A 56,959-nucleotide genomic window follows, 5' to 3' on the forward strand; every position below is an offset into this window, starting at 1 on the left:
TCAGCGGGCCAGCCGAAGGTCAGTTCACCGGCACGCTTGGCCAGGCGTTCGCAGAACTCGTCGTACACGGGCCGTTCGACATACAGCCGTTCCGTGCAGAGGCAGACCTGGCCGCCGTTGGTGAAGACCGAGCGGACCGAACCCTCCACAGCCGCGTCCAGGTCGGCATCGGCGAAGACGAGGCCGGCGTTCTTGCCGCCGAGCTCGAAGGAGACGGCCTTGACCCCGTCGGCCGCGGCCTTGGCGATCGCGCTGCCGGTGGAGGATTCGCCGGTGAAGGTGATCGCGTCGACGCCCGGGTGCTTGGTGAGGAACTCCCCCGCCGATGACGGGCCGAAGCCGTGCACGAGGTTGAAGACACCATCCGGTACGCCGGCCGCGGCCATCACCTCGGCGAGTACGGTCGCCGAGGCCGGGGTCTCCTCGGAGGGCTTCACCACGACAGCGTTGCCGCAGGCAAGCGCCGGGGCGACCTTCCAGGTGAGCAGCAGGAGCGGCAGGTTCCAGGGCACGATGATCGCGACTACGCCGGCCGGTTTGCGTACTGCGTAGTTGAGCGCGCGGCGTCCGTCGGGGAGGACGGTCGTGTACGACTCGGTCGGCGTGGTGGTGGCGAAGTCGGCGAACGCACGGAAGTTCGCGGCACCGCGTGGAATGTCGAGGGTTCGAGCTTGGCTGATCGACTTGCCTGTATCGCCGACCTCGGCCGCGATCAGGTCGTCGAAACGGCGCTCGAGTTCGTCGGCGACACGACGGAGTACGACGGCTCGTTCCTGCTCGCTCATCCTGCCCCACGGGCCGTTCAGAGCAGCGCGGGCGGCACTCACCGCTGCATCCACGGTCGCCTCGTCGGCCTCCGAGACGTCGAAGATCTTCTCCCCCGTCACCGGACTCAGCTTGGCGAAGGTGCTGCTGCTGGCAACAAACTCTCCACCCACAAAGTTCCGCAACAGCCCTGGCTCACCACCTTTGCCGGTGAGCAGTTCGGGCCGCCAGAGCGAAGTCATCGAGGCCTCCGAGTGCGGCGGGAGGAGCGCGCGGTCGACGAGCCGGAGGCCCGTGCGATTCGGGCGGCGATGCCGAGGACGGCGGCTCCGAGGAGTACGGTCGCGGCGAGGACCTGGTGTTGGCGGTGGACTCGGGTGCGGACCTCGGCGTACGGGGTGGTGGAGAAGGAGACCATTTCGTAGCGGGAGACGTAGTGGCCTGGGAGTGCGCGCTCCAGGGCGTGCTCGATGCGTTTGCCGAGGCGGAAGACCGGTGACGCCACCTTGTCGCGCATCTCGACGAAGTTCGCCAGCGCCATCTCCGCGATCGCTTCGGTGTTCTCCCGGCGGCGGTGCTCGAACAGCGGCAGCGCCCGCGCCCACGTCCCGGCCGTGTCGTCCAGGCAGCGATCCAGCTCGACCACGTCCTCGAACGCACAGTTCGCGCCCTGCCCGTAGAACGGCACGATCGCGTGCGCGGCGTCGCCGATCAACGCAGTACGGCCGTGTGCCTGCCACGGCGACGTGTGCACGGTGCCGAGCACGCCGACCGGATTGTACTGATAGTCGGCGACCAACGAAGGGGCCGACGGCAACAAATCCGGGTACTGCGAACGGAAGTGTGCCTCGATCGCGCCGGCGTCGGCCAGCGCGTCGAACGACCCCGTCGGCCAGAACAGCGTGCAGGTGAAGGACCGATCCGGGTTCGGCAGCGCGATCATCATCGACGTACCGCGCGGCCAGATGTGCAGCGCACCCGGGTCGAGCGCGAACTCGCCGTCCACCGCCGGGATGCTCAGCTCCTTGTACCCGTAGTCCAGGAAGTCGACGTCCTCGGTCACCGCGCCCTCGGCGAGCAACTGCCCGCGCACCGCCGACCCGGCCCCATCAGCACCCAGTACTACGTCCGCCTGCGCCTCCACCTTGCCCTCGGGCGTCGCGAAGATCATCGACCCGGCCTGGGAGTCGAGCTCCACCAGCCGATGCTCGAACCGGATCTCCACCCCGGGCGCGGCGGCGGCCGCATCCAGCAAGGCGTTGTTGAGCGCACCGCGACTGATCGAGTTGATCGCCCGGTCCTGCGTCGCGCTGTACTTCTGGAAGTCGAGCGGACCCTCCACCGGGTGGATCATCCGGCCCTTCATCGGCAGCGCGTCGCGCATCACCTCGTCGACCAGCCCGATCCGGCGCAGCGCGTCGAGGCCCCGCTCCGAGATCGCCAGGTTGATCGACCGGCCGCGCTCCACCTGCGCCACCCGCGGATCCGGGCGCCGTTCGTACAACGTCACCGGCAAACCCCGCCGCGCCAGGAAACAGGCCAGCAAAGACCCGGTCAGCCCAGCTCCGACAATGGCTACACGTTCTTTCATGCACTCTCCGGAACTACCTCGGCCAGCGCTCGAGCGGCGCGCCAGCAGTCGTGGTACAGCGAATAAAGCGGGACCGGCGCAAGCCGCAGCACGTCGGGCTCGCGCGCGTCGGCAATCACACCGAACCCGAATCGGAGCGCCTTGGCGAGCTCCCCCGCCGTACGGTCGCCGCCGATCCGCAGCGAGAGCTGGGCCCCGCGCTCAGCCGGGTCGGTCGGGGTGATCACCTGGAGCGGCCGGCCGGGCGTGACGTCGGCGAGCAGCCTTTCCAGGTACGCAGTCAGCCGGAGGCTGCGCTCACGCAGTACGCCGATGCCGACCTTGTCGAACAGCTCCAGCGACGTCCGCACCGGGCTCATCGAGAAGATCGGCGGATTCGACACCTGCCAGGCATCGGCGGACGCGGGCGGCCGCGACTCGGCCGTCATCTCGAACCGGGTGGACGCTTCGGTGCTCCACCAGCCCTCGAAGCGCTGCAGCGCCGGATCGCCGAGATGCCGCTCGTGCACGAAGGCTCCGGCGAGCGCACCCGGCCCGGAGTTCAGGTACTTGTACGAACACCAGGCCGCGAAGTCCACGTCCCAGTCGTGCAGCGACAACGGCACGTTCCCGGCCGCGTGCGCGAGATCCCATCCGACGACGGCCCCGGCGGCGTGACCGGCCGTGGTGATCGTGGGGATGTCCATCAGCTGGCCGGTGAGGTAGTTGACCCCGCCGAGCAGGACCAGCGCCACATCGGGAGTCAGCTGCGCGAGGACATCCGCAGTACGGAGGCAGTCTTCGCCGTCGCGGGGTTTCAGCCGTACTACGGCATCGTCGGGATCGAAGCCGTGGAAGCGGGCCTGCGACCGGACCGCGTAGCTGTCCGACGGGAAGGCCGAGTCCTCGATGACGATCCGGAACCGGTCCGCGGCCGGGCGGTAGAACGACACCATCAGCAGGTGCAGATTGACGGTCAGGGAGTTCATCACCACGGTCTCACCGGGCAGCGCGCCGACAAGTCGCGCGGCCGAACCGGTGAGCAGTTCGTGGTACGGGAGCCACGGTCGCGTCGCCTCGACGTGTCCTTCGACGCCTAGTGCCGCCCAGGAGTCGAGGTCCTCGAGCAGCTCGGCGCGGGTCGCCTTCGGTCTGAGGCCGAGCGAGTTGCCCGCGAAGTACGCGACGTCTGGGTAGTAGCCGTCGGCGACGGGCGGGATGTCGAACAGCTCCCGGTGCCCAGGGTCGGCTTTGTCCAGCGCATACGACTCGGCTTCGGACCCGGGCTCGACGCCTGGGACAGCCTGCTCGGGCCCGATCCCCAGCGTCACGGTTTGATGACCTGGCCCTTGCCGAGCACCGTGACACCGCCCTTGGACACGGTGAAGCCGCGCTCGCGGTCCAGGTCCGGGTCGACGCCGATCTCGGTACCGTCCGGGATCTCGATGTTCTTGTCCAGGATCACGTTCTTCAGGACGACGTTCGCGCCGATCTTGCAGTTGTCCATGATCACGGCCCGGTCGATCTTGGCGCCCGCCAGCACGATCACGTTGGCGCCGATCACCGAATGGTCCACGGTCGCGCCGGAGATGATGGAGCCGGCGCAGACGATCGACTCGCCGACGGTCGCGTTGTCGGTGAACTTGGCGCCGGGCAACTGCGGGTGCGAGGTGAAGATCGGCCAGTCGGAGTTGTACAGGTTGAACACGGGCTGGATCGAGACCAGGTCCATGTGCGCCTCGTGGTACGAGTCGAGCGAACCGACGTCGCGCCAGTACGAGCGATCCCGGTCGAGGGCCCCCGGTACGTCGCTGTCCTTGAAGTCGTAGACGCCGGCCTTGCCCTCGGCAACCAGCATCGGGATGATGTCGCCGCCCATGTCGTGCCTGCTGGCCGGGTTCGCGGCGTCCTTGCGGAGCGCCTCGACCAGGACGTCGGCGCTGAACACGTAGTTGCCCATCGACGCGAACGTCTCGTCCGGCGAGTCCGGCAGTCCGGGCGGATCGGCGGGCTTCTCGAGGAAATCGGCGATCCCGTACCCGTCGTCGGCGGTCTTGATCACACCGAACTCCGACGCCTCGGCCCGCGGCACCCGGATGCCGGCCACGGTCACCCCGTTGCCGCGCTCGATGTGCGCGGCGACCATCAGGGAGGCGTCCATCCGGTACACGTGGTCCGCGCCGAACACCACGATGATGTCGGGCTTGGCGTCGTTGATCAGGTTCATCGACTGGTAGATCGCGTCCGCGCTGCCCTGGTACCACTGCGGGCCGAGCCGCTGCTGGGCCGGCACACAGGTGACGAAGTTGCCGAGCAGGGTCGACATCCGCCAGGTGACCGTGACGTGCCGGTCGAGCGAGTGCGACTTGTACTGCGTCAGTACGCACAGGTTGCGGTAGCCCGCGTTGACCAGGTTGGACAGCACGAAGTCGATCAGGCGATAACTCCCGCCGAACGGCACAGCCGGTTTGGCCCGGTCCGCCGTCAGCGGCATCAGCCGCTTCCCCTCGCCGCCGGCCAGCACGATTCCGAGAACTCTGGGTGCCTTCGCCATGTCCGCACCTTAACCGCCGATGCCCCGTCGCATAAGACGGTTGCGTGTGTCGGACACTAGGCCCATGCCCCGACTCGTCGAACCCACTGCTGCCGTGCACCGATCCTTCCTCGAAGCCTGGGACGAACTGGAGCCGGAGCAGGAGCGCTGGATGGGTGCTCGCGGGCTCTGGCAGGAGTGGACCCGGCAGGAGTTGGAGGACCCGGGCGAGTTCGCCGCGATGGTCGAGGCGATCAAGGCCGAGGCGCGGCCGGACACGGAGATCCCGCCGGATCTCGTGCATCAGACGATGCTCTGGTACGTCGAGGGCGACCAGTGGCTCGGCCGGCTCTCGATCCGGCACACCCTCACCCCGGTCCTGCACGAACTCGGCGGCCACATCGGCTACAACGTCCGCCCCTCCGCCCAGCGCAAGGGCTACGCGACCCGGATGCTGACCGAGTCCCTTACATGGGCCGCCCGCCTCGGCATCGACACCGCCCTCGTCACCTGCGACGTCGACAACCTCCCCTCCCGCCGCGTGATCGAGTCCGCCGGCGGCGAACTGGAAGACGAACGCCACGGCAAACTTCGCTTCTGGGTCCCCACCCACGTCTCCTGACCCCGCCGAGCCCCCCACCTCAGCAGGCTCGCCCAGCGCCCCCACGCACCTCGCCTTCCCTAACCTCAGCCGCCCCGCGGCGGCCGGCCCTTACACACCCCGCCTTCCCTCACCTCTACCGCCTCGCGGCGGCCAGCCCTTACACACCCCGCCTTCCCTCACCTCTACCGCCCCGCGGCGGCCAGCCCTTACACACCCCGCCTTCCCTCACCTCTACCGCCCCGCGGCGGCCAGCCCTTACACACCCCGCCTTCCCTCACCTCTACCGCCTCGCGGCGGCCAGCCCTTACACACCCCGCCTTCCCTCACCTCTACCGCCCCGCGGCGGCCAGCCACTGCTTTTGTGAATGCTTTATGGTCGGGAGCATGAAGGTCGCGATCTTGACTCGTGAGTTCCCACCGGACGTGTACGGCGGGGCGGGGGTGCATGTGGACTTTCTGGTTCGCGAGTTGCGCCGGCTGCTCGACGTAGAAGTGCACTGCATGGGCGAACCACGCCTGGGCGCGATCGCCCACTCCGAGGACGACCCGCGGATGCCGCACGCGAATGCCGCATTGCGGATCCTCTCGACCGACCTCACCATGACCGCCGGTGTCGAGTCGGCCGAGGTCGTCCACTCCCACACCTGGTACGCGAACATGGCCGGCCACTGGGCCAAGCTCCTGTACGGCATACCGCATGTGGTCACCGCGCACTCACTGGAGCCGCTGCGGCCGTGGAAGGCGGAGCAACTGGGAGGCGGCTACCGCCTGTCGAGCTGGGCCGAGCGTACGGCGTACGAGGCAGCCGATGCCGTCGTCGCGGTCAGCCACGCCACCCGCGACGACATCCTCGCCAGCTACCCGGCGATCGACCCCGCCAAGGTGCACATCATCACCAACGGCATCGACGCGGACTTCTACCACCCGGATCACGCGACGAACGTGCTCGAGCGGCTCGGCGTCGACCTGAACCGGCCGTACGTGACGTTCGTCGGCCGGATCACCCGGCAGAAGGGCGTCCCGCATCTGCTCCGCGCCGGGCTGCAACTGGACCCGTCGGTCCAGCTCGTCCTGCTCGCCGGCGCCGCCGACACGCCCGAGCTGAAAGCCGAGACGGACGCGCTGGTCGAAGAGCTACGCGCTTCGCGGGACGGCGTGTTCGTCGTGTCGGAGATGCTGCCGCGCGAAGAGGTCCGCCAGGTGCTGACCCACGCGCTCGCGTTCGTCTGCCCGTCGGTCTACGAGCCGCTCGGCATCGTCAACCTGGAGGCGATGGCGTGCGAGACCGCCGTCGTGGCCAGTGCGGTCGGCGGCATCCCCGACGTCGTCGTACCGGGTCTCACCGGCACGCTCGTCCCGTACGACGAGAACGACACCATCACCTTCGAACGCCAGCTCGCCGAGAGCATCAACGAGCTCGTCGCCGACCCCGCCAAGGCCGAGGCGATGGGCAAGGCCGGCCGCGAACGAGCCATCGCCGACTTCGGCTGGGACGCGGTAGCCGACCAGACCGTCAAGCTCTACCAGTCACTACTTAGCTAGCCCGGACTTTCCAGCACTCACCAAACCCGCACATCGGAGGTCCTCACGTCGGAGCTGAGCGTGAGAAGGCCGGGCGACCGCGGGAAGCTGAGTGTTGGCGGTACAGGTCAGCCGATGCCAGCGGTGGGGGTGTCGCTGGTGAGCCAGGTGGTGAGGAGGCGGGCGCCGGCGCCGGTCGCGCCGGTGGTGTACTCCAGGGCGTCGGCCGGGGACTCGGCGATGCTGGACAGGTCCAGGTGCGCCCACGGCACGTCGCCCGCGAAGGCCTTCAGGAACAGCGCGGCCGTGATCGAGCCCGGTCCCTTCGACGAGTTCACCGAGTCCGCGATCGGGGTCGAGATCAGGTCGGCGTACTCGGCCGGCAGCGGCATCCGCCAGAGTCGCTCGCCGGCCGCCTCGCCCGCGTCGGCCAGGTTGTCCGCGAGCGCGTCATCGGTGGCGAACAACCCGCCGTACAGCATCGAGCCGAGGGAGACCTTGATCGCGCCGGTCAGGGTGGCGATGTCGACGATGACGTCCGGCTTCAGCTCCTGTACGGCGTACGCGAGCCCGTCGGCCAGCACGAGGCGACCTTCGGCGTCGGTGTTCTTCACCTCGGTGGTGCGACCGCCGAAGTGCCGGATCACGTCGTCCGGCCGGTACGCCGTACCGGACGGCATGTTCTCGGCCGAGCAGATCAGCCCGGTGACCCGCACCTTCGCGCCGAGCTCCTTCAGCGCCGACATGGTCGCGATCACCGAACCGCCGCCGGTCATGTCGCGCTTCATCGACACCATGCCCTCGCGCGGCTTCAGCGACAGGCCGCCCGTGTCGTAGGTGATCCCCTTGCCGACGAGTACGACGTACGGCGTGTCCTTGGTCGCGCCGACCGGGGTGTAGTCGAGGCGGATGAATCGCGGCGGGCGGGTGGACCCCTTGCCGACGGCGAGGATGCCGCCGAACCCGTCAGCGGCCAGCCTCTTCTCGTCCCACACCGTCACCTCCAGCCCGGTGAGACCGGCCAGCTCGGTCGCGCGGGCGGCCATCCAGGCCGGGTCCTTCTCGTTGGAGGGGGTGGTGGCGAACTCGCGCGCCAGCCAGCCGGTCCGGCCGACCACCAGGCCGCGCTCGACGGCGATATCCCGATCCTCGTCGGAACCGTCGGTCAGCTCGATCCGGCCGACCACCGGCTTACCGAGGTCGACGGTCTTGCGGTGGAAGCTGAACGAGCCGAGCACGACACCCTCGGCGAACGCCTGCAGCCCCGCGTCCTCGATGCCTTCAGCAACAACAGTGGTGAGTTCGTCCTTGCCGCGGCCGAATCGCGCGATCGCGGCTCCGGCGTGTCGCAGCTCCCGCGGGGTGCCCGCGCCGGCGCCGACCAGCAGCACCTCGGCCACCTCACCGGTCAGCAGCGGGTACGCCGCCGTGCTGCCGGCTGCCCGGCCGAACCCGGCCTCCTCCTGGACCTCCAGCAACCGGTCCAGGTCGACGCCGAGACGTTCCCCGGCCTCCTTCGCGGCGGCGGGCAGACCCGACTCGCCGACCACGATCACCCAGCTGCGGGAACCGTGGACAGGAAGACCCGGCTGCCAGACGACGGCCGGCAGGGTCGGGAACACGGTGCGTGCACTTCGGCGAGCCACTTCGACGACCTCACTGTTTGATCAAATTTGGACTGCATCGACCTGGGCCAACCGTAACGACCCCGGCCGGTGCCCGAAAGCACCCACCGGGGTCGTGGAGTTGTCGCGGGTGCGCTCGTGCAGCTGCACCCCGGAGAGTCGGCTCAGCCGACAACGGCCTTCAGCGCGTTCCCGAGCTCGGTCGCCTCGTCGGCGTTCAGTTCGACGACCAGCCGACCGCCGCCCTCGAGCGGGACCCGCATCACGATCCCGCGGCCCTCCTTGGTGACCTCGAGCGGACCATCGCCCGTCCGCGGCTTCATCGCCGCCATGCGCGCACCCCTTCCCTCATGGATCTTGCCCTCTTCGGTCTTGAGCGACGACACCACACGGTGGACCGTTGCCGGCACCGTGCGGTGATGCGCCGTCGGCGCGTATCGCAGTGTGTATCGCGACCCATTATCCCCGATGTCAGGCCAGAGCCGTGCACCATACGGCAGACTCAGGTCTCGTGCACGCCCGTTCAGCTCTCTTCGACCTGTACGGCGACCACCTGCGCGCGCGTGGTGCGCGCGCCCCGGTGGCCGCCCTGGTCCGGCTGCTCGCGCCGCTGGGAGTCCACCCACCGGCCGTCCGGACCGCCGTTTCCCGGATGGTCCGGCAGGGCTGGCTGGAGCCGGTCCGGATCGACGGGCTGCCCGGGTACGCGTTGACCACCCGGGCGCGTCGCCGCCTCGACGACGCGGCGGCCCGGATCTACCGGACCGAGGCGGGTGGCGAGGGCGGTGGCGAGTGGGATCGCGCCTGGCACCTGAGCATCCTGCACGAGGTCCCGAACGCCCGCCGCCGCGAGCAGCTGGCGAGCCAACTCGCCTTCCTGGGTTGGGCTCCGCTGTCCGACGCGGCCTGGGTCGGACTGCGCAACGACACCGAGGTCGACCAGATTCTGGGCGTCGAAGGGATCGCCGCGGACCGGTTCACCGCACCGATCGCCGACGACGCCGTCGAGTTCGCCCGGCGGGTCTGGAAACTCGACGAACTCGGCGCTTCGTACGACAGCTGGCTGAACGAGGCGAAGGCACTGGCCGAGAGTGCCGGGCCGGAGGCGACCGACGAGCAGGCGTTCGCGATCCGGTCCAGCCTGGTGCACGAGTGGCGGAAATTCCTCTTCCTCGATCCGGGGCTGCCGGCCGAGCTGCTACCCGACGACTGGGCCGGTGCGCGGGCGGCCTCGTTCTTCGATTTCCACGCGAATCGGCTGGGCCACGCGGCCGGGCGTTTCGTGGACAACTGCCTGACCGTTCACTGAAAATCTCACCGACTGTTGGGAGCTAGGCACGATGAGTGACTCCGTCCTGTACGACGTGTCCGAGGGCATCGCCACGATCACCCTGAACCGCCCCGAGGCGATGAACTCGCTCGACATCGCCACCAAGGTGGCGCTGCGGGACACCATCCAGGCGGCCGCTGACGACCCCGCAGTACGGGTTGTGGTGCTGACCGGGACCGGACGCGCGTTCTGCGTCGGACAGGACCTCAAGGAGCACATCGGCCTGCTCGAGGCGAACGACACCGCCGCGTTGTGGAGCACGGTGCCGGACCATTACGCGCCGATCGCCCTCGCTCTCGCGGAGATGCCGAAGCCGGTCATCGCCGCGCTGAACGGTGTCGCCGCCGGCGCCGGCGCGTCGATGGCGTTCGCCTGCGACTTCCGGATCGTTGCCGACACCGCAGGGTTCAACTTCGCCTTCACCGGCATCGCGCTGTCCTGCGACACGGGCATCTCGTGGACCCTCCCCCGCCTGATCGGCCAGGCCCGCGCGACCGAACTCCTCTACTTCCCCCGCACGATCCCGGCCGAGGAGGCTCTCGGGCTGGGCCTGGCGACCACCGTCGTGGCCGCCGCGGACCTCACCGCCGCGGTGACCGACCTGGCCACCAAACTCGCCGACGGCCCCACCGTCGCGTACGCCTCGGTCCGCCAGTCGCTCGCCTACTCAGCCACCCACACCCTGGCCGAGTCCCTAGCCTTCGAGGCCGACAAGATGCGCCTCACCGGCGACACGGCCGACCACAAGAACGCGGTCGCCTCCTTCGTAGCCAAACAAAAACCAACCTTCCACGGCAGCTAGATCCCCGTACTACGCCCACCACAACTCCACCGTCGCCCGGCGTACCACGCCCCATCGCAGCTCCCAACCCACCCACCCCAGGCCGCCGCTCCTAGGTCGCGGCTCAAAGGCGAGACCCGCGCGCAGCCCGACCAGCGGGCGATCGCGGGGCCACCAGGTCGCGAGCAATCGCGGTCTGTCTGCCACCGGGCGATCGGCGGTCCGCCAGGTCGCCGAATGATCGCCGGTTCGCCCACCACCGAGCCATCGCCGGTTGGCACCACCGGGTGATCGGCGGCCTGCCCGCCCCCGGGCGATCGCGGGTCCGCCGAGTCGCCGGGCGATCGCGGGTCCGCCGAGTCGCCGGGCGATCGCGGGTCCGCCGAGTCGCCGGGCGATCGCGGGTCCGCCGAGTCGCCGGGCGATCGCGGGCGGAGCCCGGCCGTGTCTCCAGCCAGGTAGTGGGATCCAGCTCCCGGGCCACCTGCCGCCTGCTCGCGGCGTGGCCGCGCCGATCCAGCCCCGAACCGCCGGGCCACTGCCTGGGTGGAGGTCTGCCCGCCCGCAGCGCTCGCGCAATAAGGCGGGCGGCAGGAGGAGCCGCTCGCGTGACCGCGCCGCCAACGGCTGGATCTCACCGCCGACGGAGCTTGTCGGCGTACCGGCCGCCGGCTCTGATGCGGCGGCGAGTTAGCGGGCTATGCAGTCGGCGAGGTGGTCGTTGACTATGCCGGTTGCCTGCATCAGGGCGTAGGCGGTGGTGGGGCCTACGAAGACGAAGCCCTTTTTCTTCAGGGCTTTGGACATCGCGGCTGATTCTGGGGTGATCGCTGGGACGTCGCCGAGGGTTTTCGGGGCCGGGCGGGATTCGGGCTGGAAGGACCAGAGGAGGTTGGTCAGGTCGCCGTCGGCCAGCTCGAGCAGTGCTCGGGCGTTGGTGATCGTCGCGTTGATCTTCAGGCGGTTGCGGACGATGCCCGCGTCGGCCATCAGGCGGTCGAAGTCATCTGAGCCGTACGCCGCGATCAGGTGTGGGTCGAACTGGTCGAACGCCTTCCGGAAGTTCTCCCGTTTGCGCAGGATCGTGATCCAGGACAGGCCCGACTGGAACCCCTCCAGCGTCATCCGCTCGAACAACCCGTGGTCGTCACGGATCTCCCGGCCCCACTCGTTGTCGTGATATTCGACGTACTCCGGGGCCGTGGTCGCCCAGCCGCAGCGTGGTTGGCCGTCCGGGCCCGGCCACCGTCATCGCGCGAGCTCCTTCGTCAGCCGCTTGAACGAGATCCGCATCATCAGCTCGAACCCGGGCCGGACCAGCGGCCAGGCGATCCGCCCCAGCCGGCCGAACGGCGGAATCACGTCCTCCGACCAGACGAACGTGCTCCCACCCGGAGCGGGCCGGACCGCGAATGTCCCGGTCCCTCGGACGAGGGTGCCGAGGTGTTTCACCGTGCATTCGCGCGGCGGATCCCAGTGCGTGATGACCATGTCGTCAGTGAACCCCACGCCACCGACAGAAGTCCGCGCCGCGACCCCGCCGCCGACGCCCTGCCCGTCGTTCCCGGTCGCCCAGACGCGAGTGAACAGCATCCACCCCGACTGCCGCTCCCAATCCATCACCACCTCCCACGCTGCCTCCGCGCTAAAGCCAGCTCCACCGAAGCCTCCGCATGACAAGGCCCACCGTCAGCCATCAACCCACCCGACCATCAGCTTGGGATCGATCAGCGGCATCAGCTCAGCTATCGGCCTCGGCCCGATAGTCGGCTTCAGGTCATCCATCGGCCTCAGGTCGATAGTCGGCTTCAGGTCATCCATCGGCCTCAGGTCGATCGTCGGCTTCAGGTCATCCATCGGCCTCAGGTCGATCGTCGGCTTCAGGTCAGTCATCGGTTCGGTCAGGGATCAGTTCGGGCGCTGAATGGCGTTCGCATCAGGCGCGGCACTGTGCCGCCCACGAGGAGCCTGGTCTTCCGCTTGCCCGTTCTCACTGTCCTGCTGGTTCCAGGAGGGCACCTGCCCCTCCTGCTGCCCGTTAGCCGACTGCACGGCCGCCGCCCCAGGATCAGCCCACAGCTGCCCGCTCGGCTGCGGCGCCGCCGGTTGCCCGGGCACAACACCCTGCCCGGCCTGCTCCTGCACGTCGGACCGCTCGGCCTGCTCCTGCACGTCGGACCGCTCGGCCTGCTCCTGCACGTCGGACCGCTCGGCCTGCTCCTGCACGTCGGACCGCTCGGCCTGCTCCTGTACTACGGGCAACTCGGCCTGCTGCTGCGCAGCGGGTTGCGCGGGCTGCTCTTGTGCTACGGGTTGCGCCGAGTCAGGTTGCTCAACTGCAGGTTGCACGGGCTCGGTTTGCTGAGGTGCGGGCGGGTGTTGTGCGGCGTGCGGCTGGGGCGATGGCGCGGACGGCTCCTGGAACCAAGGCGCGGCGCTGTCCTGTGCCTGCAGCACAGGCTCCGGCGGGACCGGCGGAAGCGGGGCCTCCAGCGCGGAAAGCGCCTCGCTCGACGGTTCCTGCTGCACGCTGGGCTGCTGGGTGGGCTGAGCCGCCGGCGGTGAGTCCTGCTCGGCAGGCGAGAGCGCTGACACCTTGGGGTGCGGCTCGGGGTGAGCGGCTCCCGTTGGCTCCTGGTTGGCGAGCAGCGGCGCCTGCGGCGTATCGGTCTCAGCTGTCTGCAGGACCTCAGGCTCAGCTGACTGTGCCTGGGGCACCTGCGGTGACTCTGGTTCTGCTTGCCACACCTCGGCCTGGGGCGACTGCTGTTGCTCCGGTTCGGCTGCTTGCCACACCTGGGCTTGGGGCGACTGCTGTGGCTCCGGTGCGGCTGCTTGCCACACCTGGGCTTGGGGCGACTGCTGTGGCTCCGGTGCTGCTGCTTGCTGGACCGGGGCTTGGGGCGCCTGCGGGGCGTCGGCCTCGGCTGCCTGCCGCGCCGCCGGCTCAGCTGCCTGCAGCGCCGCGCCTCCAGGTACTTGCTGAGCCGCAAGCTCGGCTGACTGCTGCGCAGCGGTCTCAGGTACCTGCGGGGTGTGCGCCTCAGGTACCTGGTGAGCCCCGGGCTCGGCTGCCTCGGCTGATTGCACGGGCTCGGCTGCTCGCGGCGCGGCTGCCTCGGCTGATCGCGCGGGCTCGGTCGCCTGCGGCATCGCGGGGTCGACTGCCTGCGATGTCTCGGGCTCGGCTGCCGGCGCGGGCTCGGCTGCTGGCGTGGGCTCGGCTGCTGGCGTGGGCTCGGGTGGCTGCTGCGCCACAAGCTCGGCTGCCGGCTGGGGAGCGGGGGCAGGGCCTGGTTCGGGGAAGTTGCCGCCTACCAGGATGGGGAGTTGGTAGCCGGTGTCGTCGAAGTCTTCGGTGGCGTAGGGGTCGCGGGAGGCGAAGCCGGCGCCCTCGGGTCCGTGGAGGATCGGGGTGATGGCTCGCTCGAGGTCGGCGATCCGGCGGTCGCGTTCGGCGACCTCGCGGGCGACCCGCTCGAGGAGGGTGTCGACCTCGTCCATCCGGTAGCCGCGGAGACCGACGCCGAAGCGGGCGGTCTCGATGTCGTCCGAGGTGAGCGCTTGCCGGGCCGGCACGGACATGTCCGGCCGGTCGTCGTACGCCGTGCTCATAGCGCCCCAGCGCCCGGAAGCGACGACGGCGACGGCCCCGATCAGGACCACGACTATCAAGGCGAAGAACCACATCACGGGACCGATCGTGCCATGCCGAAGTACTTCAACGCACAACCGCTCCGGGTTTCAACCGAATCACTGGCCGTCCGAACCCAGCCGGTGCGCCTCGCGCCGCTCGCGAGCCTCCGGGCTGTCCGCCTCGGCGACGTCATTGGCCGCCGCCTCGGCCGCCGCCTGGGCAGCGGCGTCGGCCAGCTCGCCGGACTTGACGATGTAGCTGATCGCCTCGTCGACGTCGTCGGTGATCACGAACATCTCCAGGTCGGCCGCCGAGATCTTGCCGTCGGCAAGCATCGTCTCGCGCAGCCAGTCGGCCAGCCCGCTCCAGTACGACGACCCGAACAGCACCACCGGGAACGACGTCACCTTGCGCGTCTGGGCCAGCGTGAGCGCCTCGAACAGCTCGTCCAGCGTGCCGAACCCACCCGGCATCACCACGAACCCCTGCGCGTACTTCACGAACATCGTCTTGCGGGTGAAGAAATAGCGGAAGTTCATCCCGATGTCGACCCACTCGTTCAGGCCGCTCTCGAACGGGAGCTCGATGCCGAGCCCGACCGACACCCCGCCCGCCTCGGAGGCGCCCTTGTTCGCCGCCTCCATCACGCCCGGGCCGCCGCCGGTGATCACGGCGTAGCCGGCCTCGACCAGCTTGTGCCCGAACCGCTCCGCGGCGGCGTACATCGGATCGTTCGGCTTCGTCCGCGCCGAGCCGAAGACGCTGATGGCAGCACCGAGCTCGGCGAGCATGCCGAAGCCCTCGATGAACTCCGACTGGATCCGCAGCACTCGCCAGGGGTCGGTGTGCACCCAGTCCGACGGTCCACGGCTGTCGAGCAGGCGCTGCTCGGAGGTCGACTGCTGTACCTGGTTACGCCGCATCACCACGGGCCCGCGCTGCTGCGACTGCGGGCGGTCCGGGTGGATAGATGGTTCTGCCATGCCCCAAGATTAGTGCGGCGGCCCACCCGCGACCCGCAGTACGGCCGCGTCCAACCGGCTGTGCAGCCGGTTCTATTCCGCTGTCAACCAGCTCCTCAGCCGCTGTTCACACTGCTCGATCTCCGCCTCCGGCACGTATTCCTCCTGCTTGTGCGCCAGCAGCGGGTCCCCCGGCCCGTAGTTCACCGCCGGTACGCCGAGCAGCGTGAACCGCGCCACGTCGGTCCAGCCGAACTTCGGCTGCGGTTCGCCACCGACAGCCGCCAGGAACGCCGCCGCGGCCGGTCGCTCGAGCCCCGGCAGCCCACCCGGCGCCGAATCCGTGATCGCGACCTCGAACCCGTCGAACACCTCGCGGACATGCGCCTCGGCCTCCGCCTCCGACCGGCTCGGCGCGAACCGGTAGTTGACCGTCACCGTGCACAGATCCGGTACGACGTTGCCCGCGACGCCACCGCCGATCCCGACCGCGTTCAGGCCTTCGCGGTACTCCAGCCCGTCGATCGGCACCCGGCGCGGCTCGTACGCCGACAGCCGGGCCAGGATCTCCCCGGCGGCATGGATCGCGTTCTTGCCCATCCACGAGCGAGCCGAGTGGGCCCGTTCGCCACGCGTCGTCACCTCTGCCCGCATGGTGCCCTGGCAGCCGGCCTCGACCACCGCGTTCGACGGCTCCATCACGACGGCGAAGACGCCCTGCAGCAGTTCGGGGTCGGACTGGGACAGCTTGAACAGCCCGTTCCGCTCGGCCTCGATCTCCTCGCAGTCATAGAACACGTAGGTGACGTCGCGGACCGGCTCGGTCAGCGTCGCCGCGAGCCGGAGCCCGACTGCGACCCCACCCTTCATGTCGCAGGCGCCGAGACCGTGGATCAGCCCGTCCGCGCGCCGCGACGGCAGGTTGTCGTTCAGCGGCACGGTGTCGAGGTGGCCGGCGATCACGATCCGCTCGTCGCGGCCGAGCTCCGTCCGGGCGACCACCGTGTTGCCGTGCCGGCTGACGGTCAGATGCGCGTACGCCGACAGCGCCGACTCCACCGCGTCGGCCAGTTCCTCCTCGGTCCCGCTCACCGACGAGATGTCGACCAGCGACTCGGTCAGGTCCGGTCCGGACTGGGTCAGATCAAGCTTGGCCATCAGACTCCTCGGCAGGTGGCAGGAAAACACAGAACTCGTTGCCCTCGGGATCGGCGCAAACCCACCAGCCGATCTCGTCATCCTTGGGCCGCAGCAGTGTCGCACCCGCGTCGAGGACGGGCTGCAGGTCGTCCGCACTGACGTCCCAGTGGATCCGGTTCTTCACCGTCTTCGGCTCCGGCACCGGATTGAAGACCCAGTACGGGAACGGCAGCCCGGGCACGTTCTCCAGCCAGTACCACGGGTCGGCGGGATCGTGAGCGACGTCGCCGCCGACCAGCCCGCCCACCAGCGTGCCTGCGCCTCCGGATCGACCGAGTCGACCACCAGCTCCATCAACCTGTACGCCGGGACGCTGTCGCGCACGAACCCGCAGAACTCACCGCCCTCGGGATCCCCCAGCACCGCCCAGTGCTTCTCGTCGGTGATCGGGCTCTGCACCGTCGCGCCGAGCTTCTCCAGCTCGTCGATCGCCCCCGTGTGCACGTCCAGGTGCACCCGCTGCTTGGCCGTCCGCGGCTCACTGACCTGGTTGATCCAGATGGTCTTCTCCGGCCTGTCCCCCACCAGCACCGCCGGGTTGTCCGCCGGCGACGTCAACCCCAGCACCCGCCCCCAGAACGAGGTCATCACGCTGCGACAGCTGACGTCCACACAAAGATCCTTGAACCGAGCAACAGCCATCCCCGAATGCTAGTGGCCGCCCGTACGCCGTCCCCCATTCCGCTCCCACGTCGCCCGCTCACGACCGCAACCCAGCTCCAGCGACAGCAGGCCCGCTCCAGCGACAGAACTCCCCCTGGCGGACACCGGCTCCCTCGGCATCACTCTGCCCCAACCTCCGACGACCACCCGCCCGCTTCCTGGCGCGCCGGCCCTCTCGGGACAGCGCAGGGCACCCCGGCGACAACAGCAAAATCGCGACTGCGGACACCCCGATGGCCACGCCAGATCCCGCCACGTGGCGGCGGCACATGGCAGCAGGTGGTGACAGCAGGTGGTGACAGCAGGTGGTGGCAGCAGGTGGTGGCAGCAGCAGGTGGTGGCCAGCAGCAGGTGGTGGCCAGCAGCAGGTGGTGGCCAGCAGCAGGTGGTGGCCAGCAGCAGGTGGTGGCCAGCAGCAGGTGGTGGCCAGCAGCAGGTGGCAGCAGCAGGTGGCAGCAGCAGGTGGCAGCAGCAGGTGGTGGCAGCAGGTGGCAGCAGCAGGTGGTGGTGGCCAGCAGCAGGTGGTGGCCAGCAGCAGGTGGTGGCAGCAGGTGGTGGCCAGCAGCAGGTGGTGGCCAGCAGCAGGTGGTGGCAGCAGGTGGTGGCCAGCAGCAGGTGGTGGCCAGCAGCAGGTGGTGGTGGCCAGCAGCAGGTGGTGGCCAGCAGCAGGTGGTGGCAGCAGGTGGTGGCCAGCAGCAGGTGGTGGCAGCAGGTGGTGGCAGCAGGTGGTGGCCAGCAGCAGGTGGTGGCCAGCAGCAGGTGGTGGCAGCAGGTGGTGGCCAGCAGCAGGTGGTGGCCAGCAGCAGGTGGTGGCCAGCAGCAGGTGGTGGCAGCAGGTGGTGGCCAGCAGCAGGTGGTGGCCAGCAGCAGGTGGTGGCAGCAGGTGGTGGCCAGCAGCAGGTGGTGGCCAGCAGCAGGTGGTGGCCAGCAGCAGGTGGTGGCAGCAGCAGGTGGTGGCAGCAGGTGGTGGCAGCAGGTGGTGGCAGCGGTACATGCCAGCGGCACGTAGCAGGAGGCGGTGGCCGGCCTAGGCCCAGGTGGGGTGTCCGGTGTCGAGGTTGTGAGACCCGCGGGGGTTCAAGGGCGGGCGTGCGGTCGGCGGCCCAGACGGTGGTGGGTCGCCGACGAAGGGGAAGGCGCCACTGGTCGCCGAATCTCGCCACCGCACCGCCACCGCCACCGGCACCGGCACCGGCATCGGCTTGGGGTACTGGTGTCGCCCGGTCGTGGCCGCTCAGCGCGGCGTGGGACAAGGACCTGGCGGCAACACAGGACCGCGGCGCGGATGCCGATCTCGCCTGTCTGGTCCAACAACCGGTACGGCATCGCCACCCAACCCAGGCAGCACAGCACAGCACAGCACAGCACAGCACGGCGGCCGGGGAGCTCCGTATCCCTCGACCGACCCAGTCGTACAAGGTGACAGCCGACGCACTGCAATCACCACCCAGACACGGCAGCAGACGGCGCCGGCTCAGGTGGGCCGCCACGCGGGCCGCGCAGCGACTTGTGTGTGGTCGTCGTGGCTGTTGTCTGGATGAACTGGGCGGTGCCAAACAGCAGCCAGCGCGCCGGTGCGCGCGTGCGCCCGTGCGCCGCTCCGGCCAGCCCGAGAACTCGGCACCCGGGCCGGGCAGTACGAACCGGTGGGCGCGGCGGGGTGTTGCGGTGCCGGGCCCGGGGTGGCGGGGTGTTGCGGTGCCGGGCCCAGGGTGGCGGGGTGTTGCGGTGCCGGGCTGAGTATGACAACCCCATCTGGCCCCGCTGTGATGCTTTGATTTGGCCCCACCCTGCTTGTTTTGGTGGTGTTGTCTTGGGTTAGTTGGTGGCGGTTCGGCTGCGGGTTTGCCGGGTGGTGTTGAGTCTGTAGGACTTGGTGCCGGTCTGGATGATGTGTGCGTTGAAGGTGAGTCTGTCCACGACTGCGGCGGCGAGGCGGGGGTCGGTGAAGGTGGCGCCCCATTCGGAGAATGGGGCGTTGGATGCGCAGGCGATGGATGCTCGTTCTTCGCGGGCGGTGATGATCTGGAAGAGCAGTTCCGCGCCGCGTGGGTCGAGGCGGACGTAGCCGATCTCGTCGAGGCAGAGCAGGTCGAGTCGGGCGTAGCGGCCCACGACGCGGGACAGCTGTTTGTCGTCTGAGGCTTCGACGAGCTCGTTGACCAAGGCGGCGGTGGTCACGTAGCGGACCCGGCGTCCTTGCTCGGCTGCTGCGGTGCCGAGTGCGATGAGCAGGTGTGTTTTCCCGGTGCCGGAGTCGCCGAGCAGGACCAGTGGTTGTCCGGCGTCGATCCAGCCGCCGCCGGCCAGGTGTGCCAGCGTCGGTGCCGGTAGGTCGGGCAGCACGGTGTGGTCGAACTCGGTGAGGCGTTTGGTGCGGGGGAACTTGGCCTCGTTGACTCGCCGGATCCGGCGGCGGGCGTCGCGTTCGTCGCATTCCGCGGTGAGGATTTCGGCCAGGAATGCCTTGTGGGTAAGGCGTTGCTTGGCTGAGGCCTCGGCCATCGCGATGGCTTCGGCGCGGATGGTGGGCAGTGCGAGTAGTCGGCAAGCGGCGTGGATCGCGGCCTCGGCGGCGGGGTCAGACAGGGCGGTCACCGTGGTCGTCGGGGTGGCGGCTGGCGCGGTTTTCGTGGCGGGGCTCATGCGGTTTCTTTCTGGAGTAGTTGGTCGTAGTCGGCCAGTGATGGCGTCGGCCGTTGGGTCGTCGCAGCGTGGGACGCGGTGGGTGGAACCGGGACCGGCGGGGAGGTCGCGCCGGCTGAGGTCATCGCGCTGCGTGCGGTGACCGCGACCAGGTCGGGATCGAAGTTTCCGAGCACCAGCGCGCCTTCGATGCCCGCACTCACCACGGTCGCGGTCATGGTGCGGTGGAGCAACAGCACCCCGATCAGGGCGCGGGTGCCGGGCCCGTCGCCGTGTTGCTTGCGGGCGGCGTCCCAGAACCGTTGATGAACCGCCGTGAACGCCCCGGATGCTCGCGCGGTGACCAAGGCGGTGGACCCGGACATGGCGCCGGGTTTGCGGGTGAGGACTTCCAGATAGTGGTCCAGAACGAGATCCTCGCTGCCCTTGTGCAGCGACCGGGTATGTTCAGCGATCACCTTGCCTGCGTCGAGCACGATCACCGCGGTGGCGCCGAGACGAACCTCGAGCCGGCGACCAGCGAACCGGGCCGGGACCGAGTAGTACGACTGGCGGACACAGACCCGTGCTTTGGCGTCGACCCGGCATGACAGCGGGGCCGAGACATCGAAGGTTTCACTCGGCAGCGGGTTCAGCAAGACCAGTTCACGGGCCGCGGCCGCTCCCACGGTCTCGGCGCGGGCACCGATGCGGCGCGCGTCGTCGCGGGCATCGGCGGCGGCCAGGGCCTGGTTCAGCGCGGCCAACGATGCCACGTGCGGGACAGGAGTGAGGTGCCGTCGGCGGAACCGGCCGATCTCGCCCTCGACACCGCCCTTCTCATGAGCACCCTCTAAGCCTGGCGCGCAGAAGAACGAGTCATAGCCGTAGTGGGAGCGCATCGCGATGAACCGTGGATGCTCGAACCGTTCCCGGCCCAGCGCGACCCGGATCACCGCGGGCCTGAGGTTGTCGTAACGGATCATCCCGGTCGGTACCCCACCCAGCGCCTCGAACGCACGCACATGCCCATCCAGGAACGATTCCTGGGTCTGATTGGCATAGGCAACATGGACCGCTTTGCCCGAATGCGACAGCCGCAGGCAAAACATGAACACCTTCATCACCACCCCAGCGATCACCGCAGTGAACTCCCCGAAGTCGACCTCGGCCTCCTCGGCCGGTCCATGAGTCTGGGGCACCATCACCTGCGCCCGGTCCCCACCGATCTCGGTCTTCAGCTGGGCGACCAACCCCCGCACGCTGGACTCGGCCACCACGACACCCTCTTCCTCCATCAGCCGCTGCCAGACCCGGCGAGCGGTATGCCGCTGCTTCTTCGGGGCGTCCAGGTCCGCGGTCAGCCAGCCACCGATCGTGGCCAGATGCGGGCCCAGCACCGGCGCCACACGCTCTGGAGATTTCCGCGTCGGAGGCACCGCATCACCCAACGCCAGACGCACCGTGCGCCGATGGACCTGGTGGCGCTGCGCCAGTGCCCGGATCGACAAACCTTCATCTCGACGCTCGCGTCGGATACGTTCGAACTGCTCCACTCTCGATCTCTCCTTCAACCCCTCCACCTCTCGTGATCGCCTTGGCAGACGACACGAACGTAGAGGACTGGATGGTCGAGGGTGGAGCCAAATCAAGCCATCACTACCGCCCCAAGTGGGGCCAAATCAGACTGGCACACTCACCGGGCCCAGGGTGGCGGGGTGTTGCGGTGCCGGGCCCAGGGTGGCGGGGTGTTGCGGTGCCGGGCCCAGGGTGGCGGGGTGTTGCGGTGCCGGGCCCAGGGTGGCGGGGTGTTGCGGTGCCGGGCCCAGGGTGGCGGGGTGTTGCGGTGCCGGGCCCAGGGTGGCGGGGTGTTGCGGTGCCGGGCCCGGGGTGGCGGGGTGTTGCGGTGCCGGGCCCGGGGTGGCGGGGTGTTGCGGTGCCGGGCCCTGGGTGGCGGGGTGTTGCGGTGCCGGGCCCAGGGTGGCGGGGTGTTGCGGTGCCGGGCCCAGGGTGGCGGGGTGTTGCGGTGCCGGGCCCAGGGTGGCGGGGTGTTGCGGTGCCGGGCCCAGGGTGGCGGGGTGTTGCGGTGCCGGGCCCGGGGTGGCGGGGTGTTGCGGTGCCGGGCCCTGGGTGGCGGGGTGTTGCGGTGCCGGGCCCGGGGTGGCGGCCCGGGGGGCGGGGTTAGCCGGTGTCGAGGGTTTCGGGGGCCCAGGGGTCGTAGTCGGCCGGGGGTCGGGTGGCTGGTGGTGGCGGGTCGTTGGCCAGGGGAAAGGCACGGACCGGGCGTCCCGGCCGGTCAGGCCGGTCAGGCCGGTCGGGACGGTCAGGCCGGTCAGGACGGTCAGGACGGTCTTGTCGCCTGAACGGGTCGTTGGTGGTGTGCTCGGTGGGGCGTGACGCGGCGTCGCGGTGGGGTGTGTCGGCGGTGTCGGCTGGTGGTGATGGTGAGGTGCGGGGTGGTCTGGTGTGGCGGGGTGGGGTAGCCCAGGTGGGGCGGGTGATGTGGACGGTGCCGTTGGTGATGGTGACGGTGTAGTGGCCGGCGTGGACTGCTTTGTGGTCGGTGCTGCAGAACAGGGCGAGGTTTTCCAGGCAGGTGGGGCCGCCGTCGATCCAGTGGATGAGGTGGTGGGCGTGGCAGTAGCGCGGTGGCGCTCCGCAGATGACGCACCCTTTGTCGCGCTTGTTCAGGGCGCGTCGGATCGCTGTGGTGACGAAACGTTCCTCGCGGCCCACGTCGAGGGGTTCGGAGTCCGAGCCGAGCACGATCGGGATGATCGCGGCGTCGCAGGCCAGGCGGCGGACCGCTGCCGCGGACAGGCTGTCACCGAACTGGAGGTTCCCGGTCGCGTCGCGGCCTTGTTGTTTCAGGTCGGTGTAGTCGATGGTGACGGTCACATGCGGCTTCACGCCGCCGTGGCCGGGAAGGTCACCGGTACCGGCGGCGACGGTCAGCACCTGGGTGAGGGCGTCGGCCTGGCGTTTGTCGCGCGACCGCGGGTCGAGTTCACCGTCGACTTTGCGGGGTTTCGCGGCGGCTTCGATGAGAGTCTTGAACAGTTCGGCGTTGGCGTTGGCCAGGTAGCCGGAGAATTTCACGCCACGGTCGGCGTTGGTGAGGTGGAGCGCTTCGCGGCGTTCGGCGGCGTCTTCGGCCGGTTCGGGGCCGTCGGTGTCGAGGACCTCGCAGACCTGTTTGCCGAGTCGTTTCAGTTCCCATGACGTCAGGTGCCGGGCGGCTTCGACCATCTGCTGTTCGGCGACCCGTAAGGTCTCCACCGCCACCATCGCGGCCGCCGGGACTGCTTCGAGTGTGGACACGATCGCTTCGGCCTGGGCCGGATGCAGCAACACCGCCAGCAGTTCGGCGTCAGCTGGCTCATCGGCCGGGGCACCGGTCAGGCCGGGCTCGGCGTCGCCGTCGGCGTCGACGTCGGCTGAATGACCGGTCCGGGCTGGCGCGGCGCCGGCGCCGGCCGGGTCACCACCGGTCTCACCAGTCTCGCCGGTCTCACCAGTCTCGCCGGTCTCGCCGGTCTCGCCGGTCTCGCCGGTCTCGCCGGTCTCGCCGGTCTCGCCGGAAGCGTCGGCGTAGTGGATGGCCGGCTCGTCACCCGTCTCACCGGTCTCGCCGGAAGCGTCGGTCTTACCGGAAGCGTCGGTGTAGTGGATGGCCGGGTCGTCACCGGCGGGTGTGTGCGGGTCGGGCAGGGCTGCGGTGACGGCGGGGTATTTGGTGAGGGCGGTGGCTAGGGCGAGGTCGCGTTTCACCTCGGGATGGTTGAGCCGGTGGCGCGTCGCGATGAACCGGGTGGTGCCTTGGCCGCTGATCTCTTGGGTGTGGCCGGTCTCGTCGAGTCGGGCGATGACTTCGAGGCGGTAGGTCTCCCGGCGCGCGGACTCGGCATGCAGCGCGTCGAGAGCGGCGACTGCTTCCTCGCCACTCATCATGCACGCGGGCCGCGCGGACAAGAGGAGTTCCATACAGCTAACACTAGACCCGCCCACCGACAGTTTCCGAACCCGCGAATCCCTTGTGGACAAGGGATTCCACGATGTACGAGATCTGGCCAAGTTGTCCACAGCACCGATCGGGCTGTGGACAAAAGCACCGTTTGCGGGCCCGTCTCCTGATTGGTCTAGTTCGGTGTGGTGAAGCTGAGGGAGTCTGCGGTGAAGCCCTGGCCCGGGGGTGAGGTGGTCGACCAGACGGTGAGGCCGATCCGGTTGCCGGTAGCAACGGAACTGTAGATCACGGACAGCCGCTGCCAGCCGGCCGCCGCAGTGATCGTGGCCGTCTTGGAACCGACGATGGCGCCGGCGGAGTTTCGTTCGCGGACATAAAGGTTCAGCTTCTGGCCGGCAACGTCGGGTTTGACCCAGACACCGGCCGTGTAGGCCCTACCCGCAACACTCGCGTACGTCGTACCGTCCAAAGTCTCAGGCTTGCTGGTAAAGCCGTGCCGGCCGGCCGCCGTCGAGCCATTCACCGACCGGACCCCGTAACTGCCGTCATACCCACCCGACACCCGCGTGTTCACCGAACTCGCGGACCATTTTCCGGCCCAGCCGGTCAAATCAGTCTCGACACTCTTGTTGGCAACGAACTCCTGAACGCCAGGCGTCGATGTACCGGACGGGCAGGTCGCCGCTGCCCAGTGCAGGTAGTCGGCGACCTTGTTCGTGATGATCGCGTCGACGCCTAGCTGCCGCAGGTTTGCCCACGCGGAAGGACTGTTCGCGACCCAGGCCTTCACGTCGAAGCCTCGGTAGTGCAGGTCCGAGACCCGCGCCGCCGTGACGTAGGTGTACTCCAGGTTCTCGCTGACCACGCCGCCCGGCGCCGGCACGATCGGGTCGTAGCCCAGGATCTCCACCGTCAAAGCAGGATCGGCCACCTTCAGGTGCTGGACGGTCGGGAAGCGGTTGGCGAACGCCATCACATGAACGCGAGACTCCAGACCTCTCAGCTTGGTCAGCAGAATCTGCTCCTGCGCAGCGGTGATCCCCGCCGCCTTGACCTCCAGCAGGAGATTGCGCCCAGGCGCCGCGGTGACGACGGCGAGCAGCTGATCCAGCGTCGGCGGATGTTGCCCGTCCGGCATGGTCAGCCCCAGGAACTTGGCGGCAGTCATCTTGGCGATCGCCCCGGTGCCGTTCGTCATCGCGTCGACGGTCGCGTCGTGCATGATGACCGGCACCGAGTCGGAGGTGAAGTGCACGTCGGACTCGACCCACTTCGAACCCGCGGCAAAGCTTGCCTTGAAGGCGTTCAGGCTGTTCTCGGCCGGGCCGCCGTAGGTGGCGTTGCCCCGGTGCGCGATACCGGTCGGGCACGGCAGCGGGGTCGCGGCCTCGGCACTATTAATATTGCCCACGGCAACCAAAAGAGTGGCGATCAGAACCAGAGCGGAGCGACGAGGAGTCATGGCAGGTCCTACCCCTGGAAAGTCGGAAGACCAACGAGAAGGTGCTGCACCATCGACATTTCCGTGCGCTGGTAGCGCGCCGACATCCTCTGGGGGACCCGCTTGTAACGCTTGCTCTAACCCTTCGCGCTGAGCAGGTTACGTGCTGTGTTTGCGCTGGTAGTGCCGATTGACCCGTTCGCGGTTTCCGCACGACGGGGAACACCAGGTCTGGCGGGGATCGTCCTGCAGGAAGTACTTCACGCAGCGAGCCGCCGGGCAGGCGCGCAGCCGGGCTCGATCGGGACCGATCAAGAAGTCGATCCCCGAGCGTCCGACAGCACCAATCAGCAGCACGGTCGGGTCTGAAGAACGCCCCGACCAGACAGTTGCAGGCGAGCCATCCGCAGGCCACTCCAACTGTGCAGTGCCCAACTTGTCCGCAGCCTTGTTCAGCACCGCCAGCGCGACCTCAGGCTCCAGCAGCCGGTCCGCATCCGCACGGCTTGGCGGAGCCGGGCTGACGGCCCGGGCAAACAGCGAACGGACCGCACGCCGTACTCCGACCAGCGCCTGCCGAAGGTCCTCATCCACAGCCAAGGCCGAGGCATCAAAAGAACGACCCAGTACTTCGGACGCCAGCGGCCCGTTGTCGCGAAGCCAGTCGGCCACCCCGGCATCCGTCGCCAGGAGATCCGCGACGCCGCCCTGGCCGTCATGCCGGATGGTCGTGGCAAGCTCGAACGCCAGCGTGGTCATGCCGGCAAGTCTAATGGCAAACCAGCCTCATCCCGTGTGGATCAACGGCTGACAGCGGTCGCCTGCGCGATCCGGGACAGCTTCTCGGGGTTGCGTACGGCGTACAGGCCGGTGATGAGGCCGCCATCGATGCGAGCGGCCAGCACGGCGTCGACCTCGCCGTTGAGCCGGACGAACAGTGCCGGGTAGCCGTTGACCTCGACCGGCTGCAGCGAGACGCCGGCAGAGATCCGGCTCAGCACACCGGCCACCTGATCCGCGCCCACGATCGGGTCAAGCGCGGCCTGTACGACGCCGCCGCCGTCCGTCAGCAGGACGACGTCGGGTGCGAGCACGTCGAGCAGGCGTTGCAGGTCACCCGTTTCGACTGCCCGCTGGAACGCCCCGAGGACATCGCGGCTCTCGGCAGGTGAAACCACCTGGCGTGGCCGTCGGGCGGCGACGTGGGCACGCGCCCGATGCGCGATCTGGCGGACCGCGGCCTGCTTCTTGTCGACGGCCGCCGCGATCTCGTCGTACTCGAGTCCGAACACGTCCCGCAGTACGAAGACCGCCCGCTCGGTCGGCGCGAGGGTCTCCAGCACCAGCAGCATCGCCATCGAGACGCTGTCGGCCAGCTCGACGTTCTCGGCCACGTCGGGCGTTGTCAGCAGCGGCTCGGGCAGCCAGGGACCGACATAGGACTCCTTGCGGCGCCGGAGCGTGCGTAGCCTGGTCAGCGCCTGGCGGGTGGTGATCCGGACCAGGTAGGCACGCTGATCCCGCACTTCGTCGAGGTCGACACCTGACCAGCGCAGCCAGGTCTCCTGGAGAACGTCCTCGGCATCCGCGGCCGAGCCCAGCATCTCGTAGGCGACGGTGAACAGCAGGTTGCGGTGGGCAACGAACGCCTCGGTCGCGGACAACGTGAACTCCTGTCTATTCTCGGGTCGATCCACAAGACACCGGCCCGCGGCGCTTTGTGACACCGACGATCGGTGGCACGCGTCACACGGTCCACGCTGTCACACGCATCGGCTCATCGGCCTCTCATGGTCACCAAGAACCCAACGACCGAGGACGATGTGATGGAACCCCGTTTGAACCTGCAGACCAACGAGTTCGCCGCCAAGATCGGCAAGCGGTTCGCCGGCGTCGGCCTGGCGCTCCAGCAGTCGCCGCTCCCCCGAACCACCCAGGAACTGGTGATGCTGCGCGCCAGCCAGATCAACGGTTGCGGCTTCTGCGTCGACTTCCACACCAAGGAGGCCGGGGCCGCCGGGGAGACGACGCTCCGGCTCCACCTGGTCGCCGCCTGGCGCGAGACGACCGTGTTCACCGAGGCGGAGCGGGCCGCGCTTGCACTCGCCGAGGAGGGCACCCGGCTCGCCGACGCCAATCACGGCGTGTCCGACGAGACCTGGGCCGACGTACGCAAGCACTACGACGAGGACCAGACCGGCGCCCTGGTCTACCTGGTCGCCATGGTCAACGCGGCCAACCGGATCGGCGTGATCGTCCGGAACAAGGGCGGCTCCTACCAGCCCGGCATGTTCGCCGAGCTGGTCAACCAAGCCTAGGAGACGGTGAAGTCGTCGACCTGGATGAAGGTGTCGGTACCCGGAGCCGTGAACCCGGCGTACAGGGTGATCGCCTGTACGCCGGGCGGCACGGTGACCGTCACCTCGTGGTGGACGTAGCCGGTCGATGCGCCGAAGGTCTGCTCACCCAGAACCTCGCTGCCATCGGCACCAACCCGTACTCCGAAGCGACCGCCGCCTGCGGGAAGCGCCGCCGACGCGTTGATCCAGGAGCCGAACGTGTACGTCGTACCGGGTTTCACCGGGATCACCTGGGTGAGCGCGCTCCACCCGGTCCCCGACGTACGGATCCAGCCGTTGTTCGCACCCGAGTGGGCGAACCCGAGTCCACGGTCGACCCCGTTGGCAGCTGTGCCCTCGAAAAGCCAGGCCGGCTTGCCGCTACCGGTCGCCTCGAACCCACCGTCAGCCAGCTCGACGGCGTACCGGACGGCAACCTCGGAGACCGAGGTGAAGCTTCGGGTGCCACCCGGCAGCCCGATCACCCGGACGCCATCGGTCTCCACCGCGGGGAAGGTCAGTGTGTAGGTCGTGTTGGCACCTGCCGACGCATCCCCTGGATACGCGGGCGCCACCGACTGGGACCCGACCTCGACCCAGGAACCGTTCTGCTTCACCTGCACCCGCGGCCGTCCGGTGAAGTAGCCGCCCTGCGCCGAGACCGCACCGGGGGTGAAGTCGACCCGGTTCACCTTGTGCTTCGCCGGCCAGGTGTAGCCCCACCACGAGGCGCCCTTCACTTCGTCGTCGAAGTCGTTCTCGCTGCCGGTGGTCGCGCCGTCGTTCAGCAACGCCAGACTGCCGCTCTGCGAAGACTTCGAGATCGCTACCGCCCCGGTCGAGGGCGCGGCAAGATTCGCATCCCCGGGCAGATCGGTGACCGGCGCCGTCGAGGAGGGCGTGAGCACCACCTTGCGGAGGTTGAAGTTGTAGACCGAGGTCCCGATCCCCCCACCGCCGCAGGGACAGACGTTCGCCTGCAGATACATCGTTCTACCGTCCGGCTGAACGAACTTGGACGGGATGGTCACGCCGTACCCGCCGTACTTCGAGGTCGACCACGGGTATCCGCTGAAGTCCTTGCTCAGGAAGTGCTTCCACGGACCCCAGGGAGTCGGCGACTCGTAGAACTCGAAGGTGTACTCGGTCCACGAGGTGTAGACGTACCGCTTCTGCTGCGGGAGATAGGTGACTCCGCCCTGGCTGATCACACTCAGGTTGCTCCCGTTGGTCCCGTACGTCTGCGCGTAGAGCCGTCGCTGATCGGTGAGGACGGGCATGCGGTCCTTCACCTGCCGCGACCATGACGGCTTGCCGCGATCGTTGCTTCCAGCAAAGAACTCCCAGGCGCGCCGGTCCTGCACCCTGGACTTCGCGACCCGGGCCATGAACACGCTCTGCGGGTCCACGACCGTGTCGTCGAAGGAGTCGCGCCAGTTGCCGTCCAGCCCGTACGCATAGACGTAGCCGTCCGGCGCGGCAGCACCACCCTTGCCGAAGTCGGCGAACCAGATCGTGGTGAACACGTGGTCGGAGAACATCGGCTTGTGCTTGTCCCACGTCCAGGTCCGGCCGTGGTCGGTCGACTTCGCGATCGTCGCGGCCGGGACGTCGTTGAAGTCGAGCGCGAGGTCCTGCACCGCGACGTACATCGTGTCGCCGACACACACCATCCCGGTCGGCTTACGGTTGTACCCCGCACCGCTCCAGACCGAGCCGACCTCGTCGCCGCGCGCGACCGTCGTACCGGAGAGGTCGCCGACGTCGCCCTTGATCTCGCTGACGGCGACGTCCGCGAAGTCGCCGTCCAGGCTGAACCCCTTCCCGTCGCCGTTCGCGGAGTACAGGTTGCCGTTGCCGGCCCAGCAGGACGGCCAAAGATCGCCGTCGCTCCGGCTGGGCAGGGCCTTCGTCTCGACGGTCGTCGTCCCGACGAAGGTGCTCGCGCCCGACGACGAAGACGACGAGACCGGCCCCGAGGACTGGGTGAGCAGGACGGCGGAGCCGAAGATCAACGGCAGCGCTGCGACGAGAGCCCCACGCTTCATGAGGTGCCTTTCACTTCAGGCCGGTGGTCTTCATCGCGTCGACCAGGCGCTTCTGGCCGGCGACGAAGACGACGACGGTGGGGATCGCGGCGATCACCGCGGCGGCGAGGATGAGGTTCCAGGCCGAGGCGTACTGCCCCTGCATGCCGGAGATGCCGAGCTGGATCACGCGCAGATCCGGATTCCGAGTGATGGTGAGCGGCCAGAGGAACGCGTTCCAGTTCGCCAGGAAGAACAGCACCGACAGCGAGGCGAGCACCGGTCGGCTGAGCGGCAGGATGACACTCCAGTACCGGCGCCAGTAGCCGCAGCCGTCCAGGTCGGCCGCCTCCTCCAGCTCGCGCGGGATGTTCAGGTAGTACTGCCGGAGCAGGAAGATGCCGAAGGCATGGAAGATGCTCGGCACGATCAGGCCCGCATAGCTGTCAAGCAGGCCGAGCTGCTTGGCCACCAGGAACAGCGGCACCAGGATCACCGGCAGCGACACGAGCAGCGTCGACATGATGCCGGAGAAGATGATCCCGCGTCCTGGGAAGCGCAGCCGGGCGAGCGCGTAGGCCGCCATCGAGTGGAAGAACAACGCCACCACGGTGACGATCACCGACACGATCGCGCTGTTCAGCAGGAACCGCGGCAACGGGACCTTCAGCAGGACGTACTGCAGGTTGTCCAGCGTCCAACTCGACGGCCACCCGAAGGAGAACACGTCTTCGGCCGGCTTCAGCGCGCTGATCAGGATCCACAGCAGCGGCGCCACGGCAATGATCGCCAGGACGTGCGCGAGGATGGGGAAGAATTTAGTCCTCATCGAAGCGACCTCCTCGGGTGAAGGCGAACATGAGGCCGGTACAGAGCACCAGCATCGCCACCACCACCGTGGTCAGCGCGGCGGCGTACCCCATGTTGTTGAAGGTGAACGCCTGCTCGTAGATGTAGAGCACGACCGTGCTGGTCGCCCGGGCCGGACCGCCCTTGGTGAGCACGTAGACCAGGTCGAAGGCCTGCAGGCCGGTGACCGCGCCGATGGTCGAGTTCACCACCACGAAGAAGCTGGTCGGCCGGAGCAGCGGCCAGATCACGAAGCGGAACCGCTGCCACGCATTGGCGCCGTCGATCTCGGCCGCGTCCTCGAGCTCCTTCGGCACGTCCTTCAGGCCGGCCAGGAAGACCAGCATCTGGTAGCCCATCAGGAACCACACGCTGATCAAGACATAGGTGCCCAGGGCAAGGGACGGCGTACCGAGGAACGACACGTCACCCAGGCCGAGCGGTGCCAGCAGGTTCGAGATCGCGCCCCGCTTGTCGACCAGCAGGAACTGCCAGATCAGACCGACCACGACCAGGCTGACGACGTTCGGCAGGAAGAACGCCGACCGGACCCAGCCGATCCCCTTGAAGTGGTTCCGGACCAGCATGGCCAGCGCGAAGCTCACCACGAAGGCGATCGGCACGAAGGTGATCACGTAGGTCCCGGTCACCTTGAGCGCGGCCCAGAGCTGGTCGTCGGATCCCATCAGCTGGTAGTTGGCCAGCCCGACGTACTTGTAGTTGCCGAAGCCGTCGACCTTGAAGAACGCGACGCCGAAGGCGAGCACCATCGGCAACGCGACGAAGACGATCAAGCCGATCACGTCCGGCGCCAGGAACGCGTACGCCGCCAGCGCCTCGCGCCGCTTCTTCGACGCCGGGGCTTTGGCCCGCCGCGGCCTCGTGACCGCGGCGGGCTGACTCGGGGGTGCTGTCGTGGTCACCATCAGCTGATGGGCGCGCCCTGGTAGGTCTTCAGGAAGGTGTCGATCCGGGCCGCGGCATCAGCGGCCGCCTTGCCGGGATCGGTGCCGTTCAGCTGGCAGGCCTGGATCGCGTCGGCGATCGGCTGGTACACCTCCGGTGGGAACCGCGGCTCCGGCTGACCGCTCGGCGCGATCTCGCTGACGAACTTCTTCAGCACGCCCTCGCCGAAAGCCCCCTTCGCGTCCGCGGCGGTCTGGACCGACTTGCGCGGCGGCACGTTGGTCTTCACCACGGTGTTCCACTGCCGCTGCCGCTCCACACCTTCGGCGTCGGTCGAGCCGAGCGCCCAGGTGATGAACTTCGCGGCCGCCTCGGGGTTGGCTCCCTTCGCGTTCGCCACGAACGCCCAGCCGCCCAGGTCGGTGGCCGCCTTGCCGCCGTCGGGAGTCGGCAGCGGGATGATTCCGTACTTGAAGTTCTTGGCCTTCGTGCGCATGTCCGAGACGGCCCAGATGCCGCTCTGCTGCATCGCGACGGCGCCCGAGCCGAGGTTGGACAAGACGTCACCGCCGCCATCGCCGAGCGCCTTGCGCGGGGCGACCTTGTTCTTGATCGTGTCCTGCCAGAACTTCAGCGCCTGGACCGCGGCCGGCGAGTCGAAGGCGACCTTGCCGTCCTTGATCGGAGTGCCGCCGCCCTGCCAGAGGAACGGGTACCAGGTGAAGTTCTGGTAGTAGCCGGGCAGCGTCTCGAACATCACGCCGTTGCGCTTGTCGCCGGTCAGCTTCTGCGCGACGGCGAGCGTCTGGTCCCAGGTCTTCGGCAGATCCGCCTCGGACAGGCCGGCCTTCTCGAAGGCGCTCTCGCTGTAGTACATCGCCAGCGGCTCGATCTCCATCGGCAGGCCGTAGACCTTGCCCTCGACCGACCTGGCTTCCAGCAGACCGGGCAGGTAGTCGCTCTTCGACTCCGCCGGGAGCGCCGAGGACAGGTCCTGCAGTACGCCGCCGTTGTAATAGCGGAGGAAGTCGCCGGGGCTGATCAGGAAGATGTCCGGGCCCTTGCCGGACTGGAAGGCCGTCTGCAGGGTCGAGCCGTTCAGGTAGTCCTTGCTCGGGATGTAGCGCAGCTTGACCTTGACGTCGTTGTTGGCGTTCCACTTCTCAGCGACGTCGACGAACCACTTGCTCTGCGGGTTCGCGTCGTCGGCCGGACCGTAGAAGTTCCAGAACGACAGCTCCTTGCCGCTGCCGCCACCGGAGTCGTCACCACCGCACGCGGTCAGCAGCGGACCCCCGACCGCCGAGGCAGCGAGCGCGCCGAGACCGCCGCGCAGGACACTTCGCCGGCTGAGCGGCCTTGCAGGACTGTGCGGCCTTGCAGAGAGGGGCGTTGCGGACATCAGGGACTCCAGGGGTTTTCGACCGTCCGGGCGGGCAATCGATTTCTCACAAATTACGAGCATCGCCGGGGAGGGTCAAGGGTTTCGGCCGGCTCAGTTTGATCAGATCCCCCTGTGTCCTTGTTTTGAACAGTTCGAGCAGGATGCAGCCGTTGACACTGTGCCGCCAGGTTGCCTACTCTTCGGAAATCGATTTCTGGCGTTTGTCGGGAGAGTGAGGCGAGAATGCCAGTTGTGCCGAACCGTGCGGGCGCCCACCGCACGGCCAGCGAGCTGCCCCGGGATCTGGTGACGCGTGGGCTGGATGCCGCCCGGAGCGCGATCGAGACCGAGGCGGCCGCGGTCGCGGCCCTGGCTGACCGGCTCGACGGGGTGTTCCTCGACGTACTGACCGCGGTCGCCGGCTGCGAAGGACATCTGGTCGTCACCGGGCTCGGCAAGTCCGGCCTGGTCGGGCGCAAGATCGCCGCCACCCTCGCCAGTACAGGCACCCCGGCCACCTTCATCCACGCCGGCGACGCCCTGCACGGCGACTCCGGCGCGGTCACCTCTCGCGATCTCGTTCTCGCCCTGTCCGCGTCAGGCGAGACCGCCGAGGTCTGCGCGTTCGCCCGGATGCTCACCGAGCGGGACATCCCGGTGATCGCGATGACCGGCGCCGAGGAGTCCACGCTGGCGAAGCTGGCCACCTACACGCTCGACACGATGGTCCTGCGCGAGGCCGATCCGCTGAACCTGGCTCCGACCGCATCGACAACCGCCGCGCTGGTGATGGGCGACGCGCTCGCCTGCGCCCTCGTAGTACTGCGGGACTTCACTCACCAGGACTTCGCCCAGTTCCATCCGTCGGGGGCACTGGGCCGCAAGCTGCTCGGCCTCGATCTCGACCTCGGTCCCGGTCTCGGTCTTGGGGACGACGCGTGAGTCGGCGGTACGACGTGTGCGTGCTCGGCTCGTTCATGAAGGACCTGGTCGCCAGTGCGGAGCGGCGCCCGTTGCCCGGGGAGACCTTGCACGGCACCGGTTTCGCGGAGTTCCTCGGCGGCAAAGGCGTGAACCAGGCGATCGCGGCGGCCCGGATGGGCGCCCGGACGGCGATCGTGGGGACCATCGGCGACGACCGGTACGGCGAGGAGTTCCTCGAGCTGCTCAAGACGGACGGGGTCGACACCGAGTGGGTGATGCGGCATCCGGAGCTCGGCACCGGGGTCGGGCTGCCGCTCGTCCTGCCCGACGGCGGCAATTCGATCATCATCGTGTCCCGCGCGAACGCGGCGATCACGCCGGCCGACATCGAGGCGGCCGGCGAGGTGCTGACGGCGAGCGGCGTACTGAGTGTCCAGCTGGAACTCCCGGTCGAGGCGAGCCGTGCTGCCCTGCAGCTCGCCTCGACCGCGGGCGTCACGACGATCCTGACCCCGGCACCGGTGGGGACGGTCGATCCTTCGCTGGGCGAGTTCGTCGACATCCTGGTGCCGAACGAGGTGGAGGCGGCCGCCTTGACCGGGCTCGACTGCGACGACGAATCCCATGTCCGGGCGATTGCCCGGCAGTTGGCTGCGGACTGGGATCTCCGCGGCTGCGTGGTCACTCTCGGCTCGCGTGGCGCCTTCGTTCTCGACCGGGTCGCCGGTGAGGAGATCCGGGTCCCGGCGCACCGGGTCGCGACTGTCGATACGGTCGGCGCGGGCGATGCCTTCTGCGGATCGCTCGCGGCTTCGCTGGCAGCCGGCGCCGGCCTTGCGGACGCAGTACGGCTTGCCAATGCCGCAGGCGCACTTTCGACCACCGTCAACGGTGCCGCCGTCTCCGCGCCTGGCCGTTCCGCTGCCGAGGCGCTTCTCGACGCGCAACAGGTTGAAGAGTCACCTTTCCCTGTTGGACGGCATTCCTCGTGAGACCCTAGTGCCGTCCAGACGGCAGCTGAGCCTCAAGCGGGGAGCGAGCATGACGACGATCTACGACGTCGCGCGTAGATCCGGCGTGTCGCCGGCGACCGTTTCCCGGGTCCTGAGCGGTCGGCGCAACGTGGATCCGGAGCTGTCCGAGAAGGTCCGCGCCGCCGTCGCCGAGCTCGGCTACCGGCCCAACGGGGTCGCGCGAAACCTGCGCAAGGCGAGTACGAACCTGTGGGCCGTGGTCATCTCCGACATCGAGAACCCGTTCTTCACGTCGCTGGTGCGCGGGCTCGAGGACGTCGCGCAGACCGAGGGTTACCACGTCGTTCTGTGCAACTCCGACGAAGACCCGGCCAAGGAAGCGGCGTACGCGTCCGCGGTGCTGACCGAGCAGATGGCCGGTGTGGTCATCTCCCCGACGTCGACCGCCGAGGGCGTCCGGCAGCTCGCCGACGCGAAGACCCCGCTGGTGCTGATCGACCGCCGGGTCGAAGGCGTCGAGGCCGACACCGTCCTGGTCGACAACGAACACGGCGCTTTCGAAGGTGTCAAGCACCTGATCGACGGCGGTTATCAGCGAATCGCCTGCATCACCGGGCCACGCCGAGTCAGTACTGCGATGGACCGGCTCGCTGGTTATCGCTCGGCCTTGCGCGCGGGCGGGATCAGCTACGACAAGGACCTGGTCCGGCACGCCGACTTCCGCGAGGCCGGCGGGTTCGCGGCGATGGAGAGCCTGCTCGACCTGCCCCAACCGCCCGAGGCGCTGTTCGTCACCAACAACCTGATGACAGTCGGCGCGCTGGAATGCCTGGCAAAACGAGGCCTCCGCGCCCCCGACGACATCGCCATAGTCGGCTTCGACGACATCCCCTGGGCCGACCTGGTCGTCCCCTCCCTCACCACGGTCGCCCAACCGACGTACGAGCTGGGCCGCACCGCCGGCCTCCTTCTCAAAGACCGCATAGCCGCCCCCGGCCGCCCGCCCTCCACGGTGACCCTCCGCACCGAACTCCACGTCCGAGCCACCTCAGCCCCCCGCACCCGCTGACCCGCTCGTACTACGGAAGTACACCCACGCGTCTCCTACGTCACAGCTCCCCCGCCCCGGTCCGCCGCTCCTGGCGTGAGCCGATGCCATCGAGACGTGTTCTGAACCGCGGACTTTCGGAGGAGCGTTCCATCAGCGCCCCTCCCCGCTTTATCTCGACATCAAGATGCATGACGTGAAGATACCCCGCGCTGCGGAAGGTGGGGTGGCGGCGGCGCTGAAGTGCGGACGGGCGGCGTCAGTGGGGAGGTGGAGGTGGGGTGTTGCCGGCCTTGATCCAGTTGACGTAGTCGGTGGCGGATGTTTCGGGTGGCCGGAGGTGGAGGCCGGCCGCGAGGGCTCGGGTGTTGTCGAGTTGGAAGGTGCCGTCGTTGGTGCCGTCGTGGGGTAGGTGGAAACGGTCCATCGAGGGGGCCCAGTCGACCGGCGCGGCAGTCGGTACGGCGGATCGCCAGGCGTCCGCCAACTCGGCCATCGTGCGCGTTGGGCCGACCGCGTTGAACGGCCCGCGATGCGGTCGACCGTGAGGCGGAGTAGGAAGGCGGCCAGGTCGCGCGCGTCGACGTACTGGATCGGTTGATCAGGGCGCGCCGCGCATTCCATCGGTTTGCCAGTCGCGATTGCTGCACCCCAGTTGCCGAAGTCCGGGTTGTAGGGGCCGACGACGAAGCCGGATCGCACCGCCGCCGTACGCGGGCCGAAGACCGACGCCAGCTCGGCTTCGCAGCGGACTTTCTGCGGGCCGTACAGGTCCATGGTGAACTCGTCCTCGCTCGCACCGGAAGGCCAAGCCAGCAAAGGTGCCGACTCGGTCATCCCCGGCGTCATCTTACTCGCGTAGACGGCGATCGAGGACATGAAGGTGTAGTGACCGACGCGATCCCGCAGTACGGCGGCGCTCCGGCGTACGTCGCGCAGCAGGAACCCGGACATATCCACCACGCCATCCCACTCACCGCCGCCCAGCACCTCAGGCGCCGACCGATCCCCCACCAGCCGCGCCACCTCGGGGAACAGCTCGGGACCAGTCAGCCCGCGGTTGAACACAGTCACCTCGTGCCCGTCGCGCAACGCCGTTTCGACCACCTGCCGACCGAGGTTCTTCGTGCCGCCGAGCACCAGCAGCCTCAACGCCACTCCCCCACCTGTTCGTCGAGCTCGGCGACCAGCGAGCCGATCCAGTCCTTCGAGGACGGCACGACACGTTGGCCCTCCGTCACGATCCAGGCCAACGCGCGCACGATGAAGCAGATCCCGCCGACGGCCACCTGCCGGCGTACGAGGTCTTCATCGGCCCCGGACAATTCGATGTAGTAGGCAACGATCGGTCCAGCTTCGTGGCCGACGGCAACGGCATCGCGGACGAGGGTGTAGAGATCGCTGAGATGCGGCGCCAGGTACGCCAACGGCCAGTCGACCGCGGTCCACCGGTGCCCGTCCGTGACCAGGTTCTTCGGCACGAAATCCCCGTGTACTACGGCCGCCGGCGTTTCGTGGTGCAGCCGATCCAGCGCCGGAACCACCGTCGCGATCACCTTGGCAGCGAGGTCGGGACCGATCGCGTCGACCCGGCTTACCAGCTCGGCCAGATCCTCGCCGGTGAACTCGCTCTCACCCTGCACCGGCTGCGAGCGGATCGACGCGAGTATGCCGGCCGACGCCAGGAACCCTTCGGCCAACGGCTCCTGCTCGAGATTGGCCCGGCCGACATCAGCCAGTACAAGCAGTACTGCGTTGTCCGCTGCCGCGTGATGGATCAACTTGGGCGCGGGCAGTCCCAGCGGTACGACGAAGCGCTCGTACGCCGCGGCCTCGCCGGTCTGCGCATCGCTGCCTCGCTTCACGATCACGCTGCGGAGCCCGTAGGACAGCCGCCAGACCTCCGACGAACCCCACTCGCGCAGCAGATCGCCCTTCACTTCGCGGAGGGTGGACGCCTGGGTGGCCGCGAGTACCGGCTCACCCACTTCGTCGATCCAGCCGGGCAACATGCTCAGATCCTTCCCGTCGGGGGCAGCTGCCCAGTAGACCACGGGCGGCTGACCAGCTGCCCTTGAATCAAGACCGGATCCGGCGGCCGACCAGCCATCTGGCAGGCTTTGGGTATGACCGACAACGCCACTCACGCCTGGGGCTACGGCCTTGCCACCGTCACCGAGCAGGGGACCACCCTGGACGTCTGGTATCCCGCCCCCGAACTGGGCGCCGCCCCGGAGGACGTGAAGGCACCGGCCGAGCTGATCGCTGCCGAGGGCAACGACGACCTGCGCCAGGTCCGCCGGGTCGTGGTCAAGACCGAGATCGTCCTCGGCCAGGCGCCGGCCGACGCCGCCGACGCGTATCTGCGGCTGCACCTGCTGTCGCACCGGCTGGTCCGCCCGCACGGCCTCAACCTGGACGGGATTTTCGCCGCCCTGCCGAACAACGCGTGGACCTCGCACGGACCGGTCCCGGTCGAGCAGATCGAGCAGGTCCGGCTCCGGGCTCGCGCCGCCGGGCTGCACCTCGCTGTCACGAGCGTCGACAAATTCCCGCGGATGACGGACTACGTCGTACCGAGTGGGGTCCGGATCGCCGACGCGGACCGGGTCCGGCTGGGCGCGCACCTGGCCGAAGGCACCACTGTCATGCACGAGGGCTTCGTGAACTTCAACGCCGGCACGCTCGGTACGTCGATGGTCGAGGGCCGCATCGTCGCCGGTGTGGTGGTCGACGACGGCAGTGACATCGGCGCGGGCTCGTCGATCATGGGCACCCTTTCCGGCGGCGGCAAGCAGGTCATCTCGATCGGCAAGCGCTGCCTGCTCGGCGCGAACGGCGGTATCGGCATCTCCCTCGGCGACGACTGCGTAGTCGAGGCCGGGCTCTACGTGACCGCCGGTACGAAGGTCACCCTGCCGGACGGCACCGTGGTGAAGGCGCGCGAGCTGTCCGGTCAGCCGGGCCTGCTGTACCTACGCAACTCCGTCACCGGCGCTGTCGAGGCGCGCGCCCGGCAGGGCCAGGGCATCACCCTCAACGAAGCGCTGCACGCCAACGCGTGACCGACAACACCCACGCCAACCAACAGCCGTCGCAGTACGTCGTACTGACTGTGACTGACCCAACGGAACGACGACCCCACCGCCGTACGTTGGAACCCATATGCCGATGAAGCGCGGGCCAATCGTCGCGGTAGCAGCACTGGGGGTGCTCGCCCTCGCTATCGTCGCGGCTATCTCGGCGATCAACGGCAGGGGCGTGGGTCCACTGCTGCCTCCCCGGGAGCAGTGTGAGGCCACGGCCGGCGGCAATTCGGTCGTGCTCGACCTGGAGCAGGCGGAGTCGGCAGCGATCATCGCTGGAATCGCCGTACGGCGTGGGTTGCCGGCCAAGGCCGCGACGATCGCGCTGGCGACGGCGTACCAGGAATCCAACCTGCGCAACCTCAACCATGGTGACCGCGACTCACTCGGGCTCTTCCAGCAACGGCCGTCGCAGGGCTGGGGAACGGCCGCGCAGGTGCGTGACCCTCACTACGCAGCCTGGAGGTTCTACGACGCGCTGGTGAAGGTCCGGAACTACCAGCAACTCGCAGTGACGGTAGCGGCCGACAAGGTGCAGCGCAGCGCCTTCCCCAATGCCTATGCCGACCACGAGGCGGACGCACGGGTGCTGGCATCCGCTCTGACGGGTAACAGCAAGGCGGCTCTCAGCTGCACGATCAACACGTCGTCACTGCAACCAGAGGCGATGGGCACCAACGGCCTGACACCCCGCGCCGAGGCGGTCCGCCAGGACCTGGCCAAAACCTTCGGGACACTTTCCACGGGCGGCTACGAGCCGGGTGGCACCAAATCCGGCCACATGGAGGGTTCGGCGCACTACGACGGCCGCGCGGTCGACATCTTCGTCAAGCCGATCTCCACAGCCAACACCCTCAAAGGCTGGGCGCTCGCGCAGTACCTGGTCGCCCGCGCCGATCACCTGAAGATCCGCACGGTCATCTTCTCCGACCGCATCTGGACAGCAGGCTCCAAGTCCGACAACGGCTGGCGCACCTACACGGCACCGGACCGCCCCGGCAACAAAGACACCCTCCGCCACCTCGACCACGTCCACGTAGACGTCATCGAGAGCTGACTCCCCTGGGGCAGAAACCACACGCGGCTCCCCCAGTTGGTGCTGGAGGAGCCGTGTGGACGTGCTGGACTGGTTACTCGTCGTGTTCCTGCGGGGGCAGGGCCGCGATGAAGGCGTGGTCCTTGTCGATCTTGCCGAGCTTGGACGCGCCCCCGGGGGAACCGAGGTCGTTGAAGAAGTCGACGTTCGCGGTGTAGTAGTCCTTCCACTGCTCCGGGGTGTCGTCTTCGTAGTAGATGGCCTCGACCGGACAGACCGGCTCACACGCTCCGCAGTCGACGCACTCGTCGGGGTGGATGTAAAGCATCCGGTTGCCCTCGTAGATGCAGTCGACGGGGCACTCCTCGACACAAGCGAGGTCCTTGAGGTCAACACACGGCTGCGCGATGACGTAGGTCACTGGTACTCCTCCTATAGCCAGCAAGCGCAGCGGGTCGGGTGCTGCGGTGCGGTGGTGCTCGATGCAGTCTCTAGTATCAGGCTAGTACTACTCCCACTCTGCCAGGAGTCCGCATCGTGTCAGGCCTCAGCGCCCGTGATATCGGCCACCGTGTCGTGGTCCGCCACCGGTTACCGGGCGGTCAGCTGACAGATGTGCTCGGAGTTCTCCAGTCGCTGGACGCCGAATCCCTAGTGGTGCGCCACGCCGACAGCACACCGTACGCCGTACGGCTGGCCGATATCAGCGCTGCAAAACCGATCCCACCGCTCCCCCTGCGCCCGGTGGATGTAGAGCAGCTGTTCCTCACCACAGCGCTCGGCCGGCCCGCCGTGGAGACCTCGTACGTCGGGCAGTGGCTGCTCCGGGCGTCCGAGGGCTGGACCGGCCGGGCCAACTCGCTTCTGCCCGCCGGAGACCCCGGAATGCCTCTAGCTGAGGCGCTGAAGCACACAGAGGCCTTCTACGACGAGCGCGGCCTGCCTCCACTCGCCCTGGTGCGCGTAGGCACAACCCTCGATGCCGAGTTCCGGCAGCAAGGCTGGGTTGAGTCAAGGCCAGGTGAGTCGGACGCCCTAGTCCTGCTTACGTCCCTCGACCTGGTGAACGGCGTACCGGCGTACGAGGTGGAGGTCAACGACCACCCCGACGCCGACTGGTACGGGACCGCCTTTGAGGGCGAAGTACCGGCTCCAGCGCCCGCAGTCATGGAGGGCGCTCCCAAGGCCGTCTTCGCCTCGATCCGCGAGGGCGGGAAGGTCGTAGCCGTCGGCCGTGGCTCGATGACCGGTCACTGGCTCGGCATCGACGGAGTACGCGTCGACCCGGCGTACAGGCGTAGAGGCCTCGCCACTGCGGTGTTGCAGGGCCTAGCTCGCTGGTCCGGAGCCCAGGGCGGTCGCCGCACCTACCTGGAAGTCCTGGAGAGCAACGCGGCCGCTGTCAGCACCTACCTGAGCCTGGGCTACGCAGAGGCGTATCGCTACCGCTATCTGACCAGCCGCTGAGCAGAAGCCGCACCGAGTACCGCGAGCACAGCAAACGCACCCAGTACTACGCTCAGCGCGTCCTGCGGCGAGGTAGTGCCCGAGACGAGCCACGCATAGGCAGAGCCGGACATCGCGACGCCTAGCGCTCCCGAGAGCTGTGCGTTCGTGGCGACGACACCGGACAGGTCCGACGCGTACTGGGTCGGCATGCTCGACGTGACCGCACCGATCAGCGTATTGGCGCTGATCCCCAACCCCAGCCCGCCGATAGCGAGCAGACCGAACAGCAGCGGCCCCAGAGAGCCCACCGAGCAACAGATAGGCCAGTACGGCCAGGTAGCCCGTTGCCAGCAGCAAGCAGCCGACGACAGGCATCCCCTTGTAACTGCGTCGCAACCGCGGCAGCACCGGCCCAGCCACCCCGAAAGCCGCCACCCAGGCCACCATCGCGAACCCCGCGTACGCCGGGCTCTTGCCGAGTCCCTGCTGCAGGTACAGAGCAAGGACGAACAGCAGCGCGAAGTACGTGCCGGTGGTCAGAGCGTGAGCCAGTAGGCCGGCGCGGACGGACGCATTGCGCAGTACGGGACGGGCGATCAGGGGCCGGCCACCGCGAGCAACGGCCCGGCGTTCGCCGTACTCGAAGAACATGATCATCGGCACGCTCAGGGCCAGGCAGATCCAAGACCACGCAGGCCAGCCGCGTTCCGACCCGAGCAGCAGCGGCACAATCACCAGCAGCACGGCGGCGGACAGGGCGAGCACGCCGCGCAGGTCCAGCGGCTGCCGCTCGCCATGGACCTCATCGGCCGGAAGTTCGCGGCGAGCCACCAGCAGGAGGACGACGCCGATCGGCACGTTGATCAGGAAGATCGGCCGCCAACTGGTCCCAAAGAGATCCGCGGCGATCAGCAGACCGCCCAGGATCTGGCCGGCGACAGCCCCACCGGACAGCGCGATCGAGAAGTACCCGAGCGCTCGCAGCCGATCGCGGCCCGCGAAATGCAACTGGATCCCACTCAGCACCTGCGGAACCATCAGCGCGGCACCCACACCCTGGACGAACCGCGCCACCGTCAGCGAGTAGATCTCCGGCGCCACCCCGCACACCAGCGAAGCCGCGGTGAACACGGACAGCCCGAGCAGGAAAACGCGCCGGTAGCCGAGCGACGACCCCAACCGCGCACCGGTGATGAGCAGTACCGCGAACGCGACCACATACCCGGAGACCACCAGCGCGACCTGGCCCTCCGACGCGCCCAGGTCGAGACCGATCGACGGTGCCGCGATGTTGGCGACGGCGGTGTCCACGTTCGCCATGAACTGGCCGGTGAGGAGCACGGCCAGCAACGCCGACCGCCGGGTGCTGGATTGCGTGAGTACCTGCATACAGATGGAACGGCACGCACTCCGAAGATGTGAGGGCGCGGGTGACCAGGCGCAGTAGTGTCGGGCCATGGCAGACGACGTGGCGGAGCAGCCGGAGTACGCGGGCGACTACGAAGGCACCGTGCGGGTCGAGTACACCCCGCATCCAGACGACGGCGTCGCCGATCCGGGCGAGATCGTCTGGACCTGGGTGCCGTTCGAGGAGGACCACCACCGGGGCAAGGACCGGCCGGTGCTGGTGGTCGGATCGGACGGGCCCTTGCTGCTCGCGCTGATCCTGACCAGCAAGGACCACGACCGCGATGCCGCCGACGAGGCTCGCTGGGGCCGCGTCTGGCTCGACATCGGCAGCGGCTCGTGGGACAAGGATTGCCGGCGCTCCGAAGTACGGCTCGATCGCGTCCTACGGGTCGACCCGGCCCAGGTACGCCGGGAGGGTGCGGTGATCGGCGAGGACCTCTTCAACGACGTCGCCGCACACCTGCACGAAATCCACCGAGCCTGAGCCTCCGAGCGAGGCGTTGCGTCCGAAGCACCGAGGGGCAGGACCCTCGGTGCTTCGGACGCAAGCAGCTCAGCTCGGCGGCCGCGGGGTCCCAGGCTTGCCGGGACCGTCCGGGGTCGCCGGCGGGGTGCCCGGCTTCGGGCCGCAGTGGATGTCGTCGGCCGCGTTGTACTTCGTGGTGAAGGACTCCGTCTTGACCCGCTGACCGTTCTTCGCGAAGAACCGGTGGATGGTGATGTCGAAACCACCGGTCGGCGCCTGCGCGCGGCAGCCCGGCTCGGTGTTGTAGACCACCGAGGGCGAGCGGAAGTTCGACTTCGCCGAAGCGCCGGCGGTGATGTCCCAGACCTTGGTGCCCCAGATCTTCACCGTCAGCGTGCCCTGACTGCCCGGCGTGGACGGGGTGAAGATGGTCTGCACCAGGATCCCGTGGCCGGAGTCGTTCAGGAACTTCAGGTCGACCGAGCCCCAGGCGACGGTGGCCTCGCGGCCGACCGGGTAGCGGCTGATGTAGACGCTGTGCGCCTTGTGCTCGACGTCCTTCAGGCCGGCGAAGAAGGCCGCGTTGAAGGTGGTGGTGGCCGACTGCGAGACGCCGCCGCCGAGGTCGAGGACGAACTTGCCGCCACTGATGATGTTGCCGTCGGTGAACCCGTTCTCCCGGGTCCGCTCGCCGACGATCTTGTTCAGGCTGAACGTCTCGTCCGGCTTCAGCAGCGTGCCGTTGATCCGGTGGGCCGCCGTACCGATGTTCACGTTCCGGTAGGTGGCGTGCGGGAAGTGGGTGGTGAACTGACCCATCACTTCCTTGACCCCGAGCGCCTGGGCGGCCTCGGTGGTGATCTTGGCCTTGGACTTGGCCAGCCCGACCGATGCCTTCCGCCCGTCGCCGGTCTTCGGCAGGATCGACAGGATCGCCGGGACCACCTTGTCGCGGGCCACGACCATGCCGTCGACCGCCGGGATCACCTGCGGCCTGCCGGCCACGATCTCGACCCGGGCGTCCTTCGGCAGCGACTCGAGCTGCTTGAACCGCTCCTTGAACAGCGGCTCCAGCTTGGCCGCGTCCAGGCTCGGGGTGAAGTCGCCGTCCTTGGCGACCAGCTTCAGCGCGGGAGCGAACTCGGTCGGCTTGAGGTCGACGCCCTTGTCCCCGACGGTGAGCCGGATCGGTCCGGACATCGCCGGCTCGGCGTACTCCTTCATCGCCTTGTCGATCGCGTCCGTGCCGGCCTTGGGCTTGCTGACCTCGACCGGCAGATCACGCGGGTTGCCGTCCGACGGGTAGCCCGACACCACGGTGTCGGTCGCCTTGTCGTTGTTCAGCAGCAGGCCGTCGGCGGACTCGTGCTGCACCGCCTTCGCGTCCACGAAGGTGATGGTGCCTTCGGTCGCGGGCCGGTTCACCTGCTCGGCCAGCTGGTCGACGGCCGCCTTCAGCTTGCCCTCGTCCTTCTTGATCACCGGCGCGACCTCGTCACCGCCAGTCATCACCTGCCACATCCGGGCCGGGTTGAGACTGCGGCCGGCACCGGCCGCCTCGATGGTCGCGTCCACATCGAGACTGAGCCCGGCGTCGGCCGGCTTCAGCTGGTACGTCGAGTCGCCGGCCTTGACCTTGATCGGCAGGTTCAGCCGGTCCTTGATCCCGGCCTGCAGCTTCGCCTTGGCGTCGGTCTCGGACAGGCCGCCGAGCGGGATGCCGAGCACGGTCGTATCCCCTGGAGTCTTGTCGCCGGTGAATGCGAAGGCGGCGCCGTAGGCGACCACGAGCACACCGAATCCGGCCGCGGCGATGATCCCCGCGAGCTGTTTTCTCCCCACCGGACAGAGTCCTCCTGCTCGAACAGCCAAATGACAGAACCCGTATCCTACGGGACGAGGGCAGCCTTACTTGCCCCGGAGTTCCCGGTATTGCCCCGCGTAGTAGATCAGTGCCGCAGGGTCAGCAATATCGTCGGCGCCCAGGCTGAGCACCTCGCCGACCACGATCGTGTGATCACCGCCGTCGTAGATCGCCCAGGTCCGGCATTCGAGCCAGGAGAGCGCTCCCTCGATCAGCAGACACCCGGTCTTGGGACCCGGCGCGGTGCCGACCCCGTCGAACTGGCTGTGCAGTTCCCGGCCTGATTTGGCGAACCGCTGCGCGATCGCCTGGTGACTGTCAGCGAGCACCGAGATGGCCCAGAAGCCGCAGTCGAGGACGGCGTCGTGCATCCGGACGCCCTTGTCGACGCAGACCATCACCAGTGGCGGATCGAGCGAAACCGAGGTGAACGCGTTCGCCGTCATCGCGTGCGCGACCCCGTCCTGCAGGGTGCTCATGATCGTGATCCCCGAGGCGAACCGGCCCAGCGCCGTACGGAAGTCCCCGGACGCGATGCTGCCGCTGGGATCCGAGGTCACCACAGCAGCCTAAGACCCGGAAAAGGTTGATGGCTCAACTCGGCGTGTGTGACCTGTCACTGTCGTCCAGCAATGCCTGTACTTCGTCCGCCCGGGCCGACCGGTAGCGCCGGTAGATCGCCAGCGCCTGCTGCCACTCGATCCGGGCCTGGCCGGGGCGGCCGGCGGCTTCGTGCAGACGGCCCAGGCCGACCCTGGCGGCGGCCTCCGAGTCCCACAGTTCGCGGTCGATCGCCAGCCTGAGCGATTCCTCGTAGGCCTCGGCCGCCTCGTCGAACCGCTCGAAGGTCACCATCAGCCGTCCGAGCAGGCCGAGGATCTCCGCGATCATCATCTCCTTGTTCTCTTCGCGGTAGATGGCCAGCGAATCCCGGTAGTACGGCTCCGCCGCCGCGAACCGGCCGGACTCTTCGAGCGACTCGCCGACCACCCGGTACCGCATCCCCAGCTCGCGACGCGGCGGATCGCTTTCCCTGAGCGAGGAGATCGACCGGTCGAAGGCGATCGTCTGAGCCGCGTGGTCGCCCTCCTTGCCCGCGACCATTCCGAGCACCAGCGACGCCCACGACTCGAGCCGGGCGCCGGGCTCGGTGCCGATCAGCCGCTCGGTGATCGCCTTGGCCGCCGCGAACTGGTTCGACCGTTCGAGCGCGTGCGCCAGGTTCAGCAGGCAGGCCCGCTCGAAGTCGAGGTCCCCGATCGCAGCGGCCATCGGGACCGCCCGGCCGAGATGCGCCGCGGCCGCGGCGGACTCCTCCAACTCGCCGTAGACGAGGCCGAGGTCGTAGTGGATCATCGCGGCGGCCACGTGGTCGTCCCCGTCGGTGAGCACCCGGATCGCCGCTTCGCCGATCTCCCGCCACTCGACCCAGCGCCGCCGCGAAAGCCCGAACGCGTTCATCCCGGCCGCGATCCGGACTACCGTCAGCCGCTCCGCGGCGGAGCCGGTTTCGGCCATCCGCACCGCGGTCACCAGGTTCGCCCGGTCGGCATCGAGCAACTCGATCGCCTGGTCTGCCTCGGCGAGGTCCTTGGCCGGCTCCGACCACTCCGGTTCACGCCAGTTCTGGGTCAGCTCACCAGGCTCGGACAACTCGTCGATCCGCCAGAGCAAGGCCAGATACGCACCGAGAACCCGGTCGCGAACAGCCTGTACGCCAGACTCCCCCAGCTCCGTCCCGGCCGTCTCCCTGCCGACGGCCCGGACCAGATCGTGCAACCGGTACCGGTGCAGCGCGGGCGTCTCCAGCAGGTGGACGTCGACCAGGTGCTCGATCGCGTCCTCGGCCTCGCGGAGCCCGATGCCGAGGGCCGCGGCCGCTATCCGCAGCGAGAACTCGGTGCCCGGCAGGACGGAAATCACCGTGAAAGCCCGGGCTGCCGTCTGTGCCAGCTGCCGCGGATCCGCGGCCAGTGCGTCCACCGAGAGCTTGATGCTGCCCCGGACTCCCTTGTCGTCGGCCGACAGGACGGCCAACCGGGCTCCTTCGCTGCCGGGCTCCTTCGCCAGCTCCTCGACGGACCCGTCCGGACGTCCGGCCAGATAGCTTCCAGCGATCCGGACTGCCAGCGGCAACCCTCCACACAGCTCGGCGACGGCACGAGCGGCATCCAGCTCCCGCTCGATCCGGCCGTCGCCGACCACGGCCGCGAGCAGCTGGACGGTGATCCACCGACACCGTCGACGGACGGGCCAGCAACTGAAGCTGCTGCATCTCCTGGTCGGCCAGGCTCAGCGCAGCCGACAGCTGCTCGATCGTGGCCGGGCGCGGCCGGAGCCGTCGGCCGCCTTCGAGGGCACGGATGCCCTCCACGCTGAGGCCGGCCTGGTCGGCCAGCGCTTCCTGGGTCAGGCCGGCCTCTACCCGCCACTCCCGGATCAGTTCGGCAACGGTCGACATGGTCGCGGTCGCGTCGTCGGTCAGATTCCGGCGAACAGGTCGTTTTCCTTGCCGTCCGGGCCCGGGGCGGCCGTGCCCTTGACCAGCCGGTAGTGCTCGCTGGCCCAGATCTGGTTTCCGTTGTTGTTGGACAGCGCGAAGAAGGGTCCGTCGACGGTGATCTGGGTGGCGTGCGCCTTCATCGCGTTCATCTTGCGGTCGACGTAGGCCTCGCCGTCGATCACACAGTCGATCAACCGGTCAGGGGTGATCATCGGATACTCGCCTTCGGGGTCCATCCCCTCGAAGGTGGTGGTGTCGCCGGCCTCGCGAAGCCTGCGCAGGCTGTCCCGGAAGCTGTCCTCCGACATCGCCATCCAGTAGATCTTCGCGATGTCCCACGCCTCGCCCAGATCCTGCCGGTACGACGGGGCGGCGGCCAGAGCGGCCGCGTAGGTGGCGACGCGGTGCGCCTGGACGTGGTCCGGGTGCCCGTAGTTGCCGTACTCGTCGTAGGTGACCAGGACCTGCGGACGGAGCTCGCGGATGATCGGGACCAGGTCGTTCGCCGCGGCGACCAGGTCGGCCCGCCAGAAGCTGTCCGGCCGGGTTTCCGGCGGGGCCGCCGCGTTGCCCTGGTCGTTGTAGATCATCCCGGTGTCGCGGTACTTGCCTTCGCCACCGAGGAACCGGTAATCGGTCACACCGAGCTCGTCCATCGCGGCGGCCAGCTCGCCGACGCGGTGTTTGCCGAGCTGGTCGGTCCGGTCGGCGGCCAGCTCGGCCAGCTCCGGCACCAGCACCTCGCCTTCCTCGCCGAGGGTGCAGGTGACCAGGGTGACGTGGGCGCCTTCGTCCACATAGCGGGCCATCGTGGCCCCGTTGTTGATCGTCTCGTCGTCGGGATGGGCATGCACCAGCAGCAGCCGGCGGTCGGGAAGCTCGCTCATGCGGCCAGCCTACGTCGCGGCGCAGACAGTCCTCAGCGGCCGTAGCGCGCCCGCCGGCTGCTGGATCTCAGCCGAAGCGGCGCACCAGCAAGCAGCCTGCCTGGAACCTCGAACGAGCTCCGAGCCCGGCGATCAGCGAGCTGATCTCGGCCCGGACGGTCCGTAGTGAAAGGCCCAGCTGCCGCGCGATCGCGGCGTCCTTGGCACCGGTCGCCATCAGCCTGCCGACCAGTACCTGACGGTTGGTCAGCTCGCTCGCGGCGGCCGCGCTCCGGCGGCGCGATCCCAGTTCGTAGACCTCACAGACGACCTCCGGCGCGAAATCCTCGATCCGCACCGCAGGGACAGCCTGGTAAACCGACATCCACATCTCCTCCCCAGTTGTCCAGCAGGCTCAATTCTCGACTGGCCCAGACCGGTCCACCAGGTACAACCCATACAGTTGACCCATACAAATGCGGTCGAACGAGGGAGTGTGTGGGTGGAATCTCAGTTCGCTGCACTGCTCCGGCGCCACCGGACCGCGGCGGGATTCACCCAGGACGAGCTGGCCGCCGGCTCCAAGGTGAGCGTCCAGGCGATCAGCACCCTCGAGCGCGGGACGCGGCGCTATCCCCAGCTCGCCACCGTCGACGCCCTCGCCGACGCGCTGAACCTGGACGACGACCAGCGGGCTGCCCTGGTCTCTGCCGCCTCCCGTCGGGGCAAGGCATCCACGGACCGCCAGCGCCCGCCTCAACCGGCCAAGACCGCCTCACCCCGGCAGTTGCCGTTCGTGAGCGGTGACTTCACCGGCCGGGTCCGGGAGCTCGCCGACCTCACCGACTACCTGACCAGTGGCAGCGGCGTTCATGTGGTCGCTATCACCGGCATGGGCGGGATCGGCAAGACCACACTAGCCATCCATACGGCTCATAAACTCGCCGATCACTACAAGGACGGCCAGCTCTATCTAGATCTGCGCGGCTTCGGCATCGGTCCGCCTCTGGATCCACTGGACGCCCTGACCTACTTGCTGGAGGACCTGGGCGAGGCCCCTAGCGCAGACCTGGCTACTGCCGCGGGAAGACTCCGTACTGCGCTCGCCTCGCGCCGGCTGGTTCTTCTGCTCGACAACGCCTCCGACCAGGAGCAGGTCCGGCACCTTCTGCCCGGCATGGGCGGCTGTGCCGTCATCGTGACCAGCCGGCGGAGCCTGGCCGGGCTCGGCGGTCGCCGGTTCCACTTGGGTGAGCCGCCTCTGGAGGAGTCGGTGGCGATGCTCCGGCGTATCTCGGAGCGCCCGGACGCGCCGGAGGAGGAGTGTGCCGAGGTAGTGCGGCAGTGTGGCGGCCTGCCGCTGGCGATCCGGATGGCCGGAGCCAGGCTCGCGTCCCGTCCGGCCCTGGCCGGTCGCGCACCTCGCCGAGCGCCTCGCCGACGGCCGTCGCCGCCTGGACGAGCTGCAGCTCGACGACTCCGGCGTACGGGCGACGTTGGTGCTGTCCATCGAGCAACTGGCCGGCAGCGACGACCCAGTCGACGTGCAAGCGGTGACGATGTTCGCCCTGCTCGGTGTGTCCGACTGTGTGGACCTGACCTCGGCATTGGCGGCCGCGTTGTCCAACAGCCCGGAGCCAGAAGCAGTCGTCGTACTAGAGCGACTTGTGGACGTGCACCTGCTGAATACGCCGGGCCCTGGACGCTACCGGCTGCACGACCTGGTCCGGGTGGCTGCGCGCGAGCTGGCCGAGCAGATGCTGACCAAGGAAGACAGGGCCAAGGCAAGGGCCCGGTGGATCAAACGGCTCTCCGCTGTGGTCTGGAAGGCCAGCGAGTACTCCGGGCATGGAGTCACGCGGGAAGGCTGGCTCCAGAATGCCTGGCTCGAGGGCGCCGACGACTTGATCAGCCAGGAGGACGTGCTGCTCTGGCTCGACGTAGAGCGATCGAATCTGATCCCTACTCTCCAACAGGCAGTCGTCGATCAGCCGGACCTCGCAGTACAGCTCGCTGTCGGCATGAACGCGTACTACGCCCTCCGCCGCGCGTGGCTCGAATGGCTGCAGGCCAACGAGGCCGTACTACGGCTCGCCGCCGATGGCGACGACCGGATCGCCGAAGGACTCGTGCTGCACGACCTGGGTGCGGCGAACGCCGAGCTGGGCAACTACGACCAGGCGGCCGAACCCTTGCGCCGTGCAATCGATGCAGCCGAGGCCTCTGGCGACGGGAACCTGCAGGCACTCTGCCTGAGCAGTCTCAGCCACGTCCTTGAACGAACGGGCCGGATAGCGGCCGGCATCCCGTACGCCGAGCGCGCTCGCGAGATCGGGTTGCGACTGGGGATTCCGCCGCGAGCCGCCTGGGCGTGCCTGGCGCTCGGCATGCTCTATCTGAAGACAGGCGCCACTGAGGACGCCCGACGCCTGTTCAACGAGGCGCTGGAACTCCTGGTCGAGCCCGGGCAGGAACGGTTCCGCGGCATGGTCGCGCAGAACATCGGCGTCGCCTACCGCGAGGCTGGGCAGTACGACGTCGCCACCGAGGCCCTGCAGGAGTGCCTCGAGCTCTACCGCACAGCAGGCGCTGCAATCTCTCAGGCAGAGGCGCTGAACGAGCTGGGCAAGCTATGCCTGGCGCAGGGCCGTCATGTCGAGGCAGTCGAGTACCAGAGTGAGGGCCTGGCGATCGCCGGCCAACACGGTGACTGGCTCTGTGAGGCGGACATCCGCCAAAGCCTCGGTGAGGTTCGCCGCGCACAGGGGTTGCTTCCGGAAGCCCGCCGCGAATGGCGCATCGCTCTGTCCATCCACGAGCAACACAACACCCAGGCCGCTTCCCCACTGCGTGAACTGCTCAACTCAGCCTGACTGCAGTTGTTGCCGTAGGACTGGAAGGAACGGCCGGTCGGGCACCAGCCAGTCGAGAGCGTCCAGCTCGTCCGGGCCGACCCATCGGATCTCGGCGTGTTCATGCAGAACCGGGTCGCCCGCGAGCAGCTCAGCGAAGTACACGCGCAACAAGTACTTCTCACCGATCGGCTCCTCCAAGCCGAACGATTTCCCCACCGACACCTGCAGGCCGAGCTCTTCCTCGAGCTCTCGCTGCCCTGCCGCCTCGTCCGTCTCCCCCACCTCGACCTTGCCGCCGGGGAACTCCCACCCACCGTCGGGTCCGCCGCGGCGGGCGACCAGTACCTGTCCGGTCCGGAGCACCGCGACGCCGATCACGATCTGCCTGTCACCCATGCCACCGCCCATGGTTGAGCACTGTGCCAGACAGAAACTGTCGGCGTCGCGAGGGATGATGCCGACATGCCGTTGCAGAACAGGGTGTTGCCTACCCAGGAGATCGTCGCCGAGCCCGGCCCGCGGTCTGCTGATGGGCAACCGCGGTTCACTGCACAGCGTCGACCGGCAGCTAGGGACGACGCGCTGGCGATCGAAGGCCTGGATCTGCTGTGTGCTCGATTGGAAGGGCGTGCAACGCGACCCGATGCCACCTGGACGATGGACCGCACTGTTCTTCTTCGATGAAGCCGTCGCACTTGCCGCCGGCCACCGTCCCTGCGCCTACTGCCGACGTCGCGACTTCCTCCTGTACGCCGGTGCGTGGGCCGCCGGGCGTGGTCTGGCCGCGCGCCCGCGCGCCGCCGAGATGGACGCCCAACTCCATCTGGAACGTGTCGAACCACGCACCCGGCACCAGCGCACCACAGTCGCCGAACTGGCCGATCTGCCCGACGGCGCGATGATCAGGTACGACGGATCGCCGACACTCGTGCTCGGCGGGAAGCTGCTCCGATGGTCCTGGCAGGGGTACGCCGCAGCCTCAGAAGTGCCCGGTCACCGCGAGGTCGAAGTACTGACCCCACCCGCGAATCTCGTTGTGCTGAAGGCCGGATTCACTCCATTACTCCACCTGTCGGCCATCGGCAACTGAGGTAAACCTAAGTAGAAACACGCCGTACCGATAGGTCTTCCGTTGTGCGCCGAGCAGGGGCAAAGTGTGCCCATACTTACAGCGACAAAACCATCACTGGAGTCGGTATGGGCGATGGCAACAGCACTGTGGCAGCAGTGCAGCGTGCTCTAGAGGTGCTGCACACCACAGTCGGAAAGCTCAGCCAGGAGTACGGTGACACCCTCGGCATTCGCCGGTTGGTGTCGGACGTGGCCAGGCTGAGTGACGACCTGGCAGAACTCGGCCCTCCCGACCCGCATCACAGACCCGGACCTGTTCCGGAGGAACTCGAGGAGATCCCCGACGTGGAATACGACGCGTCCATGTGGACCGACGCGGAGCACGAAGGCTTCGGCGCACCTGACCGGCGGGCCCCGTGACCGAGCGGAGCGAGGGCACAATCAAGGACAGCGGCTTTTCGGCATCTGAATCCTCCGCAGCGAAGCAAGGACGATTCTGATGGCGACGGGAGTGAGCGCGCCTGGGCGCGCGCAGATCAAGCAGAAGACACTGCGAACCGACCGTTGGTGGCTGGCGCCGCTGCGGATCGGCGCGATCCTGGGCTTCTTCGTCGTCTATGCGACGGTCCGGATCTTCATGAACAAGTACTATTGGGTCGACGCGTACCACTACCTCACCCCGTTGTACTCGCCGTGCGTGACCTCCTCGTGTGTCGAGGGTTCGAGTCACCTGGGGACCTGGTTCGGGGCGTTCCCCAAGGTCATCCCGTTCAGCATCATCACGTTCGTCGTCCTGGCCGGCTTCCGCGGTACTTGCTACTACTACCGCAAGGCCGGCTACCGCTCGCTCTTCTTCGCCCCGTCGGCCTGTGCCGTCCCGGAGCCGCACAAGAAGTACACGGGTGAGCGGAAGTTCCCGCTGGTCGCGCTGAACCTGCACCGCTACTTCTTCTACGGCGCGCTCGTCTTCGGCCTGCTCAACGTCTACGACGGCACACAGGCCTTCCACGGCAAGGACGGCGGCTTCGGCATCGGCCTCGGCACGCTGATCATCTGGATCAACCTGGTGATGCTGTGGATGTACACGCTGTCGTGCCACGCCTGCCGGCACATCGTCGGCGGCCGGCTGAAGAACTTCTCCAAGCACCCGTTGCGCTACCGGTACTGGACCTTCGTGTCGAAGCTGAACCCCAAGCACGGCACGTACGCGATGATCTCGCTCTTCACCGTGATCCTCACCGACGCGTACATCATGTCGGTCTCGGCCGGCTGGTTCTCCGATCTGCGCTTCCTTAACTGACTAAGCAGTATCAACTGATACGGACCATTCACACTTATGACTGAGCTGGAACGACACCAATACGACGTCATCGTGATCGGGGCCGGCGGCGCCGGTCTGCGGGCGGCGATCGAGGCCCGCGAGCAGGGCAAGCGCACCGCGATCATCTGCAAGTCGCTGTTCGGCAAGGCGCACACCGTGATGGCCGAAGGCGGCTGCGCGGCGGCGATGGGCAACGCGAACTCCAACGACAACTGGCAGACCCACTACCGCGACACCATGCGCGGCGGGAAGTTCCTGAACAACTGGCGGATGGCCGAGCTGCACGCCCAGGAAGCCCCCGACCGGGTCTGGGAGCTGGAGTCGTACGGCGCGCTGTTCGACCGCACCCCGGACGGCAAGATCAGCCAGCGCAACTTCGGCGGTCACACCTACCCGCGGCTCGCGCACGTCGGCGACCGCACCGGGCTGGAGCTGATCCGCACCCTGCAGCAGAAGATCGTCTCACTGCAGCAGGAGGACTTCGCTGCCACCGGCGACTACGAGGCCAACCTCAAGGTGTACGCCGAGTGCACGGTCACCGAGCTGCTGAAGGACGGCGAGGCGATCTCCGGCGCCTTCGGGTACTGGCGTGAGTCGGGCCGCTTCATCCTGTTCGACGCGCCCGCGGTCATCCTGGCCACCGGCGGCGTCGGCAAGTCGTTCAAGGTCACCTCGAACTCGTGGGAGTACACCGGTGACGGTCACGCCCTCGCGATGCGGGCCGGCGCGACGCTGATCAACATGGAGTTCATCCAGTTCCACCCGACCGGCATGGTTTGGCCGCCGTCGGTGAAGGGCATCCTCGTCACCGAGTCGGTCCGTGGTGACGGCGGTGTGCTGAAGAACTCCGAGGGCAAGCGGTTCATGTTCGACTACGTTCCGGACGTCTTCCGCGCGCAGTACGCGGAGACCGAGGAAGAGGCCGACCGCTGGTACAAGGATGCCGACAACAACCGGCGTCCCCCGGAACTGCTGCCCCGCGACGAGGTCGCCCGCGCGATCAACTCCGAGGTCAAGGCCGGCCGCGGTACGCCGCACGGTGGCGTCTTCCTGGACGTGTCGTCGCGACTCCCGGCCGAGGAGATCAAGCGCCGGCTGCCGTCGATGCACCACCAGTTCAAGGAGCTGGCCGACGTCGACATCACGGCCGAGCCGATGGAGGTCGGACCGACCTGTCACTACGTGATGGGTGGCGTCGAGGTCGACCCCGACACCGCGTCGTCCGTAGTACCGGGTCTGTTCGCTGCCGGTGAGGTTGCCGGTGGCATGCATGGGTCGAATCGGCTGGGCGGCAACTCGCTGTCCGACCTGCTCGTCTTCGGGCGCCGGGCCGGCGCCGGCGCGGCCCTGTACGTCGAGTCGCTCGGCGAGAACCGGCCGAAGATCGCCGAAGCCGACATCGACTCGGCGGCGGCCGAGGCACTCGCGCCGTTCGAGCTCGAGGGTGGCGAGAACCCGTACACGATCCACCAGGAACTGCAGCAGTCGATGAACGACCTGGTCGGCATCATCCGCAAGGCCGAGGAGATGGAGCAGGCGCTCGCGCGGCTGGCCGAGTTCCGCGGCCGGATCGCGAAGATGACGGTCGAGGGGCACCGCCAGTTCAACCCGGGCTGGCACCTCGCACTGGACCTGCGCAACATGCTGACCGTGTCGGAGTGCGTCGCGAAGGCGGCGCTGCAGCGCGAGGAGTCCCGCGGCGGTCACACCCGCGACGACTTCCCGGGCATGAACGCCGACTGGCGCAAGCTGCTGCTGGTCTGCACGCTGCTGGCCGACGGCGGGGTCAACGTGGTCAAGAAGGACCAGATCCCGATGCGCGAGGACCTGCTGGAACTGTTCGAGCTGGACGAGCTGAAGAAGTACCTGACTGAGGAGGAACTGCCGGCATGATGACCGAGCGAAGCGAGGGCATCGAACAGTGCAGCCTACTTTGTAGCTCAGCGGCATCCGGAGCGAAGCGAGGACGCCGATGAGCTACAAAGGTAAGTTCCGGGTCTGGCGGGGCGACGCCGAGGGTGGTGACCTCAAGGACTACGAGGTCGAGGTGAACGAGGGCGAGGTCGTCCTCGACGTCATCCACCGGCTCCAGGGCACCCAGACGCCGGACCTGGCCGTTCGCTGGAACTGCAAGGCCGGTAAGTGCGGCTCCTGCAGCGCCGAGATCAACGGCAAGCCGAAGCTGATGTGCATGTGCCGGATGAACACGTTCGAAGAGGACGAGGTCGTCACGGTCACGCCGATGCGCACCTTCCCGGTGATCCGTGACCTGGTCACCGACGTCTCCTTCAACTACCAGAAGGCCCGCGAGATCCCCTCGTTCACACCGCCGGCCGACCTGAAGCCGGGCGAGTACCGGATGCAGCAGGTCGACGTGGAGCGCTCGCAGGAGTTCCGCAAGTGCATCGAGTGCTTCCTGTGCCAGGACACCTGCCACGTGATCCGGGACCACGAGGAGAACAAGGAGTCGTTCTCCGGCCCCCGCTTCCTGATGCGCATCGCCGAGCTGGACATGCATCCGCTCGACGCCGCCGACCGCCAGAAGTCGGCCCAGGAAGACCACGGCCTCGGCTTCTGCAACATCACCAAGTGCTGCACCGAGGTCTGCCCCGAGCACATCAAGATCACCGACAACGCCCTCATCCCGATGAAGGAACGAGTCGCCGACCGCAAGTACGACCCCATCGTCTGGCTAGGCAACAAAATCCGCCGCCGCGACGCCTGACGCCAAACCCGAAGGCCGCCCTCAGCTCCCCAGCCGAGGGCGGCCTTCGGCATGCCAAGAACAACCACAAACAAGAAACAGACAAAGGGAAGAAAACAAAGATAGAGAGCTGCCACAGCCAGTCGACAGCGCTCGGGCGAGCGGGCACCAAGGCGGTCCCGCAAGCTGAACGTGACCGAGCTACTGCTGCAACAGGCGAGGAACATCGCCGGGTATGTCAGGAGCTGGGTAGCTGGGCGGCCGGCCTGGAGTTGATAGCGTCGGCGGTCGTGGACAGCGCGGATGACTTGCAGCTCGCGTTCACCATTTCGGATCTGGCGGCAGACCTTGCGCTCGGGTACTTCGAGTCTGGTGTCTCGGCGACGCTGAAGGCCGACGGCACGCCGGTCACGGAAGCCGATCGGGCAGTCGAGCGATTGTTTCGCGAGAGGCTGTCTGCGGCGAGGCCGGCGGATGCGCTCCTCGGCGAGGAACTCGGTCGACTCGGTGAGTCCGATCGGGTCTGGATCATCGACCCGATCGACGGCACGTCGTACTTCAGCCGGCGTGACCCGAACTGGCGAGTTCAGCTCGCGCTAGAGATTGCCGGGAGCATTGAGCTCGCGGTGGTCACCGCCCCTGCGCTGCGGCGC

52 protein-coding genes and 4 pseudogenes (2 of these 56 running past the window's edge) are annotated in these 56,959 nt (G+C 68.2%); 21 read left to right on the plus strand and 35 right to left on the minus strand.

Going from position 1 to position 56,959, the window contains the following annotated elements:
- The 4 genes in view from F1D05_RS11755 to glgC are tightly spaced (each overlapping or abutting the next) and all read right to left on the minus strand, a layout consistent with a single transcriptional unit that may run on beyond the window.
- Positions 1–1,007, minus strand: partial view of a 2-hydroxymuconic semialdehyde dehydrogenase gene (locus F1D05_RS11755; RefSeq protein ID WP_185447584.1) — the 5' portion only. Its footprint begins 499 nt before the window's first position; the window shows 1,007 of its 1,506 coding nt (coding positions 1–1,007); the start codon lies at positions 1,005–1,007; the stop codon falls past the left edge of the window.
- Complete coding sequence (locus F1D05_RS11760) at positions 1,004–2,356, minus strand: FAD-dependent oxidoreductase (protein WP_185447586.1); 1,353 nt, start codon at positions 2,354–2,356, stop codon at positions 1,004–1,006. The genes F1D05_RS11755 and F1D05_RS11760 overlap by 4 nt, the downstream gene beginning before the upstream one ends.
- Positions 2,353–3,666: a kynureninase gene (kynU, locus tag F1D05_RS11765; protein ID WP_246486612.1), complete on the minus strand. Its 1,314-nt coding sequence runs from the start codon at positions 3,664–3,666 to the stop codon at positions 2,353–2,355. Before kynU ends, F1D05_RS11760 begins: the two co-directional genes overlap by 4 nt.
- Positions 3,663–4,889, minus strand: a complete 1,227-nt coding sequence (gene glgC / locus F1D05_RS11770; protein WP_185447588.1) for a glucose-1-phosphate adenylyltransferase — start codon at positions 4,887–4,889, stop codon at positions 3,663–3,665. Before glgC ends, kynU begins: the two co-directional genes overlap by 4 nt.
- Before the next feature lie 64 nt (positions 4,890–4,953).
- Between glgC and F1D05_RS11775 the strand changes: the two genes are divergently transcribed.
- Together F1D05_RS11775 and glgA are read left to right on the plus strand one after the other, a co-directional pair.
- Positions 4,954–5,490 (plus strand): GNAT family N-acetyltransferase, encoded by a 537-nt coding sequence (locus F1D05_RS11775; protein ID WP_185447590.1) that lies wholly within the window; start codon positions 4,954–4,956, stop codon positions 5,488–5,490.
- A gap of 366 nt (positions 5,491–5,856) precedes the next feature.
- A complete protein-coding gene (glgA, locus tag F1D05_RS11780) occupies positions 5,857–7,014 on the plus strand; it encodes a glycogen synthase (protein WP_185447591.1) in 1,158 nt (385 codons plus the stop codon).
- Positions 7,015–7,121: 107 nt separating this feature from the next.
- Here glgA and F1D05_RS11785 read toward each other — a convergent pair whose 3' ends face one another.
- Both F1D05_RS11785 and F1D05_RS11790 read right to left on the minus strand, forming a co-directional pair.
- Complete coding sequence (locus F1D05_RS11785) at positions 7,122–8,639, minus strand: leucyl aminopeptidase family protein (RefSeq protein WP_185447592.1); 1,518 nt, start codon at positions 8,637–8,639, stop codon at positions 7,122–7,124.
- Positions 8,640–8,782: 143 nt separating this feature from the next.
- Positions 8,783–8,950: a DUF3117 domain-containing protein gene (locus tag F1D05_RS11790; protein ID WP_012923066.1), complete on the minus strand. Its 168-nt coding sequence runs from the start codon at positions 8,948–8,950 to the stop codon at positions 8,783–8,785.
- A gap of 179 nt (positions 8,951–9,129) precedes the next feature.
- Here F1D05_RS11790 and F1D05_RS11795 point away from each other — a divergent pair, with 179 nt between their 5' ends.
- Positions 9,130–9,927 (plus strand): PaaX family transcriptional regulator, encoded by a 798-nt coding sequence (locus F1D05_RS11795; RefSeq protein ID WP_185447593.1) that lies wholly within the window; start codon positions 9,130–9,132, stop codon positions 9,925–9,927.
- Positions 9,928–9,958: 31 nt separating this feature from the next.
- The gene (locus F1D05_RS11800) at positions 9,959–10,750 is read left to right on the plus strand and encodes an enoyl-CoA hydratase/isomerase family protein (protein ID WP_185447594.1); all 792 of its coding nucleotides are present in this window, start codon (positions 9,959–9,961) and stop codon (positions 10,748–10,750) included.
- 669 nt (positions 10,751–11,419) lie between these two features.
- Here the strand turns inward: F1D05_RS11800 and F1D05_RS11805 are convergent.
- The 8 genes and pseudogenes from F1D05_RS11805 to F1D05_RS11835 form a co-directional block, all read right to left on the minus strand.
- Positions 11,420–11,938: pseudogene (locus F1D05_RS11805) on the minus strand (DNA-3-methyladenine glycosylase I); the annotation flags it as partial.
- Between the two features lie 39 nt (positions 11,939–11,977).
- Positions 11,978–12,409 carry an SRPBCC family protein gene (locus F1D05_RS11810; protein WP_281388937.1) on the minus strand — a complete coding sequence of 144 codons (432 nt, stop codon included), beginning with the start codon at positions 12,407–12,409 and terminating at the stop codon, positions 11,978–11,980.
- Positions 12,410–12,418: 9 nt separating this feature from the next.
- Positions 12,419–12,622, minus strand: coding sequence for a hypothetical protein (locus F1D05_RS11815; RefSeq protein WP_185447596.1), 204 nt, complete (start codon positions 12,620–12,622; stop codon positions 12,419–12,421).
- 15 nt (positions 12,623–12,637) lie between these two features.
- The gene (locus F1D05_RS11820; protein WP_281388975.1) at positions 12,638–14,419 is read right to left on the minus strand and encodes a DivIVA domain-containing protein; all 1,782 of its coding nucleotides are present in this window, start codon (positions 14,417–14,419) and stop codon (positions 12,638–12,640) included.
- Positions 14,420–14,482: 63 nt separating this feature from the next.
- Entirely contained in the window at positions 14,483–15,349 is an 867-nt protein-coding gene (locus tag F1D05_RS11825) for a TIGR00730 family Rossman fold protein (protein ID WP_185447598.1), read from the minus strand.
- Positions 15,350–15,421: 72 nt separating this feature from the next.
- Positions 15,422–16,486, minus strand: coding sequence for a succinyl-diaminopimelate desuccinylase (gene dapE, locus F1D05_RS11830; protein ID WP_185447600.1), 1,065 nt, complete (start codon positions 16,484–16,486; stop codon positions 15,422–15,424).
- A complete protein-coding gene (locus F1D05_RS40065; protein ID WP_343066587.1) occupies positions 16,473–16,709 on the minus strand; it encodes a VOC family protein in 237 nt (78 codons plus the stop codon). Before F1D05_RS40065 ends, dapE begins: the two co-directional genes overlap by 14 nt.
- Positions 16,649–17,140, minus strand: coding sequence for a VOC family protein (locus F1D05_RS11835; RefSeq protein WP_246486614.1), 492 nt, complete (start codon positions 17,138–17,140; stop codon positions 16,649–16,651). Before F1D05_RS11835 ends, F1D05_RS40065 begins: the two co-directional genes overlap by 61 nt.
- A 343-nt stretch (positions 17,141–17,483) precedes the next feature.
- Here F1D05_RS11835 and F1D05_RS38805 point away from each other — a divergent pair, with 343 nt between their 5' ends.
- Positions 17,484–18,200 carry a hypothetical protein gene (locus F1D05_RS38805; protein ID WP_206686177.1) on the plus strand — a complete coding sequence of 239 codons (717 nt, stop codon included), beginning with the start codon at positions 17,484–17,486 and terminating at the stop codon, positions 18,198–18,200.
- Between the two features lie 809 nt (positions 18,201–19,009).
- On the opposite strand, the gene istB is transcribed toward F1D05_RS38805, so the two are convergent.
- The 6 genes from istB to F1D05_RS11870 form a co-directional block, all read right to left on the minus strand.
- Complete coding sequence (gene istB / locus F1D05_RS11845; RefSeq protein WP_185442126.1) at positions 19,010–19,837, minus strand: IS21-like element helper ATPase IstB; 828 nt, start codon at positions 19,835–19,837, stop codon at positions 19,010–19,012.
- Complete coding sequence (gene istA / locus F1D05_RS11850) at positions 19,834–21,390, minus strand: IS21 family transposase (RefSeq protein WP_185442125.1); 1,557 nt, start codon at positions 21,388–21,390, stop codon at positions 19,834–19,836. Before istA ends, istB begins: the two co-directional genes overlap by 4 nt.
- A 607-nt stretch (positions 21,391–21,997) precedes the next feature.
- The gene (locus tag F1D05_RS11855) at positions 21,998–23,800 is read right to left on the minus strand and encodes an HNH endonuclease signature motif containing protein (protein WP_246486615.1); all 1,803 of its coding nucleotides are present in this window, start codon (positions 23,798–23,800) and stop codon (positions 21,998–22,000) included.
- Between the two features lie 155 nt (positions 23,801–23,955).
- Positions 23,956–25,245, minus strand: coding sequence for a glycerophosphodiester phosphodiesterase family protein (locus F1D05_RS11860; RefSeq protein WP_185447602.1), 1,290 nt, complete (start codon positions 25,243–25,245; stop codon positions 23,956–23,958).
- Between the two features lie 138 nt (positions 25,246–25,383).
- A complete protein-coding gene (locus F1D05_RS11865) occupies positions 25,384–25,983 on the minus strand; it encodes a CGNR zinc finger domain-containing protein (RefSeq protein ID WP_185447603.1) in 600 nt (199 codons plus the stop codon).
- A gap of 41 nt (positions 25,984–26,024) precedes the next feature.
- Positions 26,025–26,888, minus strand: coding sequence for an RNA polymerase sigma-70 factor (locus F1D05_RS11870; RefSeq protein ID WP_206686178.1), 864 nt, complete (start codon positions 26,886–26,888; stop codon positions 26,025–26,027).
- A 162-nt stretch (positions 26,889–27,050) separates the two neighbouring features.
- On the opposite strand from F1D05_RS11870, the gene F1D05_RS11875 reads away from it, so the two are divergent.
- The gene (locus F1D05_RS11875; protein WP_185447605.1) at positions 27,051–27,542 is read left to right on the plus strand and encodes a carboxymuconolactone decarboxylase family protein; all 492 of its coding nucleotides are present in this window, start codon (positions 27,051–27,053) and stop codon (positions 27,540–27,542) included.
- Here F1D05_RS11875 and F1D05_RS11880 read toward each other — a convergent pair.
- From F1D05_RS11880 to F1D05_RS11895, 4 genes are read right to left on the minus strand one after another with little or no spacing between them, the layout of a single operon-like run.
- Complete coding sequence (locus F1D05_RS11880; protein WP_185447606.1) at positions 27,539–29,611, minus strand: DUF4185 domain-containing protein; 2,073 nt, start codon at positions 29,609–29,611, stop codon at positions 27,539–27,541. The two genes, F1D05_RS11875 and F1D05_RS11880, sit on opposite strands and share 4 nt — an antisense overlap.
- Before the next feature lie 10 nt (positions 29,612–29,621).
- A complete protein-coding gene (locus F1D05_RS11885; protein ID WP_185447607.1) occupies positions 29,622–30,419 on the minus strand; it encodes a carbohydrate ABC transporter permease in 798 nt (265 codons plus the stop codon).
- Complete coding sequence (locus F1D05_RS11890; RefSeq protein WP_185447608.1) at positions 30,409–31,365, minus strand: carbohydrate ABC transporter permease; 957 nt, start codon at positions 31,363–31,365, stop codon at positions 30,409–30,411. Before F1D05_RS11890 ends, F1D05_RS11885 begins: the two co-directional genes overlap by 11 nt.
- A complete protein-coding gene (locus tag F1D05_RS11895; protein WP_185447610.1) occupies positions 31,365–32,747 on the minus strand; it encodes an ABC transporter substrate-binding protein in 1,383 nt (460 codons plus the stop codon). Before F1D05_RS11895 ends, F1D05_RS11890 begins: the two co-directional genes overlap by 1 nt.
- Positions 32,748–32,981: 234 nt before the next feature.
- Between F1D05_RS11895 and F1D05_RS11900 the strand changes: the two genes are divergently transcribed.
- From F1D05_RS11900 to F1D05_RS11910, 3 genes are read left to right on the plus strand one after another with little or no spacing between them, the layout of a single operon-like run.
- On the plus strand, positions 32,982–33,671 hold the full coding sequence (locus F1D05_RS11900) for a KpsF/GutQ family sugar-phosphate isomerase (RefSeq protein WP_185447612.1): 690 nt from the start codon (positions 32,982–32,984) through the stop codon (positions 33,669–33,671).
- Complete coding sequence (locus F1D05_RS11905; protein WP_246486616.1) at positions 33,668–34,645, plus strand: ribokinase; 978 nt, start codon at positions 33,668–33,670, stop codon at positions 34,643–34,645. Before F1D05_RS11900 ends, F1D05_RS11905 begins: the two co-directional genes overlap by 4 nt.
- Before the next feature lie 49 nt (positions 34,646–34,694).
- Entirely contained in the window at positions 34,695–35,696 is a 1,002-nt protein-coding gene (locus tag F1D05_RS11910) for a LacI family DNA-binding transcriptional regulator (protein WP_185447614.1), read from the plus strand.
- Between the two features lie 150 nt (positions 35,697–35,846).
- Here the strand turns inward: F1D05_RS11910 and F1D05_RS11915 are convergent, their stop codons facing one another.
- Both F1D05_RS11915 and F1D05_RS11920 read right to left on the minus strand, forming a co-directional pair.
- A complete protein-coding gene (locus F1D05_RS11915; RefSeq protein WP_246486617.1) occupies positions 35,847–36,833 on the minus strand; it encodes an NAD-dependent dehydratase in 987 nt (328 codons plus the stop codon).
- Positions 36,824–37,687, minus strand: coding sequence for a phosphotransferase (locus F1D05_RS11920; protein WP_185447616.1), 864 nt, complete (start codon positions 37,685–37,687; stop codon positions 36,824–36,826). Before F1D05_RS11920 ends, F1D05_RS11915 begins: the two co-directional genes overlap by 10 nt.
- A 114-nt stretch (positions 37,688–37,801) precedes the next feature.
- Between F1D05_RS11920 and dapD the strand changes: the two genes are divergently transcribed.
- Together dapD and F1D05_RS11930 are read left to right on the plus strand one after the other, a co-directional pair.
- On the plus strand, positions 37,802–38,740 hold the full coding sequence (gene dapD / locus F1D05_RS11925; RefSeq protein ID WP_185447618.1) for a 2,3,4,5-tetrahydropyridine-2,6-dicarboxylate N-succinyltransferase: 939 nt from the start codon (positions 37,802–37,804) through the stop codon (positions 38,738–38,740).
- A gap of 106 nt (positions 38,741–38,846) precedes the next feature.
- The gene (locus tag F1D05_RS11930) at positions 38,847–39,818 is read left to right on the plus strand and encodes a hypothetical protein (protein ID WP_428995013.1); all 972 of its coding nucleotides are present in this window, start codon (positions 38,847–38,849) and stop codon (positions 39,816–39,818) included.
- Positions 39,819–39,891: 73 nt separating this feature from the next.
- Here the strand turns inward: F1D05_RS11930 and fdxA are convergent, their stop codons facing one another.
- Entirely contained in the window at positions 39,892–40,218 is a 327-nt protein-coding gene (fdxA, locus tag F1D05_RS11935) for a ferredoxin (protein ID WP_184797405.1), read from the minus strand.
- A gap of 116 nt (positions 40,219–40,334) precedes the next feature.
- On the opposite strand from fdxA, the gene F1D05_RS11940 reads away from it, so the two are divergent.
- Positions 40,335–41,264 carry a GNAT family N-acetyltransferase gene (locus F1D05_RS11940; protein WP_185447622.1) on the plus strand — a complete coding sequence of 310 codons (930 nt, stop codon included), beginning with the start codon at positions 40,335–40,337 and terminating at the stop codon, positions 41,262–41,264.
- Positions 41,265–41,615: 351 nt separating this feature from the next.
- Here F1D05_RS11940 and F1D05_RS40070 read toward each other — a convergent pair.
- Positions 41,616–42,704, minus strand: a pseudogene (locus tag F1D05_RS40070) (MFS transporter); the annotation flags it as partial.
- Between F1D05_RS40070 and F1D05_RS11950 the strand changes: the two are divergent.
- Positions 42,703–43,140, plus strand: coding sequence for a type II toxin-antitoxin system PemK/MazF family toxin (locus tag F1D05_RS11950; RefSeq protein ID WP_185447624.1), 438 nt, complete (start codon positions 42,703–42,705; stop codon positions 43,138–43,140). The pseudogene F1D05_RS40070 and the gene F1D05_RS11950 sit on opposite strands and share 2 nt — an antisense overlap.
- 69 nt (positions 43,141–43,209) lie before the next feature.
- Here F1D05_RS11950 and F1D05_RS11955 read toward each other — a convergent pair whose 3' ends face one another.
- The 6 genes and pseudogenes from F1D05_RS11955 to F1D05_RS11975 form a co-directional block, all read right to left on the minus strand.
- A complete protein-coding gene (locus F1D05_RS11955) occupies positions 43,210–44,964 on the minus strand; it encodes a VanW family protein (RefSeq protein WP_185447626.1) in 1,755 nt (584 codons plus the stop codon).
- A 66-nt stretch (positions 44,965–45,030) separates the two neighbouring features.
- Positions 45,031–45,546: a flavin reductase family protein gene (locus F1D05_RS11960; protein ID WP_185447627.1), complete on the minus strand. Its 516-nt coding sequence runs from the start codon at positions 45,544–45,546 to the stop codon at positions 45,031–45,033.
- A gap of 34 nt (positions 45,547–45,580) precedes the next feature.
- Positions 45,581–47,191: a tetratricopeptide repeat protein gene (locus tag F1D05_RS11965; protein ID WP_246486618.1), complete on the minus strand. Its 1,611-nt coding sequence runs from the start codon at positions 47,189–47,191 to the stop codon at positions 45,581–45,583.
- Between the two features lie 73 nt (positions 47,192–47,264).
- Positions 47,265–47,447, minus strand: a pseudogene (locus F1D05_RS42930) (helix-turn-helix domain-containing protein); the annotation flags it as partial.
- A 20-nt stretch (positions 47,448–47,467) separates the two neighbouring features.
- Positions 47,468–48,376 carry an N-acetyl-1-D-myo-inositol-2-amino-2-deoxy-alpha-D-glucopyranoside deacetylase gene (gene mshB / locus F1D05_RS11970; protein ID WP_185447631.1) on the minus strand — a complete coding sequence of 303 codons (909 nt, stop codon included), beginning with the start codon at positions 48,374–48,376 and terminating at the stop codon, positions 47,468–47,470.
- Positions 48,377–48,443: 67 nt separating this feature from the next.
- Positions 48,444–48,740 (minus strand): response regulator transcription factor, encoded by a 297-nt coding sequence (locus F1D05_RS11975; RefSeq protein WP_246486619.1) that lies wholly within the window; start codon positions 48,738–48,740, stop codon positions 48,444–48,446.
- A gap of 117 nt (positions 48,741–48,857) precedes the next feature.
- On the opposite strand from F1D05_RS11975, the pseudogene F1D05_RS40075 reads away from it, so the two are divergent.
- Positions 48,858–49,694, plus strand: a pseudogene (locus tag F1D05_RS40075) (helix-turn-helix domain-containing protein); the annotation flags it as partial.
- 7 nt (positions 49,695–49,701) lie between these two features.
- A complete protein-coding gene (locus F1D05_RS40080) occupies positions 49,702–51,228 on the plus strand; it encodes a tetratricopeptide repeat protein (protein ID WP_246486620.1) in 1,527 nt (508 codons plus the stop codon).
- Here the strand turns inward: F1D05_RS40080 and F1D05_RS11985 are convergent.
- Positions 51,220–51,606 (minus strand): (deoxy)nucleoside triphosphate pyrophosphohydrolase, encoded by a 387-nt coding sequence (locus F1D05_RS11985; protein ID WP_185447635.1) that lies wholly within the window; start codon positions 51,604–51,606, stop codon positions 51,220–51,222. The genes F1D05_RS40080 and F1D05_RS11985 overlap by 9 nt on opposite strands.
- A 133-nt stretch (positions 51,607–51,739) precedes the next feature.
- Between F1D05_RS11985 and F1D05_RS11990 the strand changes: the two genes are divergently transcribed.
- From F1D05_RS11990 to F1D05_RS12015, 6 genes are all read left to right on the plus strand, one after another.
- Positions 51,740–52,300 (plus strand): hypothetical protein, encoded by a 561-nt coding sequence (locus F1D05_RS11990; RefSeq protein WP_206686179.1) that lies wholly within the window; start codon positions 51,740–51,742, stop codon positions 52,298–52,300.
- A gap of 107 nt (positions 52,301–52,407) precedes the next feature.
- On the plus strand, positions 52,408–52,701 hold the full coding sequence (locus tag F1D05_RS11995) for a hypothetical protein (RefSeq protein WP_185447637.1): 294 nt from the start codon (positions 52,408–52,410) through the stop codon (positions 52,699–52,701).
- 79 nt (positions 52,702–52,780) lie between these two features.
- Positions 52,781–53,581, plus strand: coding sequence for a hypothetical protein (locus tag F1D05_RS12000; RefSeq protein ID WP_185447639.1), 801 nt, complete (start codon positions 52,781–52,783; stop codon positions 53,579–53,581).
- A gap of 36 nt (positions 53,582–53,617) precedes the next feature.
- Positions 53,618–55,495, plus strand: a complete 1,878-nt coding sequence (locus F1D05_RS12005; RefSeq protein WP_185447641.1) for a fumarate reductase/succinate dehydrogenase flavoprotein subunit — start codon at positions 53,618–53,620, stop codon at positions 55,493–55,495.
- Between the two features lie 79 nt (positions 55,496–55,574).
- Complete coding sequence (locus F1D05_RS12010; protein WP_185447643.1) at positions 55,575–56,327, plus strand: succinate dehydrogenase/fumarate reductase iron-sulfur subunit; 753 nt, start codon at positions 55,575–55,577, stop codon at positions 56,325–56,327.
- A 269-nt stretch (positions 56,328–56,596) separates the two neighbouring features.
- On the plus strand, positions 56,597–56,959 hold the beginning of the coding sequence (locus tag F1D05_RS12015; protein WP_185447646.1) for an inositol monophosphatase family protein. It continues 402 nt past the right edge of the window; only the first 363 of its 765 coding nucleotides appear in the window; it begins with the start codon at positions 56,597–56,599; its stop codon lies beyond the right edge, outside the window.

The sequence above is a fragment of the Kribbella qitaiheensis genome, assembly GCF_014217565.1.
GTDB classification, from domain to species: Bacteria; Actinomycetota; Actinomycetes; order Propionibacteriales; family Kribbellaceae; genus Kribbella; species Kribbella qitaiheensis_A.

Excerpts from the sequence above, each read along its gene's own strand:
- F1D05_RS11760 (WP_185447586.1), bottom strand. The coding sequence starts at position 2,356 with ATGAAAGAACGTGTAGCCATTGTCGGAGCTGGGCTGACCGGGTCTTTG.
- glgC (WP_185447588.1), bottom strand. The coding sequence starts at position 4,889 with ATGGCGAAGGCACCCAGAGTTCTCGGAATCGTGCTGGCCGGCGGCGAG.
- F1D05_RS11775 (WP_185447590.1), top strand. The coding sequence starts at position 4,954 with ATGCCCCGACTCGTCGAACCCACTGCTGCCGTGCACCGATCCTTCCTC.
- glgA (WP_185447591.1), top strand. The coding sequence starts at position 5,857 with ATGAAGGTCGCGATCTTGACTCGTGAGTTCCCACCGGACGTGTACGGC.
- F1D05_RS11790 (WP_012923066.1), bottom strand. The coding sequence starts at position 8,950 with ATGGCGGCGATGAAGCCGCGGACGGGCGATGGTCCGCTCGAGGTCACC.
- F1D05_RS11800 (WP_185447594.1), top strand. The coding sequence starts at position 9,959 with ATGAGTGACTCCGTCCTGTACGACGTGTCCGAGGGCATCGCCACGATC.
- F1D05_RS11815 (WP_185447596.1), bottom strand. The coding sequence starts at position 12,622 with ATGACTGACCTGAAGCCGACGATCGACCTGAGGCCGATGGATGACCTG.
- F1D05_RS11820 (WP_281388975.1), bottom strand. The coding sequence starts at position 14,419 with ATGTGGTTCTTCGCCTTGATAGTCGTGGTCCTGATCGGGGCCGTCGCC.
- F1D05_RS11825 (WP_185447598.1), bottom strand. The coding sequence starts at position 15,349 with ATGGCAGAACCATCTATCCACCCGGACCGCCCGCAGTCGCAGCAGCGC.
- dapE (WP_185447600.1), bottom strand. The coding sequence starts at position 16,486 with ATGGCCAAGCTTGATCTGACCCAGTCCGGACCGGACCTGACCGAGTCG.
- istB (WP_185442126.1), bottom strand. The coding sequence starts at position 19,837 with ATGAGCCCCGCCACGAAAACCGCGCCAGCCGCCACCCCGACGACCACG.
- F1D05_RS11855 (WP_246486615.1), bottom strand. The coding sequence starts at position 23,800 with ATGGAACTCCTCTTGTCCGCGCGGCCCGCGTGCATGATGAGTGGCGAG.
- F1D05_RS11860 (WP_185447602.1), bottom strand. The coding sequence starts at position 25,245 with ATGACTCCTCGTCGCTCCGCTCTGGTTCTGATCGCCACTCTTTTGGTT.
- F1D05_RS11865 (WP_185447603.1), bottom strand. The coding sequence starts at position 25,983 with ATGACCACGCTGGCGTTCGAGCTTGCCACGACCATCCGGCATGACGGC.
- F1D05_RS11875 (WP_185447605.1), top strand. The coding sequence starts at position 27,051 with ATGGAACCCCGTTTGAACCTGCAGACCAACGAGTTCGCCGCCAAGATC.
- F1D05_RS11880 (WP_185447606.1), bottom strand. The coding sequence starts at position 29,611 with ATGAAGCGTGGGGCTCTCGTCGCAGCGCTGCCGTTGATCTTCGGCTCC.
- F1D05_RS11885 (WP_185447607.1), bottom strand. The coding sequence starts at position 30,419 with ATGAGGACTAAATTCTTCCCCATCCTCGCGCACGTCCTGGCGATCATT.
- F1D05_RS11890 (WP_185447608.1), bottom strand. The coding sequence starts at position 31,365 with ATGGTGACCACGACAGCACCCCCGAGTCAGCCCGCCGCGGTCACGAGG.
- F1D05_RS11895 (WP_185447610.1), bottom strand. The coding sequence starts at position 32,747 with ATGTCCGCAACGCCCCTCTCTGCAAGGCCGCACAGTCCTGCAAGGCCG.
- F1D05_RS11910 (WP_185447614.1), top strand. The coding sequence starts at position 34,695 with ATGACGACGATCTACGACGTCGCGCGTAGATCCGGCGTGTCGCCGGCG.
- F1D05_RS11920 (WP_185447616.1), bottom strand. The coding sequence starts at position 37,687 with ATGTTGCCCGGCTGGATCGACGAAGTGGGTGAGCCGGTACTCGCGGCC.
- dapD (WP_185447618.1), top strand. The coding sequence starts at position 37,802 with ATGACCGACAACGCCACTCACGCCTGGGGCTACGGCCTTGCCACCGTC.
- F1D05_RS11930 (WP_428995013.1), top strand. The coding sequence starts at position 38,847 with ATGAAGCGCGGGCCAATCGTCGCGGTAGCAGCACTGGGGGTGCTCGCC.
- F1D05_RS11950 (WP_185447624.1), top strand. The coding sequence starts at position 42,703 with ATGGCAGACGACGTGGCGGAGCAGCCGGAGTACGCGGGCGACTACGAA.
- mshB (WP_185447631.1), bottom strand. The coding sequence starts at position 48,376 with ATGAGCGAGCTTCCCGACCGCCGGCTGCTGCTGGTGCATGCCCATCCC.
- F1D05_RS11975 (WP_246486619.1), bottom strand. The coding sequence starts at position 48,740 with ATGTCGGTTTACCAGGCTGTCCCTGCGGTGCGGATCGAGGATTTCGCG.
- F1D05_RS11985 (WP_185447635.1), bottom strand. The coding sequence starts at position 51,606 with ATGGGTGACAGGCAGATCGTGATCGGCGTCGCGGTGCTCCGGACCGGA.
- F1D05_RS11990 (WP_206686179.1), top strand. The coding sequence starts at position 51,740 with ATGGGCAACCGCGGTTCACTGCACAGCGTCGACCGGCAGCTAGGGACG.
- F1D05_RS11995 (WP_185447637.1), top strand. The coding sequence starts at position 52,408 with ATGGGCGATGGCAACAGCACTGTGGCAGCAGTGCAGCGTGCTCTAGAG.
- F1D05_RS12000 (WP_185447639.1), top strand. The coding sequence starts at position 52,781 with ATGGCGACGGGAGTGAGCGCGCCTGGGCGCGCGCAGATCAAGCAGAAG.
- F1D05_RS12005 (WP_185447641.1), top strand. The coding sequence starts at position 53,618 with ATGACTGAGCTGGAACGACACCAATACGACGTCATCGTGATCGGGGCC.
- F1D05_RS12010 (WP_185447643.1), top strand. The coding sequence starts at position 55,575 with ATGAGCTACAAAGGTAAGTTCCGGGTCTGGCGGGGCGACGCCGAGGGT.